The 56,285-nt window shown below is 61.8% G+C and carries 52 protein-coding genes and 1 riboswitch (2 of these 53 cut by a window edge); of the genes, 32 read left to right on the forward strand and 20 right to left on the reverse strand.

All coding sequences use genetic code 11. The features are described from left to right. The 3 genes from BMY67_RS13525 to BMY67_RS13535 form a co-directional block, all read right to left on the reverse strand. Positions 1 to 814: the 5' portion of a DNA polymerase III subunit gene (locus BMY67_RS13525; RefSeq protein ID WP_092772440.1), read on the reverse strand. 323 nt of this gene lie to the left of the window's left edge; only the first 814 of its 1,137 coding nucleotides appear in the window; the start codon lies at positions 812 to 814; the stop codon falls past the left edge of the window. A 235-nt stretch (positions 815 to 1,049) separates the two neighbouring features. After that, positions 1,050 to 2,258: a GlmU family protein gene (locus BMY67_RS13530; RefSeq protein WP_092772442.1), complete on the reverse strand. Its 1,209-nt coding sequence runs from the start codon at positions 2,256 to 2,258 to the stop codon at positions 1,050 to 1,052. Positions 2,259 to 2,421: 163 nt separating this feature from the next. Then, complete coding sequence (locus BMY67_RS13535) at positions 2,422 to 2,688, reverse strand: type B 50S ribosomal protein L31 (protein WP_092772444.1); 267 nt, start codon at positions 2,686 to 2,688, stop codon at positions 2,422 to 2,424. A 286-nt stretch (positions 2,689 to 2,974) separates the two neighbouring features. Between BMY67_RS13535 and BMY67_RS13540 the strand changes: the two genes are divergently transcribed. From BMY67_RS13540 to secDF, 5 genes are all read left to right on the forward strand, one after another. Continuing rightward, on the forward strand, positions 2,975 to 3,367 hold the full coding sequence (locus BMY67_RS13540) for a hypothetical protein (protein WP_177189830.1): 393 nt from the start codon (positions 2,975 to 2,977) through the stop codon (positions 3,365 to 3,367). 81 nt (positions 3,368 to 3,448) lie between these two features. Beyond that, positions 3,449 to 4,033 (forward strand): RdgB/HAM1 family non-canonical purine NTP pyrophosphatase, encoded by a 585-nt coding sequence (rdgB, locus tag BMY67_RS13545; protein WP_092772448.1) that lies wholly within the window; start codon positions 3,449 to 3,451, stop codon positions 4,031 to 4,033. A gap of 354 nt (positions 4,034 to 4,387) precedes the next feature. Continuing rightward, on the forward strand, positions 4,388 to 5,020 hold the full coding sequence (locus tag BMY67_RS13550; RefSeq protein WP_092772450.1) for a uridine kinase family protein: 633 nt from the start codon (positions 4,388 to 4,390) through the stop codon (positions 5,018 to 5,020). Positions 5,021 to 5,150: 130 nt separating this feature from the next. Beyond that, positions 5,151 to 5,531, forward strand: a complete 381-nt coding sequence (locus BMY67_RS13555) for a hypothetical protein (RefSeq protein ID WP_143069827.1) — start codon at positions 5,151 to 5,153, stop codon at positions 5,529 to 5,531. 226 nt (positions 5,532 to 5,757) lie between these two features. Next, positions 5,758 to 8,730, forward strand: coding sequence for a protein translocase subunit SecDF (gene secDF / locus BMY67_RS13560; RefSeq protein WP_092772454.1), 2,973 nt, complete (start codon positions 5,758 to 5,760; stop codon positions 8,728 to 8,730). On the opposite strand, the gene BMY67_RS19015 is transcribed toward secDF, so the two are convergent. The 4 genes from BMY67_RS19015 to BMY67_RS13575 all read right to left on the reverse strand — a co-directional run bounded on the left by BMY67_RS19015 (position 8,731) and on the right by BMY67_RS13575 (position 12,504). Beyond that, complete coding sequence (locus BMY67_RS19015) at positions 8,731 to 8,961, reverse strand: hypothetical protein (RefSeq protein ID WP_143069828.1); 231 nt, start codon at positions 8,959 to 8,961, stop codon at positions 8,731 to 8,733. A 7-nt stretch (positions 8,962 to 8,968) separates the two neighbouring features. Further along, entirely contained in the window at positions 8,969 to 9,598 is a 630-nt protein-coding gene (locus BMY67_RS13565; protein ID WP_092772456.1) for a NifU family protein, read from the reverse strand. 177 nt (positions 9,599 to 9,775) lie between these two features. Beyond that, positions 9,776 to 10,852 (reverse strand): chorismate synthase, encoded by a 1,077-nt coding sequence (gene aroC / locus BMY67_RS13570; protein WP_092772458.1) that lies wholly within the window; start codon positions 10,850 to 10,852, stop codon positions 9,776 to 9,778. Positions 10,853 to 11,025: 173 nt separating this feature from the next. Then, positions 11,026 to 12,504 (reverse strand): BatD family protein, encoded by a 1,479-nt coding sequence (locus BMY67_RS13575; RefSeq protein ID WP_092772460.1) that lies wholly within the window; start codon positions 12,502 to 12,504, stop codon positions 11,026 to 11,028. A gap of 362 nt (positions 12,505 to 12,866) precedes the next feature. Here BMY67_RS13575 and BMY67_RS13580 point away from each other — a divergent pair, with 362 nt between their 5' ends. From BMY67_RS13580 to BMY67_RS13600, 5 genes are all read left to right on the forward strand, one after another. After that, complete coding sequence (locus BMY67_RS13580; RefSeq protein ID WP_092772462.1) at positions 12,867 to 13,598, forward strand: ferritin-like domain-containing protein; 732 nt, start codon at positions 12,867 to 12,869, stop codon at positions 13,596 to 13,598. A 29-nt stretch (positions 13,599 to 13,627) separates the two neighbouring features. Next, positions 13,628 to 14,440 (forward strand): ferritin-like domain-containing protein, encoded by an 813-nt coding sequence (locus BMY67_RS13585; protein WP_092772464.1) that lies wholly within the window; start codon positions 13,628 to 13,630, stop codon positions 14,438 to 14,440. A gap of 372 nt (positions 14,441 to 14,812) precedes the next feature. Then, positions 14,813 to 15,535, forward strand: coding sequence for a ferritin-like domain-containing protein (locus BMY67_RS13590; protein WP_177189831.1), 723 nt, complete (start codon positions 14,813 to 14,815; stop codon positions 15,533 to 15,535). 19 nt (positions 15,536 to 15,554) lie between these two features. After that, positions 15,555 to 16,484, forward strand: a complete 930-nt coding sequence (locus BMY67_RS13595; protein ID WP_092772468.1) for a ferritin-like domain-containing protein — start codon at positions 15,555 to 15,557, stop codon at positions 16,482 to 16,484. Between the two features lie 291 nt (positions 16,485 to 16,775). After that, positions 16,776 to 16,970, forward strand: coding sequence for a hypothetical protein (locus tag BMY67_RS13600; protein WP_092772470.1), 195 nt, complete (start codon positions 16,776 to 16,778; stop codon positions 16,968 to 16,970). Between the two features lie 132 nt (positions 16,971 to 17,102). Here BMY67_RS13600 and queG read toward each other — a convergent pair whose 3' ends face one another. Next, positions 17,103 to 18,038 carry a tRNA epoxyqueuosine(34) reductase QueG gene (gene queG, locus BMY67_RS13605; protein ID WP_092772472.1) on the reverse strand — a complete coding sequence of 312 codons (936 nt, stop codon included), beginning with the start codon at positions 18,036 to 18,038 and terminating at the stop codon, positions 17,103 to 17,105. Between the two features lie 141 nt (positions 18,039 to 18,179). Continuing rightward, positions 18,180 to 19,226: a Holliday junction branch migration DNA helicase RuvB gene (gene ruvB, locus BMY67_RS13610; RefSeq protein WP_092772475.1), complete on the reverse strand. Its 1,047-nt coding sequence runs from the start codon at positions 19,224 to 19,226 to the stop codon at positions 18,180 to 18,182. A gap of 211 nt (positions 19,227 to 19,437) precedes the next feature. Between ruvB and BMY67_RS13615 the strand changes: the two genes are divergently transcribed. Continuing rightward, on the forward strand, positions 19,438 to 20,406 hold the full coding sequence (locus BMY67_RS13615; RefSeq protein WP_092772478.1) for a hypothetical protein: 969 nt from the start codon (positions 19,438 to 19,440) through the stop codon (positions 20,404 to 20,406). Between the two features lie 161 nt (positions 20,407 to 20,567). Here BMY67_RS13615 and BMY67_RS13620 read toward each other — a convergent pair whose 3' ends face one another. Further along, entirely contained in the window at positions 20,568 to 20,906 is a 339-nt protein-coding gene (locus BMY67_RS13620) for an HIRAN domain-containing protein (RefSeq protein ID WP_092772480.1), read from the reverse strand. 140 nt (positions 20,907 to 21,046) lie between these two features. On the opposite strand from BMY67_RS13620, the gene BMY67_RS13625 reads away from it, so the two are divergent. Further along, positions 21,047 to 21,508, forward strand: coding sequence for a DUF4268 domain-containing protein (locus BMY67_RS13625; RefSeq protein WP_092772482.1), 462 nt, complete (start codon positions 21,047 to 21,049; stop codon positions 21,506 to 21,508). 52 nt (positions 21,509 to 21,560) lie between these two features. On the opposite strand, the gene BMY67_RS19020 is transcribed toward BMY67_RS13625, so the two are convergent. Both BMY67_RS19020 and BMY67_RS13635 read right to left on the reverse strand, forming a co-directional pair. Next, entirely contained in the window at positions 21,561 to 22,217 is a 657-nt protein-coding gene (locus tag BMY67_RS19020) for a hypothetical protein (RefSeq protein ID WP_177189832.1), read from the reverse strand. Positions 22,218 to 22,287: 70 nt separating this feature from the next. After that, a complete protein-coding gene (locus BMY67_RS13635; protein WP_245745048.1) occupies positions 22,288 to 23,523 on the reverse strand; it encodes an acyl-CoA dehydrogenase family protein in 1,236 nt (411 codons plus the stop codon). A 220-nt stretch (positions 23,524 to 23,743) separates the two neighbouring features. On the opposite strand from BMY67_RS13635, the gene BMY67_RS13640 reads away from it, so the two are divergent. Continuing rightward, on the forward strand, positions 23,744 to 25,483 hold the full coding sequence (locus tag BMY67_RS13640) for an APC family permease (RefSeq protein WP_092772486.1): 1,740 nt from the start codon (positions 23,744 to 23,746) through the stop codon (positions 25,481 to 25,483). 169 nt (positions 25,484 to 25,652) lie between these two features. Here the strand turns inward: BMY67_RS13640 and BMY67_RS13645 are convergent, their stop codons facing one another. After that, positions 25,653 to 28,154 carry a TonB-dependent receptor gene (locus tag BMY67_RS13645; RefSeq protein WP_092772488.1) on the reverse strand — a complete coding sequence of 834 codons (2,502 nt, stop codon included), beginning with the start codon at positions 28,152 to 28,154 and terminating at the stop codon, positions 25,653 to 25,655. 58 nt (positions 28,155 to 28,212) lie between these two features. Beyond that, a riboswitch (TPP riboswitch) is annotated at positions 28,213 to 28,334 on the reverse strand. A 237-nt stretch (positions 28,335 to 28,571) separates the two neighbouring features. Here BMY67_RS13645 and BMY67_RS13650 point away from each other — a divergent pair. Further along, positions 28,572 to 28,805: a hypothetical protein gene (locus BMY67_RS13650; protein WP_092772490.1), complete on the forward strand. Its 234-nt coding sequence runs from the start codon at positions 28,572 to 28,574 to the stop codon at positions 28,803 to 28,805. Positions 28,806 to 28,979: 174 nt separating this feature from the next. Here BMY67_RS13650 and BMY67_RS13655 read toward each other — a convergent pair whose 3' ends face one another. The 4 genes from BMY67_RS13655 to pnuC all read right to left on the reverse strand — a co-directional run bounded on the left by BMY67_RS13655 (position 28,980) and on the right by pnuC (position 31,803). Next, the gene (locus BMY67_RS13655) at positions 28,980 to 29,408 is read right to left on the reverse strand and encodes a GNAT family N-acetyltransferase (protein WP_092772492.1); all 429 of its coding nucleotides are present in this window, start codon (positions 29,406 to 29,408) and stop codon (positions 28,980 to 28,982) included. Further along, positions 29,401 to 30,279, reverse strand: a complete 879-nt coding sequence (locus BMY67_RS13660; RefSeq protein ID WP_092772494.1) for an aldose 1-epimerase family protein — start codon at positions 30,277 to 30,279, stop codon at positions 29,401 to 29,403. The genes BMY67_RS13655 and BMY67_RS13660 overlap by 8 nt, the downstream gene beginning before the upstream one ends. A 283-nt stretch (positions 30,280 to 30,562) precedes the next feature. Next, on the reverse strand, positions 30,563 to 31,111 hold the full coding sequence (locus tag BMY67_RS13665) for an AAA family ATPase (RefSeq protein ID WP_092772496.1): 549 nt from the start codon (positions 31,109 to 31,111) through the stop codon (positions 30,563 to 30,565). A gap of 65 nt (positions 31,112 to 31,176) precedes the next feature. Then, the gene (gene pnuC, locus BMY67_RS13670; protein ID WP_092772498.1) at positions 31,177 to 31,803 is read right to left on the reverse strand and encodes a nicotinamide riboside transporter PnuC; all 627 of its coding nucleotides are present in this window, start codon (positions 31,801 to 31,803) and stop codon (positions 31,177 to 31,179) included. A 108-nt stretch (positions 31,804 to 31,911) separates the two neighbouring features. On the opposite strand from pnuC, the gene BMY67_RS13675 reads away from it, so the two are divergent. Beyond that, complete coding sequence (locus tag BMY67_RS13675; RefSeq protein ID WP_092772500.1) at positions 31,912 to 32,235, forward strand: rhodanese-like domain-containing protein; 324 nt, start codon at positions 31,912 to 31,914, stop codon at positions 32,233 to 32,235. Positions 32,236 to 32,379: 144 nt separating this feature from the next. Continuing rightward, a complete protein-coding gene (hrpB, locus tag BMY67_RS13680) occupies positions 32,380 to 34,911 on the forward strand; it encodes an ATP-dependent helicase HrpB (protein WP_092772502.1) in 2,532 nt (843 codons plus the stop codon). A 188-nt stretch (positions 34,912 to 35,099) separates the two neighbouring features. Here hrpB and BMY67_RS13685 read toward each other — a convergent pair whose 3' ends face one another. Beyond that, positions 35,100 to 35,942 (reverse strand): oxidoreductase, encoded by an 843-nt coding sequence (locus tag BMY67_RS13685; protein ID WP_092772504.1) that lies wholly within the window; start codon positions 35,940 to 35,942, stop codon positions 35,100 to 35,102. A gap of 214 nt (positions 35,943 to 36,156) precedes the next feature. On the opposite strand from BMY67_RS13685, the gene guaB reads away from it, so the two are divergent. The 8 genes from guaB to BMY67_RS13725 all read left to right on the forward strand — a co-directional run bounded on the left by guaB (position 36,157) and on the right by BMY67_RS13725 (position 46,513). After that, the gene (gene guaB / locus BMY67_RS13690) at positions 36,157 to 37,629 is read left to right on the forward strand and encodes an IMP dehydrogenase (protein WP_092772506.1); all 1,473 of its coding nucleotides are present in this window, start codon (positions 36,157 to 36,159) and stop codon (positions 37,627 to 37,629) included. Positions 37,630 to 37,829: 200 nt separating this feature from the next. Continuing rightward, positions 37,830 to 39,923, forward strand: a complete 2,094-nt coding sequence (locus BMY67_RS13695) for a PP2C family protein-serine/threonine phosphatase (RefSeq protein WP_092772508.1) — start codon at positions 37,830 to 37,832, stop codon at positions 39,921 to 39,923. 14 nt (positions 39,924 to 39,937) lie between these two features. Beyond that, positions 39,938 to 40,267 (forward strand): STAS domain-containing protein, encoded by a 330-nt coding sequence (locus tag BMY67_RS13700; RefSeq protein WP_019947653.1) that lies wholly within the window; start codon positions 39,938 to 39,940, stop codon positions 40,265 to 40,267. 40 nt (positions 40,268 to 40,307) lie between these two features. Further along, on the forward strand, positions 40,308 to 40,721 hold the full coding sequence (locus tag BMY67_RS13705; RefSeq protein ID WP_092772510.1) for an ATP-binding protein: 414 nt from the start codon (positions 40,308 to 40,310) through the stop codon (positions 40,719 to 40,721). Positions 40,722 to 40,847: 126 nt separating this feature from the next. Continuing rightward, positions 40,848 to 43,238, forward strand: a complete 2,391-nt coding sequence (locus tag BMY67_RS13710; protein ID WP_092772512.1) for a peptidylprolyl isomerase — start codon at positions 40,848 to 40,850, stop codon at positions 43,236 to 43,238. Between the two features lie 272 nt (positions 43,239 to 43,510). Further along, positions 43,511 to 44,899 (forward strand): peptidylprolyl isomerase, encoded by a 1,389-nt coding sequence (locus BMY67_RS13715; RefSeq protein WP_245745049.1) that lies wholly within the window; start codon positions 43,511 to 43,513, stop codon positions 44,897 to 44,899. Between the two features lie 94 nt (positions 44,900 to 44,993). Then, entirely contained in the window at positions 44,994 to 45,956 is a 963-nt protein-coding gene (locus BMY67_RS13720; RefSeq protein ID WP_092772514.1) for an AAA family ATPase, read from the forward strand. A gap of 113 nt (positions 45,957 to 46,069) precedes the next feature. After that, positions 46,070 to 46,513, forward strand: coding sequence for a hypothetical protein (locus tag BMY67_RS13725; RefSeq protein WP_092772517.1), 444 nt, complete (start codon positions 46,070 to 46,072; stop codon positions 46,511 to 46,513). Between the two features lie 9 nt (positions 46,514 to 46,522). Here the strand turns inward: BMY67_RS13725 and BMY67_RS13730 are convergent, their stop codons facing one another. Then, positions 46,523 to 47,407, reverse strand: a complete 885-nt coding sequence (locus BMY67_RS13730; RefSeq protein WP_092772519.1) for an SDR family NAD(P)-dependent oxidoreductase — start codon at positions 47,405 to 47,407, stop codon at positions 46,523 to 46,525. Positions 47,408 to 47,612: 205 nt separating this feature from the next. On the opposite strand from BMY67_RS13730, the gene BMY67_RS13735 reads away from it, so the two are divergent. Continuing rightward, complete coding sequence (locus tag BMY67_RS13735; protein ID WP_177189833.1) at positions 47,613 to 48,182, forward strand: GNAT family N-acetyltransferase; 570 nt, start codon at positions 47,613 to 47,615, stop codon at positions 48,180 to 48,182. Positions 48,183 to 48,285: 103 nt separating this feature from the next. On the opposite strand, the gene BMY67_RS13740 is transcribed toward BMY67_RS13735, so the two are convergent. Beyond that, positions 48,286 to 49,497 (reverse strand): hypothetical protein, encoded by a 1,212-nt coding sequence (locus BMY67_RS13740; RefSeq protein WP_092772523.1) that lies wholly within the window; start codon positions 49,495 to 49,497, stop codon positions 48,286 to 48,288. 168 nt (positions 49,498 to 49,665) lie between these two features. On the opposite strand from BMY67_RS13740, the gene recA reads away from it, so the two are divergent. The 7 genes from recA to rpsI all read left to right on the forward strand — a co-directional run. Beyond that, positions 49,666 to 50,823 (forward strand): recombinase RecA, encoded by a 1,158-nt coding sequence (gene recA / locus BMY67_RS13745; RefSeq protein ID WP_394333372.1) that lies wholly within the window; start codon positions 49,666 to 49,668, stop codon positions 50,821 to 50,823. Between the two features lie 203 nt (positions 50,824 to 51,026). Next, a complete protein-coding gene (locus BMY67_RS13750) occupies positions 51,027 to 51,860 on the forward strand; it encodes a DUF3108 domain-containing protein (protein ID WP_092772525.1) in 834 nt (277 codons plus the stop codon). Positions 51,861 to 52,206: 346 nt separating this feature from the next. Then, positions 52,207 to 52,911, forward strand: coding sequence for a response regulator transcription factor (locus BMY67_RS13755; protein ID WP_245745062.1), 705 nt, complete (start codon positions 52,207 to 52,209; stop codon positions 52,909 to 52,911). A 342-nt stretch (positions 52,912 to 53,253) separates the two neighbouring features. Beyond that, a complete protein-coding gene (locus BMY67_RS13760) occupies positions 53,254 to 54,336 on the forward strand; it encodes a sensor histidine kinase (RefSeq protein ID WP_092772527.1) in 1,083 nt (360 codons plus the stop codon). 189 nt (positions 54,337 to 54,525) lie between these two features. After that, positions 54,526 to 55,239, forward strand: a complete 714-nt coding sequence (locus BMY67_RS13765; RefSeq protein WP_092772529.1) for an RluA family pseudouridine synthase — start codon at positions 54,526 to 54,528, stop codon at positions 55,237 to 55,239. Positions 55,240 to 55,476: 237 nt separating this feature from the next. Beyond that, entirely contained in the window at positions 55,477 to 55,929 is a 453-nt protein-coding gene (gene rplM / locus BMY67_RS13770) for a 50S ribosomal protein L13 (protein ID WP_092772531.1), read from the forward strand. Between the two features lie 36 nt (positions 55,930 to 55,965). Continuing rightward, a protein-coding gene (gene rpsI / locus BMY67_RS13775) for a 30S ribosomal protein S9 (RefSeq protein ID WP_092741435.1) crosses the window boundary here: on the forward strand, positions 55,966 to 56,285 show its 5' portion. 67 nt of this gene lie beyond the right edge of the window; the window shows 320 of its 387 coding nt (coding positions 1-320); the start codon lies at positions 55,966 to 55,968; the stop codon falls past the right edge of the window.

The raw sequence follows: 56,285 nt of genomic DNA on the forward strand, positions 1-56,285 counted from the left end.
AGCAGGTGCGCATCCAGCCCACAAACAGCTCGTAGTAGTCGTGCTCGGCGCTGGCTCCGTCGGCGCTGGCGGCCAGCGCCGCCCCGATATTGCCATCGGTGAGCTGGGCCAGCTGCCGGGCTTTGGCTTCAGGCACATTTTGGGTGGTGTGCAGCCAGCTGGTCAACTCGTCTTCGGCGGGGGCGCGCACGACCACCGGCTGCACCCGACTGATGATGGTGGGCAGCAGCTGCTCGGGCGCGAAGCTCACCAGCAGGAACACGGTGGCCGGCGGCGGCTCTTCCAGCAGCTTGAGCACGGCATTAGCCGCCGCCGGGTGCATCAGCTCGGGCAGCCAGATGATGACCACCTTGAAGCGCGCCTCGAAGGCCTTGAGGCTCACCAGCCGCAGCAGCTGCACGCTTTCATCCTTGGAAATGCTGCCCTGCTTGTTCTCGGCCCCGATGTGCTGCATCCAGTCGTTGAGGCCCTGGTAGGGGCTGCTGAGCACGAACTCGCGCCACTCGGCCCCGAACTTGCTGCTCGTCGCGTCCTTGGCCACCGCCTTGGTGGTCGTAACGGGCACGATGAAGTTGAGGTCGGGGTGGATGAGCTTGTCGATTTTCTGGCAGCTCGGGCAGCTACCGCACGAGTCCTCGGCGTCGGGCGGGCGGTTTTCACAGTTCAGAAACGCCGCGTAGGCCAGCGCCAGGGCCAGCGCCGCCGAGCCCTCAGCCCCGCGCAGCAGCTGGGCGTGCGCCACGTGGTTGCGCCGCACGCCGCCCACCAGCAGCTGCTTCACCTTCTCAAGTCCCGGAATAGCCGAAAAACGCATTGCCTAGGGATTAGGGATTAGGGATTAGGGATTAGGGATTAGGGATTAGGGATTAGGGAAAAAACGAACGTCATGCTGAGCGTAGCGGAGCGCAGTCGAAGCATCTCTGTTGCAATAGTAAATTCAATGACAGGGCTGGTACTGCAGTAGAGATGCTTCGACTGCGCTCCGCTCAGCATGACGGTTATTGATTGCACCGCTACTGCGCCTGCAACTAATCACTAACCACTGCAAACTACTCTGCCTTATCCCACACCCGGTCTTTGGCGGTGGCTTCGTACACGTGGCGCATGATTTCCTGCTCGGCTTCGTCGTAGCTCAGGTGGCGGCGGGCCATCACGCGCTCGGCTACCTCGCCCGCTTTGGCCAGGCGGAAGGTTTCGAAGCCCGCCGGGCCACCCCAGGCAAAGCTCGGAATAAACGTGCGTGGGAAGCCGGCCCCGAAAATATTGGCCGCCACGCCCACCACCGTGCCCGTGTTGAACATGGTGTTGATGCCGCATTTGCTGTGGTCGCCCATCATCAGGCCGCAGAAGGTCTGGCCCGTGCTCACGAACCGGCCGGCCGCGTGGCTCCAGATTTTAACGGGGGCGTAGTTGTTTTTGAGGTTGCTCGTATTGGTATCAGCCCCCAGGTTGCACCACTCGCCCACCACCGAGTTGCCCAGGTACCCATCGTGGCCCTTGTTGGAGTAGCCCATGATAATGCTGTTGCCGACCTCGCCACCAACCTTGCAATAAGGGCCCACGGTATTGTCGCCGCGCATTTTGGCGCCGGGGTTGATGTGGCTGCCTTCGCCCAGGGCCAGCGGCCCGCTAATGATGGCGCCCTCGTGCACCTGGGAGTTGCGGCCCAGGTAAATCGGCCCGTTTTCGGCGTTCAGAATAGCGGCCCGGATTTTCACGCCGGGCTCGATGAAGATGTTTTCCGGGGCGTACACAATAGTATGCGGGTCGCCCACCGGGGCCGATTCGCGGCCGGCCGTGAGCAGGGCGAAATCGAGCCGGATTTCGTCTCCGTTGCGCAGAAACAGATGCCACAGCTCCCCGATTACGGTAACGGGCTCGGCCACTTCGTGGGTGTTCCGAAAGCCTTCCTGAATCAGCTCGGCCACCTGGGTGGCGTCGGCCAGGTGGGCGGCCACCAGCAGCTCGCCATCGTAGAGGGCGCTACCGGGCTCCAGGGCCTGTACCTGGCGCACCAGCAGCTCGTCGGGGCAGACGGCGCCGTTGATGACCAGGGCCGCACCGCGGGTGTCGCCGGCCGGAAACTTGGCCTGTAGGTAGCTTTCGGTCAGGTACCCGGCCTGGGCCACGCCGAGGCGGTGCTGCCACTTTTCAGCCAGCGTGAGAATGCCGCAGCGCAGGGCTGCCACGGGCCGGGTGAAAGTGAGGGGTAACAGCCGGGCCCGGATGGCCGGGTCGTCGAAGAGCAGAACGTGCATGTTTTTCTGTGCTGTTAGCTGTTAGCTAGTAGCTGACAGCCTCGTTTCAATGAGAGTGTCTTGGATGGTATTCTGCCTCAAAATTGGCAAATAAAAAACTCCCTCCGGGTTACGAAGGGAGTTTTAAACGAAATCTAATAGCTAACAGTTCTCAGCTAACAGCTTACTCGCTGTCGCTCTGCTGAGCTTTCTTGCTGTAACGGTTGCGGAATTTCTCCACGCGGCCGGCGGTGTCGATGAACACGTTTTTGCCGGTGTAGAAGGGGTGCGACGCCGAGCTAACTTCCACCTTGATAACGGGGTAAGTCTTGCCGTCTTCCATGGTGATGGTCTCGTTGGAGCTCATCGTGGAGCGGGTCACGAACTTGAAGTCGCTGGAAGTGTCCTGGAATACCACTTCGCGATACTCGGGATGAATGTCTTTTTTCATGGTCGTAGGGCCGTTTGTACCTGAGTGCCTGCCGATTTTGCGGAAGGGACTGCAAAAGTACATGTTAGGTCCGGATTTTAAAAACGCCGGGCGTTTTTTTCCTCCGGCCCGCCAGGCTTTTCACCGGGCCGGCACCCGAAGGCAGCTTGGGCCCAACACTATCCGACGGCTTTGAAAGGGGCTTTCCCCCTCTTTAAAACGGTCTGAACAGATCCAACCCGACCGTTCCTTTTCAAACGGAACCGATTATACTTGCATTTCCTTTCGCTCTATTATTACCTACGCTATGAATCGCTTACTTCCTTTGCTTCTGTTATTACTACTGTTTTCGGGGTTGGCTTCGGGCTCGGCATTGCTGCTTTTCCGTACCCAGGCCCTGCCGGGCGGGGTGCAGCTCGAATGGGCCGCCGCCAACGAACCCGGTATTCTCAGCTACGGCGTCGACCGGCAGGACGGCCCCAATGATGATTTCGACCACCTGACCAGCCTGACGGCCAGCGCCCGCCCCCGCTACTCGTACTTCGACCGTAATGCCCGGCCGGTAACCGCCGAGGGAGGCGCGGTTACCTACCGGCTCACGGTGCATACGGCCGCCGGAACCCGCTCCTACCTCAGCTCGCCCACCTCCGACGATCTGCTGGGCCGCTCCTGGGACCTCATCAAGCAGATGTTTCTTTAGGCAATGCGAAGCCGGCCCCGGGCCGGCTTTTTCGTGCCCGTACTTTGCCGCGTTTTTTCTTTCCTTCTGACTTCTTCTCCCATGCGCCTCTGTTTTGCCTCCAACAATGCTCATAAGCTCGATGAAATCCGGCCGCTGCTGCCCGCCACGGTGGAGCTGCTGAGCCTGGCCGACATTGGCTGCCGCGAGGAGCTGCCCGAAACCCAGGCTACGCTCGAAGGCAACGCCCGCCAGAAGGCCCGGTACGTGTGGGACCACTTCGGCGTGGCCTGCTTTGCCGATGATACGGGCCTGGAAGTAACCGCCCTGAACGGGGAGCCCGGCGTGTACTCGGCCCGCTACGCCGGCCCCCAGCGCCGGGACGAGGACAACGTGGCCAAGCTATTACACGAGCTACAGGGCCAGCCCGACCGCACCGCCCGGTTTCGGACCGTGGTGGCGCTGGTGCTGCCCGACGGCACGGTGCACGAGTTTACCGGGGCCGTGGAAGGCCGCATCAGTCCGGAGCTGCACGGGGCCGGCGGCTTCGGCTACGACCCGGTATTTGTGCCCACCGAGGGCGACGGCCGCACGTTTGCCGAAATGCCGCTGGCCGAAAAGAACAGCCTCAGCCACCGCAGCCGCGCCGTGGCCGGGCTGGTGGCGTTTTTGAGAAGTGAGAAGTGAGAAGTGAGAAGTGAGAAGTGAGAAGTGAGAAGTGAGAAGTGAGAAGTGAGAAACGGTACGGGAAACCAAGAACAAAAGGGTTGTCATTCTGAGCGGCGCGAAGAATCTCGCGTGCCACAGAAGAATCTCGGTGCCACAGTAATTCCTGACGACAGGGTTAGCATGGCACGCGAGATTCTTCGCGCCGCTCAGAATGACACCTCTATTATAATGACACCCCTTTCAGAATGACAGCCTTCCACTCCGCGTGAGGGGCCTTTTTCTCACTTCTCCCCTCTTCCTTCTCATTTCCCACCCCACTTCTGCCTACTTTTGCAGGGTTGGCCCTGCCGGTACGGGCCTCGCTTTTCCCTTATGCAACAACCTTTCATCGTCGGTATCACGGGTGGCAGCGCCTCGGGCAAAACCACTTTTCTGCGCCGGCTGCTGGCCTCGTTTCCCGAAGAAGATATCTGCCTGATTTCGCAGGACAACTACTACCACCCGCGCGAAAACCAGCTCGTCGATGCCCAGGGCGTCACCAACTTCGACCTGCCCACCTCCATCGACTCGGCCGCCTACGCTGCCGACGTGCTGCGCATCAGCCAAGGCAAGGAAGTGCGCCGGCCCGAGTACACCTTCAACAACCCCAACGTAGTACCGGCCGAGCTGGTGTTCCGGCCCGCCCCCATTGTGGTGGTCGAGGGCATTTTCGTGTTCTACTTTGAAGCCGTGGCCCGGCTGCTCGACCTGAAGGTGTTCATCGATGCCCAGGAGCACGTGAAGCTGCAGCGCCGCATCATCCGCGACCGGGACGAGCGGGGCTACGACCTCGAGGATGTGCTGTACCGCTATACCCACCACGTGGCCCCCACCTACGAGAAGTACATCAAGCCCTTCCAGCAGGATGCCGACCTGATTATCCCCAACAACCACCGCTTCGACAAGGGCCTCGACGTGCTGGTGGCCTACCTGCGCGGCAAGGTGGTGGAGAGCCGGGCCGAGTAGCCCCCTTCCTGACTTACGGCTAAGCCCCCGAAACTTTCGGGGGCTTTTTCGTGGATTTAAGCCGGCAGCGGGCCGGGGCGTTGCAGCCGCCGAGTCAAAAACCTATATTTGTAGTTCTTACACCTGTTCCGTGTTGCTGCTCACCGCCTTTTTACCGCGTCTGCGCCTGGCCCTGCTCACCTTAACGGTGCTGATGGTGCTGGGCCTCAACCACCAGTCGGTGGCGACGCTGCGGGTGCTGCCGGTTGGCACAGCGCCGGCCCGGGCAGCCGTATCGGGCCGCACGGCCGTGGTGAAGGAGCGCGTAAACCTGGAAGCCACGCCCGTTCTGGTAGCCGCCGCGCCCGCCGCCGCCGATGCCTGGCTGCCGGTTCCGCCGCTGCTGCTGCCCGGACCGCCCCAGTGGCCGGCTGCTGCTCCGGCGGCGCCCCGCCTCCACCCCGGACGACAGATTGCGGGCGTGTTTCGGGCCCGGCTGCTGCGCGTGGCCCTCTCGCCCCAGGCTCCTTAGCTCTACCAGGCAGGAGCCGCGCCGAATGCGCGCTGAAGCGAAAGAACGGCGAACTGCTTACAAGCTACTGCGTCTTCGCTGCTACTGGCTTCCTGCCCAACCCAACTGCCAACTGGTGCCCGCTTATTATCTGCCGGCCCAGGCCCTGGCTTTTCCCCTTGCTTTTCCAGAATGGCTGGCCGGCTGCTAACTGCTACCGGCTCACAGCTTAAACTTTCTTTTTTCAATGCGTAATAAAGGACTCATCATCGCGCTGACAGTTATTTTGTCGGCGCTGTGCATCTACTTCCTCTCGCTGACCCTCATTTCGCGAGGGGTGCAGCGCGATGCGGAGCGCTACGCCACGCGCGGTGGCCAGATTGTGGAAAAACAACGCCAGCACTACCTCGATTCGGTGTGGCGCGCGCCCGTGTTCGGGCCCCTTACTTACAAGGAAGTGCGGCAGTCGGAGCTGGGCCTGGGCCTGGACCTGAACGGCGGCATGCACCTGACGCTGGAAGTATCGCCGGTGGAAATCGTGCGGGCCATGAGCGGCAAGAGCAAGGACGCCAACTTCAACAAGGCCATGGCGCAGGCGCAGGAACTGCAGCGCACCAACCCCGGCACGCCCTTCACCACCCTGTTTGCCCAGTCGTTCCGGCAGGTGGCCCCCAACGATAAGCTGGCGCGCATCTTCGCCAACACCATCAACAAGGGCGCCATCGACATCAACTCGTCGGACCAGAAGGTTATCAGCGAAATCAACAAGCAGCTGGAGGACGCCATCGACCGCTCGTTCAACATCCTGCGCACCCGCATCGACAAGTTCGGCACCAGCCAGCCCAGCATTCAGCGGGTGAAAGGCACCGGCCGCATCCAGATTGAGCTGCCCGGCGTGGATAACCCCGACCGCGTGCGCAAGCTCGTGCAGGGCCAGGCCAAGCTGGAGTTCTGGGAAGTATGGCGCCAGGATGAGTTTGCGCCCTACCTCAACCAGCTCAACCAGGTGCTGAGCGCCAAGGAAGCCGCCGCTGCCCCGGCCGCCGCCGCTGCTACCACCGCCGGCGCCGCCACTGCCGCCGCCCCCGGCGACACCTCGGCCCTGGCCCGCCAGCTGGCCCAGAAAAACACCGCCGCGGCCAAAACCGACACCTCGGCCCTGGCCCAGAAAAACGTACTCGGCAGCCTGTTCACGATGCCCGGCACGCTGGGCGCCAACATCCGCGACACGGCCCGCGTGAATGCCATGCTGCGCAGCGCCGACACCCGCGCCGTACTGCCCTCCAACCTGAGCCTGATGTGGGGCGTGAAGCCCGACCTGATTGACGGCCAGGAATACCTGCAGCTCTACGCCATCCGCAAGAGCCGCGACGCCGAAGCCCCCATTGGCGGCGAAGTAGTAAGCGACGCCCGCGGCGACTTCAGCCAGCAGGGTGGCGGCGCCGAGGTGTCGATGCAGATGAACCCCAACGGTGCCCGCAAGTGGCAGCGCCTGACGGCGGCCAACATCGGCCGCCAGGTAGCCATCGTGCTCGACGATTACGTGTACTCGGCGCCCGTAGTGCAGGCCGAAATTGCCGGCGGCAACTCCAGCATCTCGGGCAACTTCACCATCGAGGAAGCCCAGGATCTGGCCAGCGTATTGAAAGCCGGTAAGCTGCCCGCTCCTACCCGCATCGTGGAAGAAGCCGTGGTAGGCCCCTCGCTGGGCCAGGAAGCCACCAACCAGGGCCTGTACTCCACCCTCGGCGGCCTGCTGATTATCATGGCCTTTATGGCGGCCTACTACGGCCGGGCCGGCATCGTGGCCGACGCCGTGCTGCTGTTCAACCTGTTCCTGATTATGGGCATTCTGGCCCAGTTCAGCTTCGCCCTCACGCTGCCCGGTATTGCCGGTCTGCTGCTCGTTATTGCGGCCTCCGTCGATGCTAACGTGCTTATTTTCGAGCGAATCCGCGAGGAAATGGACCACGGGCTGCAACCCAAAGACGCCATCAACAAGGGCTACTCACGGGCTTTCTCGGCTATCTTCGACGCCAACGTAACCACGCTTATTATTGCCACCATCCTGTTCATCTTCGGTACGGGTCCGGTGCAGAACTTCGCCATCACCCTGCTGATTGGCGTGTTCACCTCCTTCCTGTCGGCCGTGTACATTTCGCGCCTGATTATTGAGTGGATGGTGAAGGGCAAGGAAACGACTTCGCTGACCTTCAGCACTTTCCTGTCGCGCAACCTGTTCAAAAACGTCAACTTCGACATCGTGGGCAAGCGCAAGCTGGCCTACCTGTTCTCCACGGTCTTCATCCTCATTGGCTTCGGGCTGATGTACCTGCAGGGCGGCCCCAACCTGGGCGTCGACTTCCGTGGTGGCCGGGCCTACATCGTGAGCTTCGATAAGCCCGTCGTGGCTTCGGAGGCCCGCGACGTGCTCACCAACCAGTATTTCGGCGGCGCCGGCACCGAGGCCAAAACCTTCGGCGCCGATAATCGCCTGCGCATCACGACCGGCTACCTGGCCAACGACGAGAGCGTAGCCGCCGACGAGAAGGTAAAAGCCGCGCTGCTGGCCGGCCTCAACGCCAAATACGGCGCCTTCAAGCCCAACATCGAGAGCACCGCCAAAGTGGGCGCCACCATTGCCGACGACATCAAGCGGACTTCGGTGCTGAGCCTGGGCCTGACGCTGCTGGCCATTTTCGTGTACGTGCTCTTCCGCTTCGAGAAGTGGCAGTACTCGATGGCCGCCGTAGTGGCCCTGTTCCACGATGCACTCATCGTTATTGCCTCCTTCCCGATTGCGCGGGCCTTCGGCCTCAACTACGAGATGGACCAGGTGTTCGTGGCCGCCATCCTGACCACCATCGGCTTCTCGATGAACGACACCATCGTGATTTACGACCGAATCAGGGAGTACCTGCACGAAAACAAGCACCTCACCTTCGCCCAGGTGGTAAACCCGGCCCTGAACAGCACGTTCTCGCGTACCATGATTACGTTCACCACCGTGTTCCTAGTGATGCTCGTGCTCTACATCTTCGGCGGCGAAACCCTGCGTTCGTTCTCCTTCGCCATGCTACTCGGCGTGGTGTTCGGCACTTACTCGTCGCTGTTCATCGCGGCCGGCCTGATTGTCGATACCTACGGCGGCAAGGAAGCGGATGTGCTGAAAGATTCCGGCGAAGTGGGCATCCCCAAGCTGAACAGCTCGCACAGCTAATCACAGATGGTGCAGATGATTGGATACCGCAGATTCGTTCTGCTTGCTTCCAGCTTCTGAAACAGAAAGAGCCCGGCCAGCTGGTCGGGCTCTTTCTGTTTCAAGGAATAGCAACAAAGGAGTATCCTCGCCCTGCACCAAAGCAAAAGAGCCCGACCAATTGGCCGGGCTCTTTTGCTTGACGAATGAGAACGCCTGCATCGGCGACATCAGCGCAAAAATCAGCGACAATCTGTGATTAAATGGTGATGCCTTCGGCTACGACCGATTTCACCTCGGGTACCATGCGCTTGAGCAGGTTCTCGATGCCCGACTTGAGCGTGACGGTGGCCGAGGGGCAGCCGGAGCACGAGCCCTGCAGGTTCACGGTTACGATGCCGTCGTGGTAGCTTTTGAAGGTGATGTTGCCACCGTCCTGCTCCACGGCGGGGCGCACGTAGTTATCGAGCAGGTCGATGATTTTCTGGCTGGTAGCCTGATCGGCCTCCGAAGCGTTGGCGGGCGTGGCGGCTGCCTGCTGGGCTGCGGCCTGCTCGGCGGCGGGGTCGACGGTGAAGATGGGGCCGTTGGCCTCGATATACGACTTGAGGAAGGTGCGCAGCTCGGGAATCAGCTGGGCCCACTGGTGGTCGGTGGTTTTAGTGATGGTAACGAAGTTCTGGGCGATGAATACGCGGCCCACATAATCGAAATTGAACAGTTCCTGGGCCAGCGGCGAGTTGACGGCGGCTTCCAGGTTGGGATAATCCACGCTCACGCCATCAGCCAACAGCTGGGCGTTGAGCACGAATTTCATGGATTCGGGGTTGGGCGAGGCTTCGGCGTAAATAGAAACCGGGCCGGCGGGGGCGGTGAGTTGTTCAGCCATGTTTGAAAGACTTGGTGACAAGCGGAGAGAAATCGGGCCGTTGTGGTCGGCCCCAATACCATAAAACCGCACGAGGCGACAATAGTTGCAAAGGTAGCTTTATGTTAGCTGCAAGCCGCAAGCCACAAGCTGCAAGTACGTTCAAAAAGCTTGCGGCTTGCAGCTTGTGGCTTGTGGCTATACTCTATTTCCTCTGGCCCGCAGCAGCATATCGGCCAGCACGAGGCTGGTCATGGCATCGACGATGGGCACGGCGCGGGGCAGCACGCAGGGGTCGTGGCGGCCGCGGCCGGCCAGGGTTACGGCCTCGTTCTGGTCGTTGATGGTGCTCTGGGGCTGCAGAATGGTGGCCACGGGCTTGAAGGCGACCCGGAAATACACGTCCTGGCCGTTGCTGATGCCGCCCTGGATACCGCCCGAGTGGTTGGTGCGGGTGCGCACCCGGCCCGCCTCGTCGGTGTAAAATGCGTCGTTGTGCTCGGAGCCGAACAGCAGCGTGCCGGCGAAGCCCGAGCCGTACTCGAAGCCCTTCACGGCGTTGATGCCCAGCATGGCTCGGCCCAGCTCAGAATGCAGCTTGTCGAATACCGGCTCGCCGAGGCCGGCCGGCAGGCCCTGCACCACGCCCGTTACCAGGCCGCCTACCGTGTCGTGCCGGTCGCGGGTCTGGCGGATGAGGTCGGCCATGCGCTCGGCCGTTTCGGGGTGCGGGCAGCGCACTAGGTTGGTGTCGATGAGGCTAAGATCGAGCTGCTCGTAGCTCACTGGCACGGCCACTGCGCCCACCTGCGACACGTAGCTGTTCACCTTAATAGCCTGCTGATTGAGCAGCTGCTGGGCCACGGCCCCGGCCGCTACCCGGGCAGCCGTTTCGCGGGCCGAGCTACGGCCGCCGCCCCGGAAGTCGCGCCGGCCGTACTTTTGGTCGTAGGTGTAATCGGCGTGCGAGGGGCGGTAGGCGTGCTCGATGTGCGAGTAGTCGTGGCTGTGCTGGTCCTGGTTGCGGATGTAGAGGCTGATGGGCGTGCCGGTGGTTTCGCCCCGGAAAATGCCCGACTGCACCTCCACCCGGTCGGCCTCAGCGCGGGGCGTCGTCAGGTCCGACTGCCCCGGCCGCCGCCGGTCCAGCGCCGCCTGTATCTGCTCGTCGCTCACGGCCAGCCCGGCCGGGCAACCGTCAATCACCACCCCAATCCCCGGCCCGTGCGACTCGCCAAACGTGGTAATGCGAAACAGCGTGCCGAAAGTGTTCATAAGGTGAGATGGTGAGTGAGGGGGCGAAGGTAAGAACGTCATTCCGACGAAGGAGGAATCTCGCGTGCAATGGCAACTCCAACGAAAGGAATACTTCGGCACGCGAGATTCCTCCTTCGTCGGAATGACGTTCCTTTTTATCCCCTCATTCACCATTTCACCATCTCACTATCTCACCTTCTGGCCTGCCACCAGCCCCAGAGGGCGAAAACCAGCAGCGCTCCTATAAACAGGTTGGCGTAGCGGCGCACGTCGCGGTAGATGCCGCGGGGCTGGGGCGTAGCGTCGGCGGCGGCCAGGGCCTGGCGGTAGAACGGGTCGGCGGGCACGGCACGCAGCGTACTGGCCGTACTTCCCGGACCGGCCACCACGGGCCGCAGCTTCGGGCGCAGCGTGTCGTAGCGGGCCGTGGCGGGGTTGAAAACGATGAGCCGGAACAGCGTATCGAGGCGGACGGGGCCGGGCTGGCGGGCTACCAGCCGGAAGCGGAAGCTTTTGCGCCCCCCTACCCGACCGTTCTGGCGGGTCAGGCTCTGCTGCACTTCGGGGCCGTAGAGCTCCAGGCCAGTGGGCGGCACGGGCGCGGGCAGGTTCACGGTGGCCAGGTTGCCCTCGCCTTCGAGCCCGAAGGTGTAGGCAAACGTGCGGCCGGTGCGGAAAACGGTGCGGTCGAGAAACTCCTTCAGCTCGTAGTTGCCCACCGGCACCTGGTCGCGCAACGGGTGGGGTGGCAGCGGCACTACGGGCACCGTGAGCGGGGCCGAGCGGTAGGTTTTGTAGCCTTCGAGGCGGTTATCGAGGCCCTCAGCGGGCTTTTTGGCCACCTTGTACTTGCGCATCTTCAGCTCGATGGCCGGAAATGCGAGCGGCTGCGCATTGAGCGGGTACAGCTCGGCTTCCCAGAGCCGATAGCGCAGGAAGGGCTTGCCGCCCACCGTTACGTTCTCGGGCACCACTTCCTGCTCATCGAAGCTTTCTTCCCACACGGTGCGCAGGTGCAGCTGCCGGATAATGCCCGGCAGCTGGCCCCCAAAATCGTAGAAATCGAGCACGGCCTGGTCTTCGGGCCGCAGGTAGAAGTACAGGGCCACGTGCAGGCCCTCGCCCACAAACACGCGGGCCTTATCGGGCGTCAGCGTCAGAAAAGCCTGATCCTGGGGCTCCACGTAGTCCTGGGGCTTGGGCTTGCCGAACAGCTGGTCGAGCAGGCCCAGGCCCTGCAGCGGGGCCGTGCCGCCGGGTGCGGGGGCTGCCGGGGCCTGCTGCGGCCCCACTTTCAGCGTAGCCCCCGCCGACTCCAGCGTCAGCCCGTTCACCTTCATGCTGAAGGGCTTGACTTCGTACTCGCCCTCGGCAAAAGCGGCGTAGCGCTGCGTAATGGTTAGCTCGCTGAAGCGCTGCCCGCCCACAATGCGCGTGGTAGTGGTGCTCGACTTGCCGCTTTTCTTGAAGCCTTCGAGGTCGGGGAAGGCCGAGTAGCGTTCCAGCGGGGCGCCGCGCAGCCGGAAACTGATGGTGTAGTACTCGTTGACCGGAAAGGTCGTCGGGCCCAGCTCCAGGTCGGCGGTGCCCGCGGCCGGCACCGGCTGCGCGCGGGCCCCGGGGGCAGCCAGCAGCAGTATCCAGCAAAACACAACCAGTACTACACGCATGGGGCCCAACTTCAGCGGGTGGGTTTCAAAGCTACGAAAAACTGTTTTGGGGCCGGAGTGCCCGCTAAACGCCCCGTTGGCGGACGAGTGCTGGGGCAGCCGCCTGAATATCAACGGCCTTCGATCCGCTCGGCTTCGAGAAACTTATACCTGGTCGTGAAAAAAGGATATTCTAACTGTCAGCACATTACACTTAATATGTTATAGAATTCCGGCTTTTATCAATCCACGGCCGAGCTGGCGCCGTACCTCCACCCAACAACTACTCTTCAGCTCTTTCCGGCAGAAGTTCCTGACTTACAATTTACTGCCTTCGGGCGAGCGAGTTCCTATTGCCTTTTTTCACCCAAACTTTTTCTCTAATGTCCAACATCAAGCAAAATGCCAGCGAAGAGGCGGAATTCGCCAAGCCGCTGTACACGCCTATCAAGCGCCGCTCCTTTTTCATGTACGCCGGGGCTACGGCCGGTGCCACGGCCCTGCTGCTCTCGGGCTGCGACGACGACAACGACAACGTGAAGCCTGCCGACGGCACGATCAGCTTGGGTTCGGGCGACGTAGGCGTGCTCAACTACGCTTATGCTCTGGAGCAGCTCGAAGCCGCATTCTACGCTCAGGTAAAAGCTACGCCTGCCCTCGATTTTGCGGCCGTAGAGAAAGATTACTTCAGCCAGGTAGCTGCCCACGAAGCCATTCACCGCGAATTCTTCAAGGCCGCCATCACCCGCGACGCGCCCGGCCAGATTATCCCAACGCTGACCGCCGCCGACCTGAACTTCACCTCCATCGACTTCACCAAGCGGGCTTCGGTGCTGGCGGCTGCCAAAGCCTTCGAAGATTTGGGCGTGGCCGCCTATAACGGCGCCGGCAAATACATCAAGAAGTCGGATTACCTGGTAATTGCTGGCAAGATTGTGTCGGTAGAAGCCCGCCATGCCGCTTATGTGCGCGACCTGATTTCCAACGGCTCGTTTGCCAATGAGGAAGTTGTTGATGCCTCGGGCCTCGATAAGGCCATGGAGCCGGTCGACGTTATCGCGGCCGCATCGAGCTACCTTAAAGTAAAGCTCGACGCTTCGAAAGTCGGCAAGTAATCTCCCTTCCCTTTTAACGAGACTCCATCATGAACATACTTCGCATTATCGAGCAACTGTCGGAAGTAGACGCCGACGTCCTGGGCCGCTTCGACTCCCGTCGGGCAGTATTCAAGAGCCTGGGCGGCACGGCCCAGAAAGGCATGCTGGCCGCGGCTCCGGTTTTTGTCGCCTCCCTGTTTTCGAAAGCCTACGGCCAGACCACCGGCACGGGGGTTATCGACGTCCTCAACTACGCGCTTACCCTGGAGTTGCTGGAGCAGGACTTCTACAAAAAGATGAAGGACGCCGGTAAAGTACCCGCCGGCGCTCCGGCTGGTGCCATCGACACCATCTACAAGCACGAAACGGCCCACGTTAAACTGCTTACCGACACCATCACGGCTCTGAAAGGCACGCCGGTGACGAACAAGAAGTTCAAGGCCTCGGTATTCCCGACCAATGACTACACCACGCAACTGGCATACGCCCAGGCGCTGGAAGACACCGGCGTACGGGCCTACAAAGGCCAGGCCGGCGCCCTGATGGGCCAGATGGCCGGCGCGACCAGCCTGCTGCAGGTGGCCCTCCAGATTCACTCGGTGGAAGCCCGCCACGCGGCCCACATCCGCACCATGCGCATGCAGGCCCCCTGGATTCCGGCTTCCGACTCCAACCTGCCCGCTCCGCTGGGCCCGGTATACACCGGCGCTACCCGCGAGGACAACACGATGCAGGCCGGAGTTGATATCACCAAGCTCGGCTCGGGTTTCACGGCCACTGAGGCGGCTGCTTCGTTCGACGAAATCCTGACCATGGCCGAAGTGCTCGACGCTTCGCGCGCCGGCGGTTTGGTAGAATAAGCTGCTGTAGCTTTTTCGCTTCCCTGCTAATTGAAACAGGCTGCTCCGTAAGGGGTAGCCTGTTTTTGTTGCGCCTGTATGGCGGCAGCACCTTGCTCCGCAGTTCAGCCGTACGAGTGCCGCGCAACCACGCGCTGCAAGTGGGCACGCGGGCGGGCCATGCACTACGCCTGCGGGCCGCTGATCTGGGTTGGGTACGAAGCCGGTGGCCCGGTGGCAGCGGCTGGCCCGGTGAGCCAGATGCCGACAACGCAACCTTCCGGCCGGTATCGGTATCCTGGCGGTAGAGCATCCGGGTTCAAAGAAGTACCTTTGGCCTCCGGGAGTTGGCAACCTACGTTGGGTTGTTGCTTGTCGGGTTTATTTTCGCGTATGGCTGATTTGGCAGACACTTCTTTTTCGGGCCGGGCCCTGCGCCGGCGCACTTTTTTACGGGTAGCCAGCGCTACGGCAGCCTCTTCGGCGCTCATCCTGGCCGGCTGCGGCAAAGACGACAACCCCAACCCCAACCCAGGGGTAACCTCCGGGCAGTCGGTTTTTGCCGGCAACGATACGGGCATTCTCAACCTGACGTACCTGCTGGCCCAGATCCAGGCGGCCTTCTACCAAAAGGTGCTTACTACGCCGCCGGCTGATTTCACTGCCGACGATAAGGCGGCTTTCGTGGACATGCGCGACCACGAAGTTATCTACCGCGAGTTTTACAAATCGGCGCTGGGCACTAGCGCCGACATCAACCTGGCGCAGGGGCTGGAGTTCAACTTCACGCCCTACACCCTCACCACGCGCAAGGGCGTGTACGAGGCGGCCCGCACGCTCGAAGACCTTGCGGTGGGTGCCTACAACGGGGTGGGCCGGCGGTTGCGCAACTTCAGCTACCTGCGCCTGCAGCTCAAAATCACTTCCGTGAAAGCCCGGCACGCGGCCTTTGTGCGCGACCAGGTCGAGCCCAACTCCTTCGCCGGCGCCGACGTGATAACGCCCACCGGCGGCCAGGCCGGACTCGATACCATAAAAACGCCCGTTGAAGTAGCCAAGCTGCTGGCCCCGCTGGTACCCGTGGTGCTGGTGGCCGACAACCTGATGCTGCTTTAAGCTCCGCTTTACCTATCTCATGGACTTTCTGAATTTGCTGGCCCGGTTGGCCGACCTCGATTCGACTTCTGCCGCGCCCCACACGGCGGCGCCGCGCCGCGCTGCCCTAGGCCGGCTGGGCCAGGCCGGCACCGCTTTGCTGCCGGGTCTGCTGCTGAGCGCCCTCAGCCAGCCAGCTACTGCCGGCACGCTCGATACCCGTACCCGCCTCGATGTGCTGCTATTGACGCGCCAGTTGGCCGCCCTGGGCAACGAGCTGTACTCGCGGGCCCTGGGCCTGGTGCCCGGCTACGCGGCCCTGCCCCTTACGGCCACCGAAAAAGCCGGCCTCCAGGTTATTCAGCAGCAGGAAACGCAGCGCATTACGTTGTTTTCGCAGCTGATTACCGACGGCGGAGCCACGCTGCCAGCCGCGCCGCGCTACGATTTCACGGGCAGTAAAAACGGCACCAAGCCCGCCCTCTACCCCGATATCCAGACCAACCCCGACACCTTCCTGCTAGTGGCCCAGGTGCTTAAGGACCTGGCCGTGCGGGTGTATAAAAGCCAGGTCGAGTTTGTGGGCTCCGATGCTTACCTGATCGAGACGCTGCTGCGCAGCCACTCGGCCGAGGCCCGCCACGCCGCGCACCTGCGTACGCTACGGCGGCAGCGCGGCGCAGTGGTGAAAAGCTGGATCAGCCCCGACGACGCCCCCCTGGCCACGCCCCCCGCGGCCGTGGCGCGCGTTTACGAGGGCGAGTCGAACATCATCCAGACCTACAACACCAGCGCCGCCAACGGAGACCTGGGCCCGCTGGTTTCGGTGCCCTTCGATTCGACGCTGCCCATCAACGTAGCAACTCCGCCCCTGAGCCCGGAGGCCATTCTGCGCAAGGTGGCCGAGGCGTTTGATGAGCCCGCCGATGCAGTTGTGGCCATTAATGTGGTAGCATTGTTCACGTATTAAATTTGGGGCTGGCGGCCAGACCGTAACCGCAATTTTTGCAGCAGGAGCGTGGGTTTCACGCTCCTGCTGTGCGTTTTAGCCCAGCCGGCCGCCGCAGTTTCCAGTCAGGCGACTTGCATCCGGCGGGCATTTTTTTGTATCTTTCAAGAAAGGCGGCACACTGGTCCCAGGCAGTGTTCAGCCTTTTTTTACAGCTTCCGTACAAGGGGCTGCCCACCTGGTCAAATTCATTCTTCCACCATCTTATTCCCCGTTCTTTCCCACCCTTCCCACCTAAAATTATTCAACGCCATGTTGGAGTATGCCAAAACCATTCTGCTGAAAGTCAGCTTCGACAAAATCCTTTTTGAGAAGGAACTGCGCAAAGCCCTGCGGAACCTGGTACCCGCCGATCTGCTGGAACTCAAAGCCTGGTGCTACCAGCAGTTTTCCAGGATTTACCACCGTCTCCTGAACCGCGTATTCGGTAAGCCGACCTTAGGCTAACCACCCATCCCGCAAGCTTACGTTAAGCAACCGGCAACACAAGGGCCGGGCACCGCACCAACAGGTAGCGCTGCCCGGCCCTTGTGTTGCCGGCTGTCTGGTTTTTGGCTCTATGCCTCCTGCTGCTTTCCGCTACTCCCCGCCGGTTACGAACCGGATGTTGCGCTGCAATCCCGCGTAGCCGGTACGTTTCACGGCCGACTGCCGGAAGAGCTCCGAAAACAGCTCGTGGGTAATTTCCTGCCAGTCGCCCCGCGTCAGGTCTTTCAGGGCGGGGTGCGGATTGAACTGCGGTTCCTGGTGGGGCTTGGCGAAACGGTTCCAGGGGCACACATCCTGGCAGATGTCGCAGCCGAACACCCAGTTGCCGAACTGGCCCGCTACCTCCCGCGGAATCTGGTCTTTGAGCTCGATGGTGAAGTAGCTGATGCACTTGCTGCCATCTACTACGTAGGGCTCGGTGATGGCCTGGGTGGGGCAGGCATCCACGCACTTGGTGCAGGTGCCGCAGTAGTCCTTGATGGGGCCGTCGTAGTCGAGCGGTACGTCCACAATCAGCTCGGCAATGAAGTAGAACGAGCCGGTGCCGGGCGTAATCAGGTTGGCGTTTTTGCCCACCCAGCCCAGGCCGCTCTTTTTGGCCCAGGCCTTATCCATCACCGGAGCCGAATCGACGAAGCAGCGGCCGCCCACCTCCCCTATTTCCTGCTGCATATCGTGCAGCAGTTCCTTGAGCTTATCCTTGATGACGAAGTGGTAGTCGCGCCCGTAGGCGTACTTGCTGACTTTGAGCGTGTCGTCGGGCTGCTGGGTTTCCTCGGGCGGGTAGTAATTGAGCAGCAGCGAAATCACCGATTTGGCCCCATCCACGAGCAGGCGGGGGTCGAGGCGCTTGTCGAAGTGGTTGGCCATGTAGGCCATCTGGCCGTGCATGTTCTTATTGAGCCAGTTTTCGAGCCGGGGCGCTTCTTCTTCGAGAAAACCCGCTTCCGAAATGCCGCAGTACATAAAGCCAAGCTCCGCCGCCCGGCGTTTGATAAAAGCAGTGTAATGGGCAGTGGGCAGCATGGCTATCGGGCTTAGAGAACCGCAAAAATACGTCATCCTGAGCGGCGCGAAAGACCTGACCAGACTGGAACTGCTACTACAGTTGCCCCAGCATGGTAAAGTCCTTCACTCCGCTCAGGATGACGGTTTTTCTTTGCCGTTTCAGCTAAACAACTCGCCCGTGGCCGAGTTGCCGCGCAGGTGCTGGGGCATGGGGCGGCCCAGGTGCTCGTAGGCAGCTTCGGTGGCCTCGCGGCCCCGGCTGGTGCGCTTGAGGTAGCCCTCCTGAATCAGGAAGGGCTCGTACACCTCCTCGATGGTTTCGCCTTCCTCGCCGCAGGCCGTGGCAATGGTGCTGATGCCCACGGGGCCGCCCTTGAACTTATCGATTATGGTCGTTAAGATGCGCTTGTCCATGTCGTCGAGGCCGCGGGCATCCACGTCGAGGGCCGCCAGGGCAAACTGGGCAATGTCCTGAGTAATGGTGCCGTTGCCCTTAATCTGGGCAAAGTCGCGGGTGCGGCGCAGCAGGTTGTTGGCAATACGCGGGGTGCCGCGCGAGCGGCGGGCAATTTCGTAGGCTGCCTCATCATCAATGGGCGTGGCCAGAATTTCGGCCGAGCGGCCCACGATGCTGGTCAGCAGCTTGGCATCGTAGTACTCGAGGCGCGAGCTGATGCCGAAGCGGGCCCGCAGCGGCGCCGTGAGCATGCCCGAGCGCGTGGTGGCCCCGATGAGGGTGAAGGGCGAGAGCGAAATCTGGACCGAGCGGGCGTTGGGGCCAGAATCGAGCATGATGTCGATGCGGTAATCTTCCATCGCCGAGTACAGGTACTCCTCCACTACCGGGTTGAGGCGGTGGATTTCATCGATGAAGAGCACATCGTGGGGCTCCAGGTTGGTGAGCAGGCCGGCCAGGTCGGAAGGCTTGTCGAGCACCGGGCCCGAGGTCATTTTGATGCCCGATTCCAGCTCGTTGGCGATGATGTGCGAGAGCGTGGTTTTACCCAGGCCGGGAGGGCCGTGGAGCAATACGTGGTCGAGGGCGTCGCCGCGGCGCTTGGCGGCGGCCACGAACACCTTCAGGTTTTCTACTACTTTTTCCTGGCCAGCGAAATCGTCGAAGGAAAGCGGCCGCAGGGCCTTGTCAATGTCTTTGTCGGTGGCGTCGTAGTGGTCGGTGTCACCCGTCAGGAGCGGTTCGCGCATAGGTCTGGCAGTAATTCGTCGTGTCGAAAGGTAACACTTTGCCGCCGGCCTTGGTGCCTTCTTTAGCAAAAAATACCTTGTTATCTGAATACAACTAATTTTATTAGCAATTGCAGCTTGCGTACGCACTCAGTAGCGCGCTTCGGCGTTCCGCGGGGCCCAACCAACAACCCCAGACCGTAACTTGCCGCCTCAATTCGCCCCGTCGTTTATGCCTGCTTCCGATTCCTGGCTCGCTGCTCTACCAACCGATTTCTACGAGCAACTCACCCACACGCTAAACCTGCACGGTATGGCCGCGCTGGAGCTGCTGAGCCGCCCCGCTACGCCCGCCACTATCCGCCTGCGCCAACTCACCAGCCTCGACGCGGCCATCGTGCAGCGGCTCAACGGCATAGCCAGCCACAACCAGCTGCTGGCCGCATTGCAGCAGGAGCCGCTGGCCGTGTACCACCTGCTGCTGCTGGGCGGCCTGACGCTGGAAACCAGCCTGGCCGCGCCGGTGCTAACCTACGTGCAACGGGCTATGGGCATCAGCGAGGAGCAGCTGGAAGAGCTAGTTACTTATTGCCAGCAGCTGAGCGGCGCTTTTCTGGGGCAGCTGGAAGAAAACCTGCCCACTCCGGCGGGCGTGGCCTCGCTGGGCCTGCATCGGCTGGCAGTAGAGGAAGCGTTTGCCGGGCTGCTGGCCGCGCATTCGGCGGCGCGGCCCGTGGCCGAGCTGAAGCCGTTGCCGCCGCAGCTGCACATTATGCGCCTGGCGCTGCTGCTGGCCGTGAGTCTGCCCCAGGACACCGACCACCCGTTTGCGCGGGCTGTGCGGGCGCTGCCTCACTTGCAGCCCGCCGCCCTGGAGCCCCTTATTGCCCGGCTCGGCCACGCCCAGGCCCACGAGCCACTGGCGCTCAGCATGCCCGAAGTGGTGCAGCTCTACCAGGCCCTACAGGTGTGCGGCATGGTGTTCGTGTCGGATTTGATGAGCCAGATTGGGCTGGAAGACGCTTTCCCGACCCTATCCGACGAGGAGCGCCGGGCCAGCGAGCCGGCGCCGGCCAGCAACCGCGAGGCCGTGGGCAGCATCGTGAGCGGCTTTACGCAGTGGGTGCAGCAGCACTTCCCCGACCACCCCGAAATCGAGCAGGCCCGGCAGCAGGTGCTGGCCCTGGCTGATTTGCTGTAGGTGTTGAACTGTTGGCGTTGGGCTGTATAAGAACGGTCATTCAGAGCGCAGCGAAGAATCTCGCGTGCAATGGTAACCTTGCCGTAAGGAATTACTTTAGCACGCGAGATTCTTCGCTGCGCTCTGAATGACCGGCGTTTTATGTACTCAAAATACGCTTCTTATCGCTCCAGCAGCACTTCAATTTCCAGGTGCAGCCATTCGTCTTCCCAGGCTTTGTGGGTGAGGCGGGCCGAAAGCGGATAGCCGGCGTCGAGCAGGCGGGCGACGGTTTCGTTGCGGCCTTCGGGCAGGTAGCCCAGCCAGAACTCCTCGCCGGGGCCGGTAGTGAGCACCTTAACGGCCCAGTCGTCGTAGGAGCTGTCGGCTTCGCGGGTCAGGGCCAGGGGTTGGCCGGGCTTGAGTTTCGGCTCGAACTCGCGCAGGCCGGGACGGTGGGTGGTGCCAGCCACGAGACATTCTAATAGCACCAAAGAAGTAGCGGGGGCAGAAGTGGGCATGGAGCAGGAAAGCGTAGTGAGGCCCTAAACTACGCAGCAAAACTAGTTTCCGCCACTGCGGGTCGCGCAACCTGCCGCCACGAGCCGCGTTTCCACTGCTTCGGCCGGCCCCTTTGCCAGCCTCCCGACTCTACTCCCCTATGTATAGCAAGACCGAAGCCACCCAGCTCCGCCAGGCCTTCTGGACCACGCTGGGCCAGTACATGCAGCCCGTACCCTCGGCCGACGGCGGGCCGGTGAACTGGATGAACTACAAAACCGGCCTCAAGCACGTGTACTTCCGCCTGCACGCCGACAACCGCCACGCCACCATAGCCATCGAAATCACCCACCCCGATGAAGGCCTGCGGGAGCTGTTCTTCGAGCAGTTTCGGGAGCTACGGCCGATGCTGGAAGAAGCCACCGGCGAAACCTGGACCTGGGAGCCGGCCGCCGTCAACGAAAGTGGCCAGCCGCTGGCCCGCATCTACCAGGAGCTGCGCCCCGCCAACCTGTTCTCCCGCGACGACTGGCCCCGGCTCATTCCCTTCTTCAAGCCCCGGCTGATGGCGTTGGACGAGTTCTGGAGTACGGGCCAGTATGCATTTGACGAGTTGCGGTAAGGCAACGCGTTTTCTCACTTTAAAAGGCACTCACAACACTGAAATGGCCTTTCTACTCAACCATCGAGTAGATAGCGACTTTCTTGCGCCATTGGCCCTTTATCTTCTCATATATCCACACATCCATACTAGTCCCGTATCCAACTTCGACCATTGCCCGCTTGCCATCCTCAGAAAATAGCATTCCGGAAATACTGAATAGTTGCCAGTTACCATAGTGCGTTGAAAGATAGTCTCCTCTAGGATCTAATGATACTATTTGCCCCTTCTTTGACGTCCTACCATCAATAGCTCGGATCGTATCCTGGTTTATGACATGCACCCAATCATACTTTATATAAGCCTGATCAAACATGAAGCTATGGGCCGCCGGTAGTTGCTGCCGAAATGAGGCAATGTCTCTTTCTGAAAAATATTTACGCAGTATCGAGTATTCTTCAGTGCCCTGCTTAGCCGATATGAATCCCTCAGAAACATGGCTATCACTGTATGCGTGGTTTAGCAGCAGAAGGCGTACGGTTGAAATATCTGTAGGAGCATTACGCCAATGGTAATAGCCATCATCGCCTTTCTCCAACCGAGAAACTGCCTGTGACTGTAAACCACCTAATATTCCATCGGCAAGTTCGTAGAATTGCTTGCTGGGTGCTTGAGCAGCTGCAACAAAAGAACTGGTTAGCATTATTAAAACAGATAACACTCTAAGCATAATCAAGCAGCATTAAAAAACGGCCGCCCTGTTTCCAGAACGGCCGTTTGAATTTACGCAACTTCTGCGCTTACTTGAACGCCTGAATGCCCGTAATATCGGCGCCCGTAATCAGCAGGTGGATGTCGTGGGTGCCTTCGTAGGTGAGGACCGATTCGAGGTTCATCATGTGGCGCATGATGGGGTACTCGCCCGTGATGCCCATGCCGCCGTGAATCTGGCGGGCTTCGCGGGCGATGTGCAGGGCAATTTCTACCGAGTTGCGCTTGGCCATCGAAATCTGGGCGCTGGTGGCTTTGCCTTCGTTTTTGAGCACGCCCAGGCGCCATACCATCAGTTGGGCCTTAGTGATTTCAGTAATCATTTCGGCCAGCTTTTTCTGCTGGAGCTGGAAAGCGGCAATCGGCTTGCCGAACTGCTCGCGCTCCAGGCTGTATTTCAGGGCCGACTCGTAGCAGTCAATGGCCACGCCGATGGCGCCCCAGGCAATGCCGAAGCGGGCCGAGTCGAGGCAGCCCAGGGGGCCTTTGAGGCCGTCGATGTTGGGCAGCAGGTTTTCCTTGGGCACCTTCACGTTGTCGAATACCAGCTCGCCGGTGGTGCTGGCGCGCAGGCTCCACTTGTTGTGGATTTCGGGCGTCGTGAAGCCTTCCATGCCGCGCTCCACGATAAGGCCCTTGATACGGCCCTCCTCGTTTTTGGCCCACACTACGGCCACCTGACACTCGGGCGAGTTGGAAATCCAGAGCTTGGCGCCGTTGAGCAGGTAGTAGTCGCCCTTGTCTTCGATGCGCGTAACCATGCCGCCGGGGTTCGAGCCGTGGTCGGGCTCGGTCAGGCCGAAGCAGCCGAGCCACTCGCCGCTGGCCAGTTTGGGCAGGAACTTGCGGCGCTGCTCCTCCGAGCCGTAGGCGTAGATGGGGAACATCACCAACGACCCCTGCACCGAGGCCGTGGAGCGCATACCGGAGTCGCCGCGCTCAATTTCCTGCATAATCAGGCCGTAGCTGATGTAGTCGAGGCCGCCGCCGCCGTACTCGGTGGGGATGGTGGGGCCGAACGCGCCCACGTCGCCGAACTTGCGCACGATTTCGCTGGGAAAGTGCGCCTGCTGGGCCCACTTCTCGATGTTGGGGCTGATTTCCTTTTTCACGAAATCACGAATGCTCTGGCGGATGAGCTTGTGCTCCTCGGTCAGCAGGCCGTCGAGGTCGAAGTAATCGGTGAAACCGGCCGCGTTGGTAGAACCGCGCTGGGCGGAATGGGCTTTGGCCTGGGGCGAGAGTACGTCAGCTTCAGAAGACATGGCGGATGATATGGGGTGGGCTATAAAGTGGGAATCAGCTTCAAAGATAAGGCTTTCCGAATGTAGAACCGTGCGGTCGACCCGATGGTTTGGCACCGGCCTGCGGGCTGGCCAGGGCCAAAAAGCCGTACCTTAAATCGCCCGTTCGTCGGACGGGCCTTTTTTTCCGTACCAGTTCCCATCTTCATTCCTACCATCGCCTGGCCTACCCTTACCTTATATGAGTGAGCACAAAAAACTAACCGAGCTGGAAGCCACCGCCATTTGCGGCAACGATATTTCCTCGTCCTGCCTCTATGTGTCGGCCCTGGCCATTGCCTACGCCGGGCAGTACGCCTTCGTGGCCCTGCTGATGGTGGCGGCAGTGCTGTTCCTGTTCCGTAAAATTTACGGTGAGGTGGTGGGCGCGCTGCCCCTCAACGGCGGCGCCTACAACGTGCTGCTCAACACCACCAGCAAGCGCAACGCCGCCCTGGCCGCCTGTCTCACCATCCTCTCGTACATGGCCACCGCCGTTATTTCGGCCGCCGAAGCCATGCACTACCTGCACACGCTCTGGGACGGGTTCAACATCAATTTTGCCACCCTGGCGCTGCTGGGCCTGTTTCTGGCCCTCACTATCCTGGGCATCTCGGAGTCGGCGAAGGTGGCCGTGGCTATTTTCCTGACTCACCTGGCTACGCTCACGGTGCTGGTGGTTACGGCCGTGTGGTTTTTGCTGACCCACGACATGAGCACGTTCTCGCTGAACTTCTCGGCTCCCATTCCCGGCGGCAGCCTGGTTACGGCCCTGTTTTTTGGCTTCAGCGCGGCTATGCTGGGCATTTCGGGTTTTGAAAGCTCGGCCAACTTCGTGGAGGAGCAGGCTGCCGGCGTGTTTCCCAAAACGCTGCGCAATATGTGGGTGGTGGTCAGTTTCTTCAACCCGATTATTGCCTTTCTGGCCATTGCCGCGCTACCGATAGTTAGCGTGGGCGAGCATTCCGAAACGGTGCTCGCCTACCTGGGCGAGGTTACCGGCGGCCCGTGGCTGGGTACGCTCATCTCGATTGATGCCGTGGCCGTGCTCAGCGGGGCCGTGCTCACGAGTTTCGTGGGCGTAAGCGGCCTGATGAAACGCATGGCCCTGGACCGCATCCTGCCCCAGTTCTTCCTCAAGGAAAACGCCCGCCAGAGCAACTACATCATCCTGATTACCTTTTTCCTGCTCTGTTCTTCGGTGCTCTTCATCACCAACGGCGACATCAAGCCGCTGGCGGGCGTGTACACCATCTCGTTTCTGTCGGTGATGGCCTTGTTTGCCATCGGCAACTTCCTGCTCAAGAGCAAGCGGCCCAACCTGCCGCGCCCCATATACGCCGGTATTCTCACGGTTACGGTGGCCCTTATCAGCGTGTTGATAGCGCTATACGGCAACGTGCAGCTGAACCCCAAGTTCCTGATTGTCTTCCTGCAGTACTTCCTGCCCTCGATGGCCATCGTGTACATCATGCTCAACCGGGCGTCTATTCTGGAGCTGATTCTGGCTGCCGCTACCTCGTTTGCCCACAAATACCCCGGCGTGTCGCGCTTCAGCCGCCTGCAGGTGCAAAAGGCCACCCGCGAGCTGCACCAGCAGGAATTCGTGTTCTTCACCAAGGGCGACAACGTGTCGAACCTGAACAAGGTGATGGCCTACGTGGTAGAAAACGAGTTTACCAACCGCCTCAAAATCGTGACGCTGCTGCGCGAGGGCGAAACCTATTCGCCCGAGCTGCTCAAGGATATAGAGGTGCTCGACCGCGCCTATGACCAGATTCGGGTGGATTTCGTGGCCATGCCCGGCCACTTCGGCCCCGAGCTTATCGACCGCCTCTCCCGCGAGTGGAACATACCCAAAAACTTCATGTTCATCGGCTCCCCCGGCGACCGGTTCCCCTACCAGATTTCCGAGTTGGGCGGCGTGCGCCTGATCATCTGATCACTGATTGGCACGGATTTTAGCGGATTTCACGGATTTTGTAGTCGATTAAAGAAGGCCACCTCGGTTGAGGTGGCCTTCTTTGTTTTGCTGAGCAACGGATTCAAAATTGACAATCGGGCCGGCTACAAAATCCGTGAAATCTGCTAAAATCCGTGCTCATCCGTGATCAGAGCTTCGCGCCTACCGACACCAGGAAGTTACGGGTGGCCTGGGGGAAGTACCAGTTGAAGGTTTGCGGGCGGCCATCGGCGCCGGGGTAGCCGTAGGTGTAGCCGTTGGCGGCGTAGCGGCGGTCGAGCACGTTGTTGACCAGCAGGCCCAGCTCGATTTCCTTCATGAACGCGGGCCGGATGGTGTAGCGCAGCCGGAAATCGAGCACCTGGTAGGGCTGGATACGGCGGTCCTGGCTCGTGGAGTTGTCGAGGTACTGGCGGCTGACGGTTTTGTAGAGCAGCGCCGCCCGCAGGCCCGGCACGGCGGCCAGCGGCTGGGCTTCGAGGGTGTGCGCCGACACCACGCTGGGCGAGTAGGAAATAGTGGTGGTGCGGGCCTCGGCGGCGGTTATGGGGTTGTAGTCGGCATCGTAGGTAACGGCGCGGTAGTCGAGGATGCGGTTACGGCTGAGCGTGAGGGTGCTGCTGAGGCTCAGGCGGTTCTGCAGGGCCGCGGCTGCGCCGGTCAGCTCCAGGCCGGTACGGTAGCTGCGCGGGGCGTTGGTGCGCAGGGCCGTGCCCACGTCGTTGAGCTGGCCGGTGGCTACCAGCTGGTTGCGGTAGTTCATGTAGAAGTAGTTGGCCTCGAAGCTCACCGAGCCACCGGGGCCCAGTAGGTTCACATCGGCCTGGCGCAGGCGGTAGCCGGCCTCCAGGTCGTGCAGGCGCTCGGCTTTGGCCCCCTGGTCGCCGGCCGGGCGGTCAGTGAAATCGGAACGCACCGGCTCGCGCTGGCCCACCGCGAAGCTGGCGTACAGCTGCTGGCCCTCGGAAAGCGCGAACGTGGCGCCGGCTTTGGGGTTGAAAAAGGTGTAGCGGGCGCGGGTGCGCACGTCATTCTGGTCGTCTTCGAGCCCATCAATGTTGTATTCAATGTGGCGCAGCTGCACGTCGGCGTACACGCCCAGCTTGGGCAGCAGCTGCCAGGTGGCGCGGGCGTAGGCGTTGTAGTCGGTTTTGGTGGCGTCGTTGAAGTAGTAGCGGTGGCGGATGTTGCCCGTGGAGGCAAACCGGGCCCAGATGACCTCGCCGTAGTGGTCATTGATAAAGCGGTTCCAGGCGCCGCCCACGGTGGCCTGCAGCCGGTCGTTGCTTTTAGGCTGGTAGTTAAGCGCGAAGGTGCCACCGTAGAAGTAGTTATCGAGGTACTTGCGGTCAATCAGGTCGGTGCGCTTGATGGTGGTGTCGCCGAGCGTGATATTGGGTAGCTGGTAGTTGGCCAGCTTGCGGTTGGCCCGGAAGCTCTCGTAGTAGCCCAGGCCGCGGGTCAGGTGCAGGGCCGCGCCCAGGCTCCAGTCGTCGCCCAAGCCCTGCGAGAGGTGCAGCTGGTAGTGGTTCTGCTGGTAGTTGTCGGTCTGGTTGTCGTAGGTGTAGGAGCTGTAGCGGCGGCCTTCGCGGCGCAGCCGGTCGGCATCATCCGGGCTCAGCTCGCCGTTGTCGATGAACTGCTGGAGCAGAGCTGCGTCGCCGGTAATGCCCGGTTCAGGCACGCCGTTCCAGGCCTGGTAGCTTTTCTCGCGGCCCGAAAAGGTGATGAACTTCACCAGCGTATTCTTCGCCTGGTAGCCCGCGGCCAGGTAGTACGACTTCAAATCTGAAGCCGCCCGGTTCATGTAGCCGTCGGTGTTGATGCGCGAGAGGCGGCCATCTACCATAAAATGCTGGCCCAGCAGGCCGGTGCCGAACTGCACAGTGTTTTTCCAGGTGTTAAAGGAGCCGAATGAGTTGCTGGTTTCGCCGTAGGCCTCGCGGCGGTTGTCGAGGGTAGAGATGTTGAGGCTGGCTCCGAAGGCCGCCCCGCCGTTCTGGCTCGTGCCCACCCCGCGCTGCACCTGCAGGCTGCTGATAGACGAAGCCAGATCGGGCAGGTTCACCAGAAACGAGCCGTGCGACTCAGCGTCATTCAACGGGATACCGTTGACGGTCATGTTGATGCCCGTGTTGCTGGTGCCCCGGATGCGGATATCGGTGTAGCCCACCCCCGCCCCGGCATCCGACGTCACTACCACCGAGGGCGTCTGGTCGAGCAGGTAGGGCAAATCCTGGCCGAAATTACGCTTGGCCAGCTCCTGCTTGCCGAGGTTGGTGTAGGCTGTGGCCGTGCGGTCGGAGGCGCGCTGGGCCGTTACCAGCGCGTCGCCGGTGAGCACGCCGCCGGGCTGCAGCCGGGCCGCTAGGCGCTGGGCCCCGGCCTGGCCCTGCAGGGTCTGCGCGAAGGGTTCGTAGCCGACAAACGTGATGCGCAGCTCGTGCGAACCAGCCGGTACGGCGGGCAGGCTAAAGCCGCCGGCCGCGTCGGTGGCGCCGCTGGGCGTGCCGTCGAGCAGCACGGTGGCACCGGGCAGCGGCTGGCCGGTACGGGCATCGGTAAGGGTGCCGGCCACGGGCCCCTGGGCCCAGGCCACGCCAGACGATAGCCCCAACAGGGCCAGTCCGGTGGTCAATACAGTTTTCAAGTGTGAAAAATGAAAAAGTGGAACGGGCCCGGGGCCAGGGGTCGGCCCCACGGGCTTTTCGCTCGCGGATCGTTTGTTCCCTTCGCCGGCATTACCCGGATCAGGTTCAATGGGTATGATCTCAGCCTTATTGCCGCCCGATTATTCGTCGCGCAGCCTGGGGCACCCCTAAACTCTGCGGCGAAGGTACACCGCGAAATCTGGTTTCAGCCAGCCAGGCGCTGCCAGCCGGCGCAAAAAAGCCTGGCGGCTTCGTTTTCTACTGGCAATCAGCTATCTTAGAAATACGCCCCGCCTGCTGCGGCGTCGCGGCCCCCAAGCCGGCGCCGGCAGAAACCAGGTGGGGCGGCTGCCCGTTGCAGTAAATAGCCCGTCCGGTTCCGGAGCCCTTCCCGCCCCTCTTCAGCCTCCCGCGCCATGTCCGTTCCCAGCCTCCTGTATATGCTCGTCGCGCTTATTTTCGCCGCCTTTGTCCTGCTGATGCCCGGCCGCCGCGTCCGCCGCCCGCCGGCTCCCGGCAACGACGACGACAGCGGCGGCGGCGAACCGCTCGACGACGGCCTGCCCGATTTCGACCTGCCCCCCGGCATCTCCCGCCCCATCAACGACTGGGAACCCGACTACAACCGCCGCCGAGTGGATAGCTTTTAGGGATTAGGGACTTAGGACTTAGGGCTTAGGACTTAGAAAAAGAACGGTCATTCTGAGCGGAGCGAAGAATCTCGCGTGCAATGGTAACTCTTTAGTAAGGGGTTACCATTGCACGCGAGATTCTTCGCTCCGCTCAGAATGACCGTTCTTTTTCTAAGTCCTAAGCCCTGACGACTACAAATCCCTGGCCATCAGAATGTATGGCTCGGTGCCGCGGTAAAGGCGGTTGCCTTCGGGCTCCAGCTTGAAGGCGCGGTAGAAAGCCTCATTTACGGCGCGGGCGTCGCACCAGAGGCGGCGGGCGCCGTGGCGGCGGGCCTCGTTGATGACGTGGCGCAGCAGCTGCGAGCCGATGCCCTGGCCCTGGCAGTCGGGGCGGGTGGCGAACTTGCGAAACCGGGCCACGCTGCCATCAATAAACAGCGAAATAACCGACACAAGCTTGCCGTTGCGGAATGCGCCGAAGTGCAATCCGGCCTCGTCGTTGCCGAGCTTGATGTAGGCTACCGGCTCGCCCGGCCACAGCACCTGATGGCGCAGCTCGTAGGTATCGGCCGCCGCAATGGCCCGGATGGTGATGTCGGAAGTGGTGGTATCAGGCAACGGTGAGGCTGTAAGAAGTGATAAACTGCTGGCCGGCTTCCAGACGGAGGATGCCCTGCTTGTCGGCCAGCTCGACGGGGCCGCCCACGTGGCCGGCCAGGCCCTGCCAGGGCTCAATGCAGACGAACTCGGCACCCGCCCCCGCCGTCCAGAGGCCCAGGTAGGGGAAGCCGTCGAAACGGGCCCGCACGCTGTGGCCCGAGCGGCGGCTGCGCAGCGTGAGGCTGGTAAAATCGAAGTGCTGAAACACCAGCGCATCCTGGGAAAACAGCTCGTAGCTGAGCGGCAGCACTGTTTCGTGGCGCAGCAGCGGCGCGGTTTCGCCACTGAACAGGCCGTTTTGCAGCAGGTGCCGGTCGAGGCTGACCGGATGGTCGAATACGAATTCGTAGTCTTCGAACGTCTCATCGGGCAGCAGCGGGCAGCGGAAGGCCGGGTGCGCCCCGATGCTGAACAGCAGCTCGTCGGAGCCGGGGTTTTCGACCTCCCAGCCTACCGTGAGCGTGGTGCCGGCCAGCCGGTAGCTGATGCGCAGCGCGAACCCAAACGGGTAAACTGCCCGGCTGGCGGCATCGTCGCGCAGCTCAAACGTCAGCTCGAAGGCGCTACGGTGCAGCAGGGCAAACTCCTGGTCGCGGGCGAAACCGTGCTGCCCCATTTCGTACGTCTGCCCCTGATGATGATACTGGTTGTCGGGCAAGCGGCCGACAATGGGGAACAAAACCGGTGCGTGCCGCCCCCAATGCGCCGGATCAGCCTGCCAGATGTATTCCAGCTCGCCGGCAGCATCGAGGTAGACAAAGCTGGTTAGCTCGGCCCCTAGGGTATTTATCTGAACGCGACACTGCTCGTTTTCGAGGGTATACATCATTGGCAATCAACCAATTTTTTATTTGATTATCAATAACTTATGCAGGACATTAACCTAGAGCGTGCGGACAATTAGCAAGCTGTAACGCGAAGCGCTGCTTCGCGACCGTCTACACGGGCTTTAAGAGCGGTTTTCGTTCATGCCTTTCGCTCGGCTGCGAAGCAGCGCTTCGCGTTACTGGCTTTTGGCCGCTTTCCTCGCTAATTGTCCGCGCGCTCTAGTCATAAGTCGACACGTTACCGGGCAAAAAACGGTAGCGGCTCCAGAAAGTTTCCTGAGCCATTCATTGGGTCTGGGGCTGTTGGCGGAGTAGCTCATTAACATGCGAGCAGGCCTGTTCGAAGCGCTGGACGGGCGGGCCGCTTATTTCCACAAAGTTCGACAACTGGTGGCGGAGTTCGCGCTGGTAGAGGGCGAAAAAGTGGGCCCGGTGCTCAGGCTGTGGGTGCTCGCGCAACGGATCGGCCTCCCAGGGCAGGTCCACAGCGAGTAGCAGTACCAGGTCGTAATGTTGTTGCGCGATGCGGCGCAGAATCCAGTCGGGGCAAGTGCCAAAAGCATGCTCGGCCCAGATTTTTATCACCAGCAAATCCGTGTCGCAGAATACCAGCGGCCGGCCCAGGCGCCGGGCTTCTGCTTCTGCCCGCACCTCGGCTCGCAGTTGGCCCCGGGCAATTTCCTCCAGATCGGCCAGGGTATAGGCCGAGCCGTGCGCCGTGAGGTAGTCGCGGGCGTACTCGGGGGCCCAGGCGGTGCGAAAGTGTTCGGCCAGCAGCCGGCTAAGGGTGGTTTTGCCCGTCGATTCGGGTCCGGTAAGAGCCACGCGCAGCATCAGCGGGCGGTTTCGGAAATCGAAAAATCAGATAACATGAGGCGGAAAGGTTGTGTCATAGCAGGTCAGGCAGGAAGAGGTAGGGAGCGGGCGGCATTTTTTCGCAGGGCCCGGCGCCACTCCACGTAGCCGTACACGGCCAGGGCCAGGTAGAGGGCATAGAGGGCGCTGACTGCGTATAAGTGTTTATACCACAGGATAGGCACGAAAATAATATCGACGACTATCCACACAAACCAATTTTCCAGGCGCTTACGAATCAGCAGAAACTGGCCTGCCAGGCTGCCGGCCGTGGTGAAGGCGTCCCAGTGCGGCAGCGTAGCGTCGGTGTGGTGCAGCAGGTAGTAACCCACGGCCAGCGTGTAGGCCGCCACGAAAGCCGCGCAGCCAGCCCACTCGCGGACAGGCGTGTGCGTTACAGGTAGCTCAGCTGCGTTGCGGCCCCTATAAAGCCACTGGTACCAACCCACGGCGGCCAGCACGATAAACACCACCTGCAAAAAAACATCGGAGTACAGCGTAGCCTTCGTGTACACTACCACAAACAGCCCGCAGCTGACGATGGCCACTGGGAAATTCCAAAGCGACTCGCGGGCCGCCAGCCACACGCAGGCGAAGCCCGTAAGCACGGCCACCCATTCGAGCGGACCGTTGCCGGCCGCCGCGGTCCAGAATCTGTAGAGCTCTTCCACTTCCGTTTCAGCTGGTGAATTGCGCCGGCACCTTTTGGGGCCGGTTGGCCAAAGCTAACCAGCGGCGGGGTAATTTTACGGCTGATTCCGCTTTTCCCCTGCCTATCGATGCTGCCCGAACTCACGCCCGAAGCCCTGCACGCCCGCCTGCAAAGCGGCGAAAACCTCCAGCTCATCGACGTGCGCCAGCCCGAAGAGTTCGACTTCTGCCGCATAGCGGGCAGCCTTTTGATTCCGCTGGGCGAGCTGGCCTCCCGCGCCAACGAGGTGCCCGACGACCGGCCCGTGGTGCTCATCTGCCACCACGGCGTGCGCTCGATGCAGGCGTTGGCCTACCTGCAGCACCGCCACGAATACACTAACCTGCTGAACCTGCGCGGCGGCATTGATGCCTGGAGCCGGCGCGTGGACAGCTCGGTGGCGCTGTATTAGGGTTTGCGGCCGGTTGCTATAAGAGGGTCATGCTGAGCGCAGTCGAAGCATCTCTACCGCTTCGTTGTACCGATTGGATGAGTGTTGCGGTAGAGATGCTTCGACTGCGCTTAGCATGACCCTCTTTTTTTGAACCCTCAGCCTATGCGCCTCCCCGACCTGCCCATCACCGCCGCCCTGCCCGAGCTGCTTGCTACGCTCGAAACCCATACGATAGCGGTGCTCCAGGCCCCGCCCGGCGCGGGCAAAACCACGCTCGTGCCGCTGGCGCTGCTGGAGGCCGGCTGGCGGGCGGGCGGTAAAATAATCGTGCTGGAACCCCGGCGGCTGGCGGCGCGGGCGGCGGCCACGCGCATGGCTCAGCTGCTGGGCGAGCCCGTGGGCCAGACCGTGGGCTACCGCATGCGGCTGGAAAGCAAGGTGTCGGCCCAGACGCGCATCGAAGTCGTGACTGAAATCATCCTCACCCGCCAGCTCCAGGACGACCCCGCGCTGGAAGGCGTGGCGGCCGTGCTCTTCGACGAGTTCCACGAGCGCAGCCTGCACGCCGACCTCGGGCTGGCCCTGGCCCTCGATGCCCAGCAAGTGCTGCGGCCCGATTTGCGCCTGCTGGTGATGTCGGCCACCCTGGATGCCGAGCGGCTGGGCGGCTGGCTGGGCGCGCCGGTCGTGAGCAGCTTGGGCCGCATGTTTCCGGTGGAAACTCACTACCTGAGTTCCCGGCGGACCGCCAGCGCCTCCAAGCGCCCCCACGAAAAGCTCCAGGACCTGGTACCGGTACTCGTGCGCGAGGCCCTGGCGGCCCACCCCAGCGGCGACGTGCTGGTGTTTCTGCCCGGCCTGGCCGACCAGCGCCGGGTGGCGGCCAAGCTGGCCTCGCGGCCCGAGCATATCGACCTGCACACGCTGCACGGCGAGCTGCCTGCCGAGCAGCAGGACGCGGCCCTGCGCCCCGCCCCGGCCGGCCGCCGCAAGGTGGTGCTGGCCACCAGCATCGCCGAAACCAGCCTGACTATTGAGGGCGTGAGCATCGTGGTGGATGGCGGCTTTGCCCGGATTCCGCGCTTCGAGCCGCGCACCGGCCTGACCACGCTGGGCACCGAGCCCGCCAGCCAGGCCGCCGCCGACCAGCGCCGGGGCCGCGCCGGCCGCCTGGGCCCCGGCACCTGCTACCGCCTCTGGACCGAAGCCGAATTCCGGGAGCTGCCCGCCCATCTGCCGCCCGAAATCCTGACCGCCGACCTGAGTCCGCTGGCCCTGGAGCTGGCGTTGTGGGGCGCGCACGAGGCGGGTAGTCTGCGCTGGCTCGATGCGCCGCCGGCCCCGGCCCTGGCCCAGGCCCGCGAGCTGCTGGTACGTCTGGAAGCCGTTACGCCGGCCGGGCCGCCCACCGCCCACGGCCGCGCCCTGGCCCGGCTGGGGCTGGCCCCGCGCCTGGCCCACCTGGTGGCGCGGGGCCAGCAAATCGGCCACGGGGCCACGGCCTGCGCGCTGGCCGCGTTGCTCACCGAGCGCGACATCCTGCGCCCCGCCGATGGCTCGTTCGGCCCGCCCGATTTACGCCTGCGCCTGGAGGCCCTGCACACCGGCCGCGCCCCGCTGCCCGGCCTGTTGCCCGACGCCGCCGGTCTGCGCCGGGTGCGCGAGGCGGCGGCCGTGCTGCGGCAGCGGGCCGGGGCGAAGGGTGAAATCGAGCCCGATACAGCCGGACTGCTGGCCGCCCTGGCCTACCCCGACCGCTTGGCCCAGCGCGAAACGCCTGAGCGCGTACGGCTGCTAAGTGGCCAGCGGGCTACGCTACCGGCCGAGCATTTTGGACAGCAGGACCAGTTCTTTGCCGTGGCCGCCCTCGATGGCTACGCCGCCCAGCCCCGCGCCAGTCTGGCCGCGCCCCTGAGCCGGGCCGAGTTGGAAGAGCACTTCGCCGCGCAAATTGAAACCCGCGATGAAGTGCGCTGGGACGAAGCCGCCGGCCGCGTAACCGCCCGCCGCCTGCGTCGTTTGGGGGCTTTGCTTTTGTCGGATGTGCATTTGCCCAACCCCGACCCGACGCTGGTAGCCGCAGCCCTGCTGGGCGCCGTGCGGGCCGGCGGCATTGCCGGGCTGCCCTGGAACGAAGCCGCCACGCAGCTGCGGCAGCGGCTGGCCTTCGCGCACCATCACCTCCCCGAAAACTGGCCCGACGTATCGGATGAGACGCTGCTGGCAGAGTTGGACGATTGGCTGGGGCCGTACCTGACGGGCGTGAAATCGATGGCCGAGCTGGGCCGGATTGACTTCGCAGAGGCCCTGCTGGGGCGTTTGCCGGGCGGCTGGAGCCAGCGCCAGGAGCTGGACCACCTCGCCCCTACCCACCTCGAAGTGCCCACCGGCTCGCGCATCCGCCTCGATTATTCTGTACCGGCAGCCCCGGTGCTGGCCGTGCGCCTACAGGAAGTGTTCGGCCTGCTCGACACGCCCACCGTGGGCGGGGGCCGGGTGCCGCTCACGCTGCACCTGCTCTCGCCGGGCTACCGCCCCGCCCAGGTCACGCGCGATTTGCGCAGCTTCTGGACCAGCTCCTACTTCGAGGTGCGCAAAGACCTGCGCGGCCGCTACCCCAAGCACTACTGGCCCGAAAACCCGCTCGAAGCCCAGGCCGTGCGCGGCACCAAAAAGCAGAACGGGCTTTCTTGAGCTGCAAGCTACAAGCCGCAAGCCGCAAGCTTCAAGCGGCAAGCTTTACGGCCTGTCATCCTGACGAAGGAAGGAACTTATCACGCTGGAACGACCGTAACAACGACTCGTCTTCACGTAATAAGGTCCTTCGCTTCGCTCAGGATGACAGCCGGTCAGCTTGTAGCTTGCGGCTTGAAGCTTGCAGCTCAGACAGGAAAATCCGCCGAGTTGCCGGTTTCCTCTACTTCGGCCAGTTCTTTTACCAGGGCAGTGAATTTTTCGCGTGCTCCTTTGACGGCGGCTTTGCCCAGCGGCAGGTGCAACGGGGCGTCGCCGTCGGCGTGCACGAGGTCGTACATGATTTGGGCGGCGCGGTCGGGGTCGCCGGGCTGGCTGCCGCTGTAGCTCTGGATGCCTTTTAGGTTCTCGCCTACGGTGCTGCGGTAATCATCGATGGCCGTATCCACATAAGTGGCCGAGGCGCCGGCCCACTCGGTGCGGAAGCCGCTGGGCTCGATGTTGGTTACCTTGATGCCGAGCGGCTTCACCTGCTGGGCCAGGCTTTCGCCGATGGCTTCGAGGGCAAATTTGCTGGCGTTGTACACGCCCACGCCCGGGAAGGTTTTCAGGCCCCCAATGCTGGTGATGTTGAGCACGTGGCCGCTTTTCCGCTCGCGCAAATGCGGCAGCACGGCCCGCAGCACGTGCAGCGGCCCGAACACGTTCACATCAAACTGCCGGCGCACTTCCTCGGCCTCAATTTCCTCGATGCTGCCCAGCGAGCCGTAGCCGGCGTTGTTGACGATGACGTCGAGGTGGCCGAGCTTGTCGATAGCGTCGGCCACGGCTTTTTTTACCTGGGCCTCGTCGGTTACTTCCATCACGAAGCCGTAGCCCTGGCCCTTGGCTTTTTTCGTGAACTCGTCGGCCTGAGCCTGCTGGCGGAAGGTGGCGGCTATTTTGTCGCCTTTTTCGAGTAGCAGATCGGCCAGCGAGGCCCCGAACCCGGAGCTGACGCCGGTAATAAACCAGTTTTTAGTAGTTGCCATGAGATGTCAGAAGAATGAAACGGGCCGCATCGGAGTGGCGCGGCTGGGCCCTATAACTGCCGGAGCGGGCCGTAGGTTTTGCTGCCTGCCTGTTTAGAGCTGGGGCGGCTTATTTCGGGCGCTTGCGGAAAACACCACGCCTTCGTAACCCGAAAGCCAACTTTACGCCTTAACTTTGACCCGCAACAAGCCACCTTCTAACTCTCTTGTTGCCATGGCCGACCACGCCGCCAAAATTGCCTTCGAGGCCCTTACCTACGACGATGTGCTGCTGCTGCCCGGCTACTCCGAGGTGCTGCCCCGCGACGTTGCCACCGGCAGCCAACTTACCCGCCGCATCCGCCTGCAACTGCCCTTCGTGTCGGCGGCCATGGACACGGTAACCGAGGCCGAAATGGCCATTGCCCTGGCCCAGGAAGGCGGCATCGGCATCATCCACAAGAACATGAGCATCCGGGCCCAGGCCGAGCTGGTGCGCCGCGTGAAGCGCTCGGAGAGCGGCATGATCCTCGACCCGTTCACGCTCACCGAAACCGCCACGCTGGCCGAAGCCAAGCAGCTGATGCGCGAGCACAACATCGGCGGCATCCCCATCATCGACGAGCAGCGCCACCTCAAGGGTATCCTTACCAACCGCGACCTGCGCTTTGAAAAGGACATGAGCCGGCCGGTAAGTGAGGTGATGACGGCCCTGCCGCTCGTAACGGCCAAGGCCGGCACCGAACTGGCCGCTGCCGAAGACATTCTGCAGGACTCCAAGGTCGAGAAGCTGCCCGTTATCGACATGGAAGGCCGGCTGGTGGGCCTCATCACCTACAAAGACATTCGCAAGCGCCGCCGCACGCCCAACGCCAGCAAAGACGAGCAGGGCCGCCTCATGGTAGGCGCCGCCCTGGGCGTTACGGCCGACCTGCTGGAGCGCGTAACCGCCCTGCTCGAAGCGGGAGTGGACGTAGTGAGCCTGGATACGGCCCACGGCCACAGCAAGGGCGTGCTCGACGCCGTGCGCACCCTGCGCCAGCAGTTCCCCGACCTCCAGATTATTGCCGGCAACGTGGCCACCGCCGAGGGCGCCCGCGCCCTGGCCGATGCCGGCGCCGACGCCGTGAAGGTGGGTGTGGGCCCTGGCTCCATCTGCACCACCCGCATTGTGGCCGGTATTGGCGTGCCCCAGCTTTCGGCGGTGCTCGAAGCCGCCCGCGGCCTCGAGGGCACCGGCGTACCGGTTATTGCCGACGGCGGCATTAAATATTCGGGCGACGTGGTAAAGGCCCTGGCGGCCGGCGCCAGTACCGTGATGATTGGCTCGCTGCTGGCCGGCACCGATGAAGCCCCCGGCGAAATGACGCTGTTTGAGGGCCGCAAGTACAAGGGCTACCGCGGCATGGGCTCGGTGGAAGCCATGGAAGAAGGCAGCAAAGACCGCTACTTCCAGGACGCCGAAGACGACGTGAAGAAGCTCGTGCCCGAGGGCATTGTGGGCCGCGTGCCCTATAAGGGCCTGGCCGCCGAAGTGCTCTACCAGCTCGCGGGCGGCCTGCGCGCCGGCATGGGCTACTGCGGTGCCGCCACCATCGAGGAGCTGCAAACTGCCCGCTTCGTGCGCATTACCGGGGCCGGCCTGCGCGAGTCGCACCCCCACGACGTGCAGATTACCCGCGAATCGCCCAACTACAGCAGCCGCTAAAAGGGCCCGCCAACCGATTACGCGAGTACCCCGGGGGCCTGCTTCCGGGGTATTTGCTTGTCCAACTGGTTGATTCTAGCGCCCTAACGTCGGGCCTCAACGGTGGAATTGTCCTAATAACGGTGGGCCGCGTATCTTGTCCTTCCGTTTCCTTCCGCCGGGCTCCTTTGCCCGGGCTGCCTTTCCCTTACCTTGTCTGCATGGCTGTTCTTCGGAAGCCTTTTTCCTTGCTGTCGGTTGCCGTGCTGCTAAGCTGGCTGGCGCTGCTGGCCGCCGCGCTGCTCTACGCCCATCCGGGCCTGGGCGGGGTAACGCTTTCTCCGCCGGCCGGCCTGGTGCTGGTTCTGCAGGCCTTGTTTACGGCCGTCGTGTTTCTGTACGAGCGGAAAGAACCCGAGCGCCTGCAGGGCGTCAATTTTATCGGGCTGCTGCAACGGCTGCTGCTGGGCCCGGCGCTGCTGGCGGTAGTGAGCGTGGGGGTGCACCAGCTGCTGCAGGTGCTGTGGCCCGGTTCTATGGCTGGCTCGGTGCTGCACACGGCTTTCTACACCTTCAATGTGGGCTTGTTTGTGCTGCTGCTGGCCCGCACCAACTATGCCTGGCGGGCGCTGGTACTGTTTCGGGGCACCGAGCGGCTGCGGCGGCAATGGGTGGCCTTTGAGATGATGCTGGGCGCCACGCTGCTGCTGCGCCTGCTGCCCTACGCGCCCCCCGTTGGCCTGTCGGCGGCGGTGCTGGGCGTGCTGGCGGCCTTTGGGGCCTACCTGAGCGGCCGCCAGAAATGGGTGGCCTACCTCAGCCGCCGCCAGAAGCTGGAGGCCGTACTGCTGCAGCTGGCCGTTATCGGGGTAATGGGCGTGTTTGTGGCCTACTTCCTGTACACCCGGCCCGCTTTCCGGCTGGTGGGGCCGGCTCCGCAGAACGCCTTTCTGCTGCTTAATGCCTTCTTCGCCGGTTTCTACGCGCTCATGGGCCTGCTCGTAACGCTCTTCAACCTGCCCACGGCGGGCGTGTTCGAGCAGAAGCGCGAGGAGATTCTGAGCATGCAGCGCCTCACCCAGCTCATCCAGCGGGGCCAGACGACCGACGAAGTGTACCAGATGTTCTTCGACTCGGCCATCCAGACCACCCGCGCCGATGCGGCCTGGCTGCACATTGAGGGCACTGCCGAAGAGGACCACTTCGACCTGTACCACCAGCTGCCCGGCGAGCAGGCCTACGCAATTCGAGGGCTACTGAGCGAGTTCAACCTCAGCAACCTGGAATACTTCAACAACGACCTGACCGGCAGCAGCTTCCGTCGGCTGAAGCTGCCGTTCGGTTCGCTCATGGTGATGCCGCTCAGCTCCAGCAAGCGGCAGTACGGCAACATTTACCTGCTCCAGGAACCCGTGCAGGCCTTCGACCGCGAAAGCCTGAGCATCCTGCAGACCTTCGCCAGCCAGACGGTGCTCAGCATCGAAAACCTGCAGCTCATTCAGGCCTCCCTGCGCACCCAGCGCGTGCAGGACGAGCTTAAAATTGCCTCGGCCGTGCAGGACAGCCTGATTCCGAAGGACCTGCCCATCGATAACTGGTTTGAAATCAGCTCTTACGCGGTGGCCGCTACCGAAGTGGGCGGCGACTTCTACGACTTCCTGCACCTGCCCGGCCGGCGCCTGGCCGTGCTTATCGGCGACGTGAGCGGCAAGGGCGTGACGGCCGCTTTCCACGTGGCCCAGATGAAAGGCATTTTCCATGCGCTGATGCAGGAAAACCCGCTGGCTCGCAACGAGCGAGAAAAGTACCCGGTACCCAGCCAGTTCATGACCCAGGCCAACGACGCGCTGGGCCGCTGCCTCGAAAAATCGGCCTTCATTACGGCTTCGCTCTATATCATTGATTATGAGCACGGCGGCTTCGTTTTCGCCCGCGCCGGCCACTGCCACACGCTCTATTATCACTCCATCAAGGAGGAAGTGTCTTACTTCCAGACGCCCGGCCTGGGGCTGGGCATCATCCGGCACGAGGGCTACGAAAAGCACATCAAGAACCAGTTCTACGACTACAACCCCGGCGACGTGATGGTGATTTACACCGACGGCATCGTGGAAGCCCGCGATGCGGCCCAGAACGAGTACGGCGAGGAACGCCTGCAGCTGATGCTGGAGCAGTCGTATTACCTCAATGCCGACCAGATCAAGGCCCACATCCTGGCCGATTTACACGAATTCACCAAGGGCCAGCCCATGCACGACGACCAGACGCTGCTCGTGATTAAATTCCGGTCGACCCAACCCGAAGCCGGCCTTTAACGTAGCTTCAAGCCATGAAAATAACGCAACACGCCACCGATACCACGCTCACGCTGGCCCTCAATGGGGAGCTGGACGCCAGCTCTTCCGTTCTGCTCGATACCGAGCTGAGCAAGCCCGAAATCCTGCGCACCCAAAAAGTGCTCATCGACTGCCAGCAGCTCAACTATATCTCGTCGGCAGGGCTTGGCGTGTTCATCTCGCACCTGCAAACCTTCCAGGATGCCAACGTGAAGCTGGTGTTCTTCAACATGCAGGAGAAAGTGCGCAACGTCTTCGAGATTCTGGGCCTCGATTCGCTGATGACCATTGTGCCCTCGGAAGCCGACGCGGCGGCCGTTTAAGTTCTTATTCTTAAAAAAGCTCGGCCCGCATCCTTTAGGCATGAAACAAGCCATTCGTATTAGCTGCAGTCGTCGCAACCTGAAGGTGGTGCGCGACTTTGTGGGCGCATACCTGGCCGGGCAGCAGCTATCGGAAGTAGTTGTCAACCAATTAATTCTGGCCGTTGATGAAGTAGTAGCCAACTTCATCATTCATGCCAACGCCGAAGACGAAAAGCAGTTTCTGGACGTGCGGGTGGATGTGCGCGACCACGAGTTTGGTTTCGAGATTGAGGACGGCGCTATTTCGGGCTATTCGCCCGGCTCGTACCAGGAGCCCGATTTGCGGGAGTTTGTGCGCGTGGGCAAGAAGGGCGGCATGGGCATGATGCTCGTTAACCGCATCATGGACCGGGTGGAGTACAGCACCACGGGCGAGCACACCATCTGCCGCCTTTATAAGACGCTGACCTGAGCCGCTGAGGCGGCGCGGGCCGCCGGTTCAGGCCGCCGGGAAAAAATCCGTAAAATTGTAGTCATCCTCCTGCGGGCCGTTGGTCCGGCTTGGAACTACGCCCGCTGATTTCCTTCATTCGCAAGTATGCACCATCGTTTTTTGTTTGCCGGCACCGCTGCGGCTGCCCTACTGGCCGGGTGCCAGGCTACCAAACCCGCCACGACTGCCGCTACCGCCACCGTCGAAACCCTGGGCACTACGGCCGTTCCGGCCTCGGAATTTGCCTATGTGTACCGCAAAAACAACAGCTCCGACCCCGCTTTCGGCACCAAAGCCAGTGTGCAGGAGTACCTCGACCTCTACACTAATTTCAAGCTGAAGGTGCTGGCCGCCGAGCAACGCGGCCTCGACACCACCCAGGCCTTCCGGCAGGAGCTGGATGGCTACAAGCAGCAGCTGGCCCAGCCCTACCTCACCGAAAAAAGCGTAACCGACCAGCTGGTGCGCGAGGCCTACGACCGCCTGAGCAAGGAAATCAGCGCCTCACACCTGCTGGTGGCCGTAGCCCGCGACGCCTCACCCAAAGACACACTGGCGGCTTACGAGAAGGCCCTGAGCCTGCGCCGCCGCATAACGGAGGGCGGGGAGAACTTCAACACTGTGGCCCGCGAGAATTCCGACGACCCCTCGGCCCGCGGCAGCAACGGCAATGGCGGCAAGCTGGGCTACTTCACGGCCATGCAGATGGTGTACCCCTTCGAGTCGGCGGCCTACGCTACCACGCCCGGGCAGGTATCGATGCCGGTGCGCACCAGCTTTGGCTACCATCTGATTAAGGTAGACAATGTGCGGCCCGCGCAGGGCGAAATCAAGGTGGCCCACCTCATGATCCGGGCCACGCCCGGCATGCCCGCCGCCGACTCGGCCACGGCCAAAAAGAAAGTGGACGAGCTGTACACCCGCCTGACCCGCCGCAACGAGAACTGGGAAAAGCTGGTGGGCCAGTTTTCGGAGGATGCCGGCTCGGCGCCCAACGGCGGCGAGCTGCCGGCCTTCAGCACCGGCCGTATGATTCCAAGCTTCGAGGAGGCCGCTTTCAAGCTCCAGAAGCCCGGCGACATTGCCCCGCCCGTGCAGACGCCCTACGGCTGGCACATTATCAAGCTGATAGAGAAGCAGCCGGTGCCTTCGTTTGAGGCCATGGAGCCCACGCTCAAAAGCAAGGTTTCCAAAGATTCGCGCTCCGAGCTCAACCGGGCCGCCTTCCTTAAGCGCGTGCGCCGCGAAAACAACTTCGTGGAGCTGCCTGCGGTGAAGGAGTACGTGCTGGCCAAAGCCGATACGGCGCTGGTGCAGGGCCGTTTTGCCTACTCGGCCCCGGCCGCCGCCACCGGCAAAGCCGGCAAGAACATCACCGACAATTCGGCGCTGTTCACCATCCAGGGCCAGCCTTATCTGGTGAAGGATTTCCTGACCTACGCCCAGCAGAGCCAGCGCCCCCGCGCCGCCGGAACCGAGCCGCGCTTCGCCATGCAGCAGCTCTACGACCAGTACGTGGACCAGCGCCTGACCGAGTACGAGAAATCCAACCTCGAGAACAAGTACGAGGACTACCGCATGCTGGTAAAAGAGTACCGCGACGGTATTCTGCTGTTCCAGCTGATGGACGAGAAAGTATGGAGCAAGGCCATCGAGGACACCACGGGCCTGCAGCAGTTCTTCGCCGCCAACCAGGCCAATTACCAGTGGGGCCCGCGGGTGCAGGCCACCGTCATCAGCGCGGCCACGCCCGAGCTGCGGGCTAAAGCCCAGGGTTACTTCCCCGACCCGGCCAGTCGGCCCGGGCCGGAGGGTGCCGGCGAATTCTACCTGCCTACCACTGAGAGCATTCCGGCGGCGCTGAAGTTCCAGCCCCGCACCGCCACGCTGCTGCCTGCCAGCAAAGCAGCCCTCGAAGAGCTGGCCGGCCACATGCTGGAGGCCGACACCACGCTGATCCTGAAGGTGGAAAACCCGGCCAAAGCCAAAACCACTTCCACGCTGATCAGCCAGCGCCAGAAAGCGGTGCTCGACTATCTGACCAGCCAGGGCATCGGTGCTGGCCGGGTGCTGGCCGTTCGGTTTGTACCCCTGAAGAACGGCCGGCCGCAGCCCAAAGAATACGCCGCCTCTCCCGACGCCCTGCTGCTGAGCGGTATCACCCGCAACCCGGCCCAGATTGAGCAGCGCCTCAACGAGAAAAACCCGCTGGCCGTCCAGATTCAGCAGCGCAGCTTTGCCAAGGGCGAAAACAAGGCCGCCGACCAGTTTATAGATAAGGCCCCCGGCCGCTACCAGACCGAGCTGGACGGCCGCTATTACACCGTCATCATCACCAAGCAGCTGCCCGCCGGCCCCAAGGCCCTGAACGAAGCCCGCGGCCAGGCCACCTCGGATTACCAGAACTACCTGGAAAAGGAGTGGCTGGAGCAGCTTAAGGCTCAGAATCCGGTGAAAATAAATCAGCGTGAAGTAGACAAGCTCATAACCAGGTAAAGCACGATCATTCCGACAATCTGCGTATGGAGCGACGAGAGGAATCCGGGTCACATCGTTGCAAAAACGTGACTCAGATTCCTCTCGTCGCCATAACAGCGCCTCTGCCCGATGCAACGTCCGGGCCCAAATCCGACTCCCGTAGCCAGAGCAATCCGCGGTTTTTGCCGGTGCAAGGATTTATAACGAAATTTACGGGCGGTTTTGAGCGTTGAACTCTTTGCCAAACCCTTTCCGGGCATATTGCCGGGACGGGCATTAGAACCAGATTCATGCGTATTTTTTTGCGAGTACCAGCCTTTAAGGCCCTGCTGAGCCTGACGTTGCTGGTTGTTTCGGCCTCGGCCGGTCATGCCCAGCTGGGCGTTGGACGCCCGGTGGGCCGCACCATGGTCGATGGCATCATTGCCAAGGTCGACAACCAGATTGTGCTCAAGTCGGACCTAGAGGGCATTTACGGCCAGGAGTTGGAGCGCGCCGCGGGTAAGCCGCTGCCGCCCGACACCAAGTGCAAGATTCTGCAGAGCCTGGCCCTGAACAAGCTGCTGCTGGCCAAAGCCGAAACCGACTCGGTGGTGGTGGAAGACACGCAGGTGAAAAGCGAGCTGGAACGCCGCATGGGCTACTTCGTGCAGCAGATTGGCTCGGAGAAGAAGCTGGAGGAGTACTACGGCAAGCCGCTCAAGCAAATCAAGGACGAGCTGCGCACGCAGGTGAAGGAGCAGCTGGTGCAGCAGAAAATGCAGGACCAGATTGCCGGCAAGGTGTCGGTAACGCCCCGCGAGGTGCGCCAGTACTTCAGCCGCATGCCCAAAGACAGCCTGCCCTACTACTCCTCGGAAGTGGAAGTGGGCCAGATTGTGAAAGTGGCGCAGGTAAACAACAAGGTGAAGCAGGCCACCCAGGCCAAGCTCAACGAGCTGCGGGCCCGGATTCTGGCCGGCGAAGATTTTGCCACCCTGGCCAAGCAGTACTCGCAGGACCCCGGTTCGGCGGTGGAAGGCGGTTACCTGGGCTTCTTTAAGCGCCGCGAGCTGGTGCCCGAGTACGAGGCCGCCGCGTTGCGCCTCGAGCCGGGCGGCATTTCGCCGGTTGTAGAGTCGCAGTTCGGGTTCCACCTCATTCAGCTCATCGAGCGCAAGGGCGACTCGTACAGCTCGCGCCACATCCTGCTCAAGCCCGAAACCGGCACCGCCGACACCGGCGAGGCCTCTCAGCAGCTGGCCCGGCTGCGCCTGAAAATACTGGGTGATACCCTCACCTTCGCCAAGGCTGCCAAGGACAACTCCGACGACAAACTGACCAGCGGCAACGGTGGCCTGATCCAGAACCGCCGCGACGCCAGCACCTACCTGCCCCTCGACCAGCTCGACCCGGCCATCTTCTTCACCATCGACACGATGAAGGTGGGCAGCATCAGCCCGCCCCTGCCCTACCGCACCGAGGACGGCAAGGACGCCGTGCGGATTCTGTACCTGAAATCGAACAGCCCGCCCCACCAGGCCAACCTCGACGACGACTACCAGAAAATTGCCGCTGCCGCCCTCAACCAGAAGAAAAACAAAGCCCTCGACGCCTGGTTTGCCCTCAACCGCGGCACCGTGTACCTCGAAGTCGACCCCGAGTACGCCGGCTGCCAGCTGCTGAATTCGCTTAATTAGTTGTCAGTTGCTGGTTGTCAGTTGTTAGCTCTTGAAAAACAACAACTGACAACCAGCAACTGACAACTAGCAACTGACAACTAACAACCCCAGAATGCCCTTCGCCTCCGATAAAGAAGCCGCCGACGCGCTGGCCGCCGCTTACCAGAAGCTGCGCCGCGAAATCGGCAAAGTCATTATTGGGCAGGAAGACGTGGTGGAGCTGGTGCTGACGGCCGTTTTCTCGCAGGGCCACTGCCTGCTGGTGGGCGTGCCCGGGCTGGCCAAAACGCTGCTCATCCAAACGGTGGCCGATGCGCTGGACCTGTCGTTCAACCGCGTGCAGTTCACGCCCGACCTGATGCCCTCCGACATTGTGGGCTCGGAAACGCTCAACAAGGAGCGCGACTTCCACTTTGTGCCGGGCCCGATTTTCGCCAACATTGTGCTGGCCGACGAAATCAACCGCACGCCGCCCAAAACCCAGGCCGCCCTGCTCGAAAGCATGCAGGAATACGCCGTAACCGTGGCCGGCAAGCGCTACAACCTGCCCCGCCCCTTCTTCGTGCTGGCCACCCAGAACCCCATCGAGCAGGAGGGCACCTACCCGCTGCCCGAGGCCCAGCTCGACCGGTTTATGTTCAACATCGAGCTGGGCTACCCCAGCTACGAGGCCGAGCTGCAGATCGTGAAGAACACCACTTCCAACCACCGCGTGCAGGTGGAAAAGGTGCTGCACGCCGACGAAATCCAGGCGTTCCAGCAGCTTGTGCGCCGCGTGCCGGTGGCCGACAACGTGGTGGAGTACGCCGTGAATCTGGTGCACAAAACCCGCCCCAACACCGGCCGCGCCGCCGCCCGCGCCACCCAGTTGCTGGAGTGGGGCGCCGGCCCGCGGGCCTCGCAGCACCTCATCGTGGGGGCCAAGTGCCACGCCCTCATCCACGGCAAATACTCGCCCGACATCGAGGACGTACAGGCCGTAGCCCTGCCCATCCTGCGTCACCGCCTCGTGCGCAACTTCAAGGCCGAGGCCGAGGGCATCACGGTGGATCAGCTGGTGAAAGAATTACTTTGAATAGGGCTTAGGTGTTAGGGACTCAGGGCTTAGATGATGTGCCGTTATTATGTCCCATATTATCTCCTGACACCTTGCCTAAGCCCTAACCCCCTAATACCTAAGACCTGATTATGGAAGCAGCCGGTTACTACGAGCAGTTTGAGCGCAACCTCGTCATCATCCTCAGCGCCCTCGACGCGGGCCTGAACATCAGCACAACGGCCCTGAACGTGTCGTTGCCGCTGGAAGTGTACGTACTGAGCGAGGTGCTCAACGCGGGCGGCGGCCAGTTCCGGCTTTCGGCCGACCTGACGCCCCGCGAGCAGGTGCGCGAGTTTCTGGCCCAGTTCCAGGGCAACGAGGCCCACAACGAAGCCCTGATGCAGCGCATTCTGGCCGACAAAAAGAGCCTGATGCGCACGCCCGAGGGCCGCGTGCTCACCAAAGAAATGCTCATCCGCCGCCTCGAATACTTCAACGAAGCCGCCCGCCAGGTGAACGTGATGCGCAACCAGCATTCCCTGGGCAGCCCGCCCCAGTCGCGCTCCGGCGTGGGCCTGCAGATCACGACTTAGGGTCACGGATTAGCCCATTGAAGCCGCAGCGTCCTGGCGCACTTTGGTGTTGCCTTCTTTGCTGTGCTCCAGCTTGAGGTGCTGCGGGGGCTGCTGCTTGAGGTGCGAGGGTACCTCCTCGCCCGACAGGCTCTTGGAAATCGTAACGCCGCCATCTACGAAGTACGTGGCGCCGGTGACGTAACTGGCTTCGTCGGAGGCCAGAAACAGGTACACGTTGGCTACCTCCTCGGGCGTGCCGCGGCGGCCCAGCGGGGCCCCATTCACGGTATTTTTCTCCATTTTGGAATCCATCGGGCCAGTCTCCTTGTGGGTCCAGGCCGTGTCGATGGGGCCGGGGCCGACGCAGTTGACGCGCACGCCGTGCTTGGCCTGCTCGACGGCTAGGCCCTTGCTGAAGGTCATCACCCAGGCCTTGGTGCCGCCGTAAGGGGTAATCATGGGCGAGCCCATGTGCCCGGCCTCCGAACCGGCCGATACGATGTTGCCTTTCGTCTTCTGCAGTTCGGGCAGCGCCGCCCGGCTCATCATAAACACCGAGTAGATGTTGTTTTTAATCATGTACTCGAAGGCGTCGACCGGGTACTTATCCAGCTCGGCGGTAGCCGGAAACACGCCGGCGTTGTTGATGAGGATATCGAGCCGGCCAAATTCCTTGACGGCCGCTTTCACGCAGGCCTTGGCCGTATCCTGCCGCGAAATGTCGCCGAGGTAGCCGATGGCGCGGCCGCCGCGGCTCAGAATCTCGTCTACTACCTCGCGCACCGGGTCCGAGTCGAGGCCCACGACCACCACGGCCGCGCCTTCGCGGGCGAATCGTTTGCTGATTGCTTCGCCGATGCCCGAGCCGCCGCCCGTTACAATGGCTACTTTATCCTGAAGTCTGCCAGCCATAACCTGAGTTTAAGGGTTGAAAAACGTCCCGGTATATGCGCTACCGCGTAGGCGGCGGCGCATATACCGGATTAAAAACGTTTTTTGAACGTTGGACAACCCTGCGGGTTTCCAGTGCGGAGCTTAGGGCTGATTAAGGCGCCGGATTTTCCGGCTTCCTGCTGTCCTTGTGCCCCTTTTCAGTCCCTAAAATATACACGTCGCCTTGCCCGCTCCTGCCGCCGCCCCCGACTCTGCCCCGCGCCTGACGGCCCGCCTGCTGCTGCGGCCCTACGCGCCCGACGATGCTGAGGCGTTTTTCACCCTGATTGCCGCCAACCGGCCCCGGCTCCGCCCTTCCTTCCCGGCCCGCGAGGCGGCGGCCAGCTCAGTCGAAGCCAGCGGCCGGCTGCTGGCGCAGTTTGGCCGCGACTGGCGCAGCGGCCGGCTCTACGTGCTCGGCATCTGGCACTGCCCCGGCGGCCGCTACCTCGGCGACATCAGCCTGAAACCCAACTGGACCGCCCCCGTCACCCTCGAAATTGGCTACTACCTGGCCGCCGAGGCCGAGGGCCAGGGCTTTGCCCGTGAGGCACTGGCGGCGGCCGTTGCTTTCGGCTTCGATACACTCGGGGCGGCGCGTCTGCTTATCCGTTGCCGGCCCGATAACCCGCGCAGCGTGGCCGTGGCCGAAGCACTGGGCTTTCAGCTGCTGCCCGTTCGTCCCCGCCCTTCCTGGCTGCAGCGCATGCTGGGCAGCGGCCCGCCGGTGCTATACTATATGCTGAAGCGGTGAAATAGTGAGCTGGTGAAATGGTGAGTTAATGTTGTGGGGGCCTGATTGCGCTACTTGCGCCGGTAGGCCCCCCCAACATCAAACTCACCATTTCACCAGCTCACTATTTCACCTTCCCCAGCAGCCATTCCTGCCGGAAGTTGAGGTAGACGCCGAACGAGAAATCGGTGGTTTTCTGCTTGAAATCATACACCGGCTCGGCGCGCACCGTGAGGGCCGCGGCGTCGCCGAGCGAGAAGTCGCGCAGCAGCCGCAGCAGCAGCAGTTGGCGGTGCGGCTCTACGTAGCCAGGGTTGGAAACGGTGCGCGAGGCAGCCTGGTATAGGTCGCCGCCCAGGGGGGAGAGGAACCGCTGGCCCTGCCAGTAGCTGAGCATCACGTTGAGGTAGCGGGTTTCGGCGGTGGCGTTGAGGTAAAGCCCGGCCCCGCGCCTGTAGGGCAGCTCGTAGGTGAACGACTTGTCGTAGAAGCCCACACCATAGGCCTGCAGGCGCAGGGCCGTTTGGCGGCCGGGCAGCTGGTAGCGCGCTTCGAGGCCGGTGGCGCCGTTGAACAGCGTCTGCAGCGGCCGGTCGACGGTGTCAATCTGGCCGCCGCGGTGGGTGGCCGTGAACTGCACGGGCAGCGTGAGCAACAGCGGGCTGCCCTCGGGCGTGAGGCGCAAAGTGGCGCTCAGGCCGCCGGCAATTTCCTCCTGAAAGTTACTGTAGCGGTATTGCTGCCGCTGCCAGTCCACCCACACATCGAGCAGGGCCAGCCGGGAACCGCGGTAGCGGTACTGCAGCCCCTCCTCCAATGGCCGCAACATTACCCGCTCGAAGTTGACCAGCGGCTCGATGTAGCCGTGGTTCAGGTGCGGCCGGATGTTGCCCAGCGTGATTTCGTGCGGTCCTTTGGTGTAGGTGGCCCGGAACGTGGGGCGCACCTGCCGCAGCCGCGCCGTGCCAAAATCTTTCCAGAGCAGCACGCCGCCTTCGAGCCGCAGGTTGGCCGTGGGGTTGTAGGCAAGCTGGGGGTTGAGCTGGGTGCCAAACAGCGTGTAGCCGTCGGCAATGGAGTTGAAATACTCGTTGTCCTTGAAAAACGTGAAGGCCCGCACCGACAGGCGCAGCTCCCCCGCGGCCGGGGTGCCGGAGTCGGCCGGTACCTGCGCAGGGCCCAACAGGCTGGCCGTGGGGCGCGGAGCACCCGGCGCAGCGGCCGTAAACGCCCGGTTATCGAGCTGGGCCTGCGCCGTGGCGGCGGTGCCCAGCGCCGCTAGCAGCGTCAGTATCAGGGGCCTGCAGGCAGGTCGGTTTTCTAAAAATTTTAGCACGAAAAAAACCTGCTGAATTCAACGAATTTCTTTAGCATTGCGGGCACAAAATATAGTTGGCCGGCGTTACCAGATGCCAGCCCCTCCGGCAGCCTGTGCAGGCTTGCAGAGGCTGGCAAAAAGCCTTACATTCACCAAACCTAAGCAAATCTCCTTACCCCTTTTCCGATGGCCTTAAACTCCAACAAAGCCGAAAAGGCTGATAAAGCCGAAAAAGCTGACAAAGCCGATAGCAAAGACCTGACCCCGCAGCAACAGAAGCTGAAGGCGCTGGCCCTGACCCTCGAAAAGCTCGACAAGAACTACGGCAAGGGCACCGTAATGAAGCTCGACGACAGCAAGGTGCAGGACGTGGAAGTTATCAGCACCGGTTCGCTCGGCCTCGATATTGCCCTCGGCGTGGGCGGTTTGCCCAAGGGCCGCGTAGTGGAAATCTACGGCCCCGAGTCGTCGGGTAAAACCACGCTCACCATGCACTGCATTGCCGAAGCCCAGAAGAAGGGTGGCATTGCGGCCTTCATCGACGCCGAACACGCCTTCGACCCGGTGTACGCCCGCAAGCTCGGTATCAATACGGCCGATTTGCTCATCGCCCAGCCCGACAACGGCGAGCAGGCCCTCGAAATTGCCGACCAGCTGATTTCCAGCGGCGCCATCGACATTATCGTAATTGACTCGGTGGCCGCCCTCGTGCCAAAAGGCGAGCTGGAAGGCGACATGGGCGACTCGAAAGTGGGTTTGCACGCCCGCCTCATGAGCCAGGCCCTGCGCAAGCTCACCGGCACCATCAACAAAACCGGCTGCTGCTGCATTTTCATCAACCAGCTGCGCGAGAAAATCGGCGTGATGTTCGGCTCGCCCGAAACCACTACCGGTGGTAACGCGCTCAAGTTCTACGCCTCGGTACGCCTCGACATCCGTCGGATTGGCCAGATCAAGGAGGACAAGGACAACATCACCGGTAACCGCACCAAGGTGAAGGTGGCCAAGAACAAGGTGGCCCCACCCTTCAAGGTGATTGAGTTCGACATCATCTACGGCGAGGGCATTTCCAAAGTGGGTGAAATTCTCGATCTGGGCGTTGACATGGGCATTATTGCCAAGTCGGGCTCGTGGTTCAGCTACGACGGCAACCGCCTCGGCCAGGGCCGCGAGGGAGTAAAAACCATTCTGCAGGACAACCCCGAGCTGGCCGACAAAATCGAAGCCCAGATTCGGGCCAAGGTGAAGGGCAACCCCGAGGAGGCCCTGGCCGCTCTCGATGAGGACCGCACCGTGGACGCCGAAGAGACCCTGGAGCCCGTAGAGGCCGAAGACGAAGCGTAAGCGCGTCTGCCTTTTGTAAGAAAGCTTCCCCGGCTACCGGGGGAGCTTTTTTTATGCCTGGTGCCAGAACTTAGGCCGTCGGCAAATCCGGAAGCGGCGCGCGGCTGTTTAACAAGTCCGGGTTTTGCTCCGGCTAAAACCGAGTACCTTTACTGGCACCGCATTTGAGATGAATCAGCCGATTCACTGTTTCTTACTTGCTTATGTTTATCCGCCGCTGGCTTCTGCTTCCCGTTTTCCTGTGCGTCCTGTTTGTCGGCCTGGCTGCTTTCGGCCCCGCGGATACCGCCTCCCGCTTGCAGGGCAACATGAGCTTCGAGCGGGGTGAAACCCTGCACTACAAAGTTCACTACGGCCTCATCAACGCAGCGGAGGCCGTTATCGAGCTCGACAACAACGTGCACCGCATCAACGACCGGCCCACCTACCGGGCCACCGTCACGGGCCGCACCACGGGCTCGTTCGACTACTTCCTGCGCATCCGCGACACCTGGCGCTCCTACATCGACACGGCCAGCATCCAGCCCCAGCGGTTCTACCGCAACATCGAGGAAAACAACTACCGCAAGCGCGAAACCGTCGATTTCGACCACCAGCGCGGCGTGGCAATCACCGAGAGCTATAAGAAGGACAAGAACGACGTGAAGCGCGGCACCTTCAAGGTGCCGGCCAACGTGCAGGACATCGTCAGCGGCTTCTACTACCTGCGCACCCTCAACTACGATTTGCGCCGGCCCGGCGAGGTGATTCGGGTGCAGGGTTTCTTTGATGAAGAAAACCTGCCCATGGACGTGATTTACAAAGGCCGCGAAACGGTAAGTACCAAGGCCGGCACCATTCGCGCTATCCGGCTGGTGCCCAAAATGCCCAAGAACAAGCTTTTCAAGGGTGAAAACGCGGTATCCGTTTACCTCTCCGACGACCAGAACAAAGTGCCGGTGCTTATTCAGGCCGATATGCTGGTCGGCGCCGTGAAGGTCGACCTCTACAAGTATAAGGGCCTGCGAAACCGGCTCAATATGGTGGCTCAGAACTAACGCACATGACAAGGCGGCTCCTAATTGGGGCCGCCTTTTTTTTGTTCCTCCGGGCTGCTCAGCCCGCTATACTTCGCTCCTTCCCCACTTGCCGATGCTGCTAACTGCTGCTGCCCGCTGCCGCCCGGTGCTGATGATGACCGCTCCTGCCGCTGCTTCGGGCCGGCCGGCCGGGCTGGCCGATTTCGTGTGGCCCATTCCGAATCCGGTGCCGGCCAAGCTGCCCCGGCCGGCGCTGGTGGGCTGGCGCCGCAGTGCGGGTAACGAAACGATAACACGCCGGTCACGCCGGCCAGCCGTACTTTTATCGGCCCGCCTGCTGTTCTACCCTAAACCGCCCCTGCCCGTGCAACCCGCCCCAACCGCCAACCCCAACGCCTACAAGATTCTGGTTGTCGATGACGACCCCGACATTGTGGAGCTGCTCGAATACAACCTGCGCAAGGAAGGCTATGCGGTGGCCAGCGCCGCCGACGGCCGCCAGGCCCTCGACGTGGCGCAGCAGTTCGGGCCCGACATTGTGCTGCTCGACGTGATGATGCCGAAACTGGATGGCATTGCTGCCTGCCGCCAGCTGCGCGAGCTACCCCGGTTCAAGGACACCTACATCATTTTTCTGACGGCCCGGGCCGAGGAGTTTTCGGAAGTAGCTGCCTTCGACGCCGGCGCCGATGACTTCATTGCCAAGCCCATCAAGCCCCGGGCCCTGCTCAGCCGCCTGGCCGCCTACGTGCGCCGCGACAAGGAGCCCCAGCACGTGTCCGACACGATAGAAATCAACGGCCTCACCATCGACCGCACGGGCTTCGCCGTGTACCAGGACGGCCGCAAAATCACGCTGCCCAAAAAAGAGTTTGAGCTGCTGGCTTTCCTGGCCGCCTCGCCCCACAAGGTATTCGGCCGCGAAGAGCTGCTGCAGAATATCTGGGGCAACGACGTGTTCGTGCTGGCCCGCACCGTGGATGTACACGTGCGCAAAGTGCGCGAAAAGGTGGGCGACCACCACATCCAGACCATCAAGGGCGTGGGCTACAAGTTCAATTCGGATTAAGTATGGGTTTTGAATTATAAATTTTAGCGCAAATTTCGAGTTCCTGAACAGGATGTAGAGACGCAACAGTTTGCGTCTCATCGTCGCTGACATTGTGCTACTGAGCTGTTCAACGACGAGACGCCAACTATTGCGTCTCTACACCCTGTACCGCAACCTGAAAATTGCTGTAAATTCCCCATATGGCCATATCAGCAGCCACATCCCACTGCTTGTCATATCGTTAGCCTTCAATTTAAACTAATTCATAATTCATAATTCATAATTCATAATTCATAATTCATAATTCATAATTCATAATTCATAATTCATAATTCATAATTCATAATTCATAATTCATAAATGCGCCTGGATTTATCTTCCCGCAGCATTGCCCTGCTGCTGTCGGGGCTGGTGGCGGCGGTGCTGACGGCCCTGGTGCTGGTGGTGCCTACCATGTCGCGGCAGCAGGCGGTGCTGGCGGCGGGCATTACAGTGGCGGCGTGCTTTCTGCTGCTGTATCTGCTGTTTGAGGCGCTTATCTTCCGCGAGGTCAACAACATTTACCAGGAGCTGGAGCACATCAAGCGCAAGGATTTCCGGCGCCTTTCCAACAAGCTGCTGTTCCGGCCCGAACCACTCAAGCGCATGCGCGAGGAAATCCTGGATCTGGCCCAGCGCAAGCAGCAGGAAATCGACGAGCTCAAACGCCTGCAGGAGCTGCGGCGCGAGTTTCTGGCCGACGTATCGCACGAGTTGAAAACGCCCATTTTCGCCGCTCAGGGTTTCGTGCACACCGTGCTCGACGAGGAGGAAGAAAGCCCCGACGGCAGCATGGACGCGGCCACGCGGCGCAAGTTTCTGCGCAAAGCCGCCGCCAGCCTCGATGCCCTCGACCAGCTGGTACAGGACCTGCTCACCATCTCCCAGCTCGAAAAAGGCGTGCTGCGCATGCGCCGCCAGCCCTTCGACCTGGCCCAGCTGGTGCGCGACATTTTTGAGCAGCTGGAGCTCCAGGCCGCCCGCCACCAGGTGCGGCTGGAGCTTCAGTTGCTACCGGCAATGCTGCCCGAAACCGACCCCGTGTCCGTACTGGCCGACCGCAGCCGCATCCGGCAGGTGCTCATCAACCTGATCGACAACGCCATCAAGTACGGCCGCCAGCCGGGCCACGTGGTAGTGTGCCTCGAAGCCAGCGCCAAAAAGGTGCGGGTACAGGTGCGCGACGATGGCGAAGGCATTGCCAAGCAGCACCAGCAGCGCATTTTCGAGCGCTTCTACCGCATCGACAAAAGCCGCAGCCGCGACTCGCGGGCGGCGGGCGGCTCGGGGCTGGGGCTGGCCATCAGCAAGCATTTGGTGGAGGCGCACAAGTCTACCATTCGGGTGCACAGCGAACCGGGCGAGGGCACTACGCTGGAGTTCAAACTGAGCCGACCGAGGTGAGAAGTGAGTAGTGAGTAGTGAGTAGTGAGTAGTGAGAAAGGGTACGGAAACCGGGGATAAACAGAACGGTCATTCTGCTGCCCGTCTCCTGTACCGTTTCTCACTTCTCACTTCTCATATCTCACTTCCCACCTCTCTGTACTCACTTCTCCCCTCCCACTTCTCCACCTCTTACCTTTGCGGCTGTATATGAAGCTGCCTAATTTCCAAGACCTGATTCTGTTTGAAGACGACGATTTCATCGTCATCAACAAGCCGCCCTTTTTGGCCACGCTCGACGAGCGGTTCGGCGGGGCCCCCAATATTCTGCGCCTGGCCCGCGAGCAGCACGACGACGTGCAGGCCTGCCACCGCCTCGACAAGGAAACGAGCGGGGCGCTGGCGCTGGCTAAAAACCCAGCTGCCTACCGCCATCTGGCCATGCAGTTCGAAGACCGGCAGGTAAGCAAGATCTACCACGCCGTGGCCTGGGGCGTGCACCACTACGACGGCCTGCGCGTCGACCGGAGCATCGAAACCACCACCAAGGGCAAGGCGCGGCTGGCCTACAAGGGCAAGCCGGCCGTTACGCTGGTGCGCACCCTGGAGCCCTACGCCCGCCACACGCTGCTCGAATGCCAGCCCATCACGGGCCGCATGCACCAGATCCGGCTGCACCTGGCTTACCTGCAAGCCCCCATCGTGGGCGACACCATGTACGGCGGCGAGGATTTCTACCTGTCGACGCTCAAGAAGAAATTCAACGTCAAGCAGGGTGAGCAGGAGCAGCCCTTCATCAAGCGTTTTGCCCTGCACGCTGCCCAGCTCACCTTTGCCAAGCTCGATGGCGAGCCGGTGACCATTGAGGCCCCCTACCCCAAGGATTTCCGGGTGTTGGTGGAAAACCTGCGGCAGTATCAGTGAAATAGTGAGGTGGTGAAATGGTGAGTTTGCTGTTCAAAAGACCTAGCGGCGCAAGTGGCGCAATCTGGTCCTTAGCACGTCAGACTCACCATTTCACCGCCTCACTATTTCACTGCTTGCCAGACAATTATTAAGCGCCCGGCTTGAATATTTGCCGAAAGGCGGTAACTTTGTGTCCGTTTTGCCCCCACGGGCAGCGGCTTCTTCTTCATTTTCAAACGTTTATCCTCCTCCCCAATGGATCATCTGAGCTTCAAGACGGTTGCCGTCAACAAAGCCAACGCCAACAAGGGCTGGGTTGTGGTTGACGCCGCCGACGCCACTTTGGGTCGGTTGTGCAGCCAGGTTGCCAACATGCTGCGTGGCAAGCACAAGCCCTCCTTCACGCCCAACTCGGATTGTGGCGACAATGTCATCGTCATCAATGCCGACAACCTGCGGGTGACGGGCAAGAAGCTGACCGACAAAATCTACATCACCCACTCGGGCTACCCCGGCGGCCAGAAGCGCATCAACCTGCGCGACAAGAAGGCCAAGGACTCGACCCGGGTGATTGAGCACGCTGTGCGCGGCATGTTGCAGGGCAACAAGCTGGGCGCCGAGCAGTTCCGCAACCTGTTTGTGTACGCCGGCACCGAGCACCCCCACGAGGCTCAGCAGCCCAAAGCTCTTTCTTTCTCGCATCTGTAAGCCGAAACGGCTCCTTTTTTTCTAATTCTCCACCTAATGGAAATCCTCAATACCTCTGGTAGAAGAAAAACCTCGGTGGCCCGCATTTACATGCAGGCCGGGCAAGGGAATATCACTATCAACGGCCGGGAAATGAAAGCCTATTTTGGCAACGAACTCCTGGAAAACATCGTGAACCAGCCTTTGGCGACGGTCGAGCAAGTCGGCCAGTACGACATCAAGGTGAACGTGCGCGGTGGTGGCATCTCGGCCCAGGCCGAAGCCATCCGTCTGGCCATCTCGAAAGCCCTCGTGGGCGACAACGCGGAGGTTCGCCCCGCCCTGAAGAAGGAAGGCTTCCTGACCCGCGACCCGCG

The organism is Hymenobacter actinosclerus, assembly GCF_900111515.1.
In the GTDB taxonomy this organism is placed as follows: domain Bacteria; phylum Bacteroidota; class Bacteroidia; order Cytophagales; family Hymenobacteraceae; genus Hymenobacter; species Hymenobacter actinosclerus.

Excerpts from the sequence above, each read along its gene's own strand:
- BMY67_RS13530 (WP_092772442.1), bottom strand. The coding sequence starts at position 2,258 with ATGCACGTTCTGCTCTTCGACGACCCGGCCATCCGGGCCCGGCTGTTA.
- BMY67_RS13535 (WP_092772444.1), bottom strand. The coding sequence starts at position 2,688 with ATGAAAAAAGACATTCATCCCGAGTATCGCGAAGTGGTATTCCAGGAC.
- BMY67_RS13540 (WP_177189830.1), top strand. The coding sequence starts at position 2,975 with ATGAATCGCTTACTTCCTTTGCTTCTGTTATTACTACTGTTTTCGGGG.
- rdgB (WP_092772448.1), top strand. The coding sequence starts at position 3,449 with ATGCGCCTCTGTTTTGCCTCCAACAATGCTCATAAGCTCGATGAAATC.
- BMY67_RS13550 (WP_092772450.1), top strand. The coding sequence starts at position 4,388 with ATGCAACAACCTTTCATCGTCGGTATCACGGGTGGCAGCGCCTCGGGC.
- secDF (WP_092772454.1), top strand. The coding sequence starts at position 5,758 with ATGCGTAATAAAGGACTCATCATCGCGCTGACAGTTATTTTGTCGGCG.
- BMY67_RS13565 (WP_092772456.1), bottom strand. The coding sequence starts at position 9,598 with ATGGCTGAACAACTCACCGCCCCCGCCGGCCCGGTTTCTATTTACGCC.
- aroC (WP_092772458.1), bottom strand. The coding sequence starts at position 10,852 with ATGAACACTTTCGGCACGCTGTTTCGCATTACCACGTTTGGCGAGTCG.
- BMY67_RS13575 (WP_092772460.1), bottom strand. The coding sequence starts at position 12,504 with ATGCGTGTAGTACTGGTTGTGTTTTGCTGGATACTGCTGCTGGCTGCC.
- BMY67_RS13580 (WP_092772462.1), top strand. The coding sequence starts at position 12,867 with ATGTCCAACATCAAGCAAAATGCCAGCGAAGAGGCGGAATTCGCCAAG.
- BMY67_RS13585 (WP_092772464.1), top strand. The coding sequence starts at position 13,628 with ATGAACATACTTCGCATTATCGAGCAACTGTCGGAAGTAGACGCCGAC.
- BMY67_RS13590 (WP_177189831.1), top strand. The coding sequence starts at position 14,813 with ATGGCTGATTTGGCAGACACTTCTTTTTCGGGCCGGGCCCTGCGCCGG.
- BMY67_RS13595 (WP_092772468.1), top strand. The coding sequence starts at position 15,555 with ATGGACTTTCTGAATTTGCTGGCCCGGTTGGCCGACCTCGATTCGACT.
- BMY67_RS13600 (WP_092772470.1), top strand. The coding sequence starts at position 16,776 with ATGTTGGAGTATGCCAAAACCATTCTGCTGAAAGTCAGCTTCGACAAA.
- queG (WP_092772472.1), bottom strand. The coding sequence starts at position 18,038 with ATGCTGCCCACTGCCCATTACACTGCTTTTATCAAACGCCGGGCGGCG.
- ruvB (WP_092772475.1), bottom strand. The coding sequence starts at position 19,226 with ATGCGCGAACCGCTCCTGACGGGTGACACCGACCACTACGACGCCACC.
- BMY67_RS13615 (WP_092772478.1), top strand. The coding sequence starts at position 19,438 with ATGCCTGCTTCCGATTCCTGGCTCGCTGCTCTACCAACCGATTTCTAC.
- BMY67_RS13620 (WP_092772480.1), bottom strand. The coding sequence starts at position 20,906 with ATGCCCACTTCTGCCCCCGCTACTTCTTTGGTGCTATTAGAATGTCTC.
- BMY67_RS13625 (WP_092772482.1), top strand. The coding sequence starts at position 21,047 with ATGTATAGCAAGACCGAAGCCACCCAGCTCCGCCAGGCCTTCTGGACC.
- BMY67_RS19020 (WP_177189832.1), bottom strand. The coding sequence starts at position 22,217 with ATGCTTAGAGTGTTATCTGTTTTAATAATGCTAACCAGTTCTTTTGTT.
- BMY67_RS13635 (WP_245745048.1), bottom strand. The coding sequence starts at position 23,523 with ATGTCTTCTGAAGCTGACGTACTCTCGCCCCAGGCCAAAGCCCATTCC.
- BMY67_RS13640 (WP_092772486.1), top strand. The coding sequence starts at position 23,744 with ATGAGTGAGCACAAAAAACTAACCGAGCTGGAAGCCACCGCCATTTGC.
- BMY67_RS13650 (WP_092772490.1), top strand. The coding sequence starts at position 28,572 with ATGTCCGTTCCCAGCCTCCTGTATATGCTCGTCGCGCTTATTTTCGCC.
- BMY67_RS13660 (WP_092772494.1), bottom strand. The coding sequence starts at position 30,279 with ATGATGTATACCCTCGAAAACGAGCAGTGTCGCGTTCAGATAAATACC.
- BMY67_RS13665 (WP_092772496.1), bottom strand. The coding sequence starts at position 31,111 with ATGCTGCGCGTGGCTCTTACCGGACCCGAATCGACGGGCAAAACCACC.
- BMY67_RS13675 (WP_092772500.1), top strand. The coding sequence starts at position 31,912 with ATGCTGCCCGAACTCACGCCCGAAGCCCTGCACGCCCGCCTGCAAAGC.
- hrpB (WP_092772502.1), top strand. The coding sequence starts at position 32,380 with ATGCGCCTCCCCGACCTGCCCATCACCGCCGCCCTGCCCGAGCTGCTT.
- BMY67_RS13685 (WP_092772504.1), bottom strand. The coding sequence starts at position 35,942 with ATGGCAACTACTAAAAACTGGTTTATTACCGGCGTCAGCTCCGGGTTC.
- guaB (WP_092772506.1), top strand. The coding sequence starts at position 36,157 with ATGGCCGACCACGCCGCCAAAATTGCCTTCGAGGCCCTTACCTACGAC.
- BMY67_RS13695 (WP_092772508.1), top strand. The coding sequence starts at position 37,830 with ATGGCTGTTCTTCGGAAGCCTTTTTCCTTGCTGTCGGTTGCCGTGCTG.
- BMY67_RS13700 (WP_019947653.1), top strand. The coding sequence starts at position 39,938 with ATGAAAATAACGCAACACGCCACCGATACCACGCTCACGCTGGCCCTC.
- BMY67_RS13705 (WP_092772510.1), top strand. The coding sequence starts at position 40,308 with ATGAAACAAGCCATTCGTATTAGCTGCAGTCGTCGCAACCTGAAGGTG.
- BMY67_RS13710 (WP_092772512.1), top strand. The coding sequence starts at position 40,848 with ATGCACCATCGTTTTTTGTTTGCCGGCACCGCTGCGGCTGCCCTACTG.
- BMY67_RS13715 (WP_245745049.1), top strand. The coding sequence starts at position 43,511 with ATGCGTATTTTTTTGCGAGTACCAGCCTTTAAGGCCCTGCTGAGCCTG.
- BMY67_RS13720 (WP_092772514.1), top strand. The coding sequence starts at position 44,994 with ATGCCCTTCGCCTCCGATAAAGAAGCCGCCGACGCGCTGGCCGCCGCT.
- BMY67_RS13725 (WP_092772517.1), top strand. The coding sequence starts at position 46,070 with ATGGAAGCAGCCGGTTACTACGAGCAGTTTGAGCGCAACCTCGTCATC.
- BMY67_RS13730 (WP_092772519.1), bottom strand. The coding sequence starts at position 47,407 with ATGGCTGGCAGACTTCAGGATAAAGTAGCCATTGTAACGGGCGGCGGC.
- recA (WP_394333372.1), top strand. The coding sequence starts at position 49,666 with ATGGCCTTAAACTCCAACAAAGCCGAAAAGGCTGATAAAGCCGAAAAA.
- BMY67_RS13750 (WP_092772525.1), top strand. The coding sequence starts at position 51,027 with ATGTTTATCCGCCGCTGGCTTCTGCTTCCCGTTTTCCTGTGCGTCCTG.
- BMY67_RS13760 (WP_092772527.1), top strand. The coding sequence starts at position 53,254 with ATGCGCCTGGATTTATCTTCCCGCAGCATTGCCCTGCTGCTGTCGGGG.
- BMY67_RS13765 (WP_092772529.1), top strand. The coding sequence starts at position 54,526 with ATGAAGCTGCCTAATTTCCAAGACCTGATTCTGTTTGAAGACGACGAT.
- rplM (WP_092772531.1), top strand. The coding sequence starts at position 55,477 with ATGGATCATCTGAGCTTCAAGACGGTTGCCGTCAACAAAGCCAACGCC.